39 protein-coding genes, 5 tRNA genes, 7 rRNA genes and 1 pseudogene (2 of these 52 cut by a window edge) are annotated in these 57,671 nt (G+C 63.2%); 33 read left to right on the top strand and 19 right to left on the bottom strand.

Annotated elements, in window-relative coordinates; all coding sequences use genetic code 11:
* From AC6I21_RS02170 to AC6I21_RS02195, 6 genes are all read right to left on the bottom strand, one after another.
* Window positions 1–393, bottom strand: the 5' portion of a protein-coding gene (locus tag AC6I21_RS02170) for a type II toxin-antitoxin system death-on-curing family toxin (protein WP_446754459.1). Its footprint begins 24 nt before the window's first position; only the first 393 of its 417 coding nucleotides appear in the window; its start codon is at window positions 391–393; its stop codon lies beyond the left edge, outside the window.
* On the bottom strand, window positions 357–923 hold the full coding sequence (locus AC6I21_RS02175; RefSeq protein ID WP_446754458.1) for a Panacea domain-containing protein: 567 nt from the start codon (window positions 921–923) through the stop codon (window positions 357–359). The genes AC6I21_RS02170 and AC6I21_RS02175 overlap by 37 nt, the downstream gene beginning before the upstream one ends.
* A 169-nt stretch (window positions 924–1,092) precedes the next feature.
* On the bottom strand, window positions 1,093–1,389 hold the full coding sequence (locus AC6I21_RS02180; RefSeq protein WP_446754457.1) for a hypothetical protein: 297 nt from the start codon (window positions 1,387–1,389) through the stop codon (window positions 1,093–1,095).
* Window positions 1,390–1,424: 35 nt separating this feature from the next.
* The gene (locus tag AC6I21_RS02185; RefSeq protein ID WP_497763008.1) at window positions 1,425–2,555 is read right to left on the bottom strand and encodes a tyrosine-type recombinase/integrase; all 1,131 of its coding nucleotides are present in this window, start codon (window positions 2,553–2,555) and stop codon (window positions 1,425–1,427) included.
* A 62-nt stretch (window positions 2,556–2,617) separates the two neighbouring features.
* Window positions 2,618–2,709: transfer RNA gene (locus tag AC6I21_RS02190), tRNA-Ser, on the bottom strand.
* 64 nt (window positions 2,710–2,773) lie between these two features.
* Window positions 2,774–4,870 (bottom strand): prolyl oligopeptidase family serine peptidase, encoded by a 2,097-nt coding sequence (locus AC6I21_RS02195; protein WP_446754455.1) that lies wholly within the window; start codon window positions 4,868–4,870, stop codon window positions 2,774–2,776.
* A gap of 39 nt (window positions 4,871–4,909) precedes the next feature.
* Between AC6I21_RS02195 and AC6I21_RS02200 the strand changes: the two genes are divergently transcribed.
* Complete coding sequence (locus AC6I21_RS02200; protein ID WP_497763009.1) at window positions 4,910–6,964, top strand: FAD/NAD(P)-binding protein; 2,055 nt, start codon at window positions 4,910–4,912, stop codon at window positions 6,962–6,964.
* A gap of 116 nt (window positions 6,965–7,080) precedes the next feature.
* On the opposite strand, the gene AC6I21_RS02205 is transcribed toward AC6I21_RS02200, so the two are convergent.
* A tRNA-Ser gene (locus AC6I21_RS02205) sits at window positions 7,081–7,168 on the bottom strand.
* Window positions 7,169–7,230: 62 nt separating this feature from the next.
* On the opposite strand from AC6I21_RS02205, the gene AC6I21_RS02210 reads away from it, so the two are divergent.
* From AC6I21_RS02210 to AC6I21_RS02235, 6 genes are all read left to right on the top strand, one after another.
* Window positions 7,231–8,211: an NAD(P)H-quinone oxidoreductase gene (locus AC6I21_RS02210; RefSeq protein ID WP_138175179.1), complete on the top strand. Its 981-nt coding sequence runs from the start codon at window positions 7,231–7,233 to the stop codon at window positions 8,209–8,211.
* Between the two features lie 120 nt (window positions 8,212–8,331).
* Window positions 8,332–10,569, top strand: a complete 2,238-nt coding sequence (locus tag AC6I21_RS02215; RefSeq protein WP_343833335.1) for a carbon starvation CstA family protein — start codon at window positions 8,332–8,334, stop codon at window positions 10,567–10,569.
* Window positions 10,570–10,580: 11 nt separating this feature from the next.
* The gene (locus tag AC6I21_RS02220; RefSeq protein WP_054821094.1) at window positions 10,581–10,769 is read left to right on the top strand and encodes a CstA-like transporter-associated (seleno)protein; all 189 of its coding nucleotides are present in this window, start codon (window positions 10,581–10,583) and stop codon (window positions 10,767–10,769) included.
* A 145-nt stretch (window positions 10,770–10,914) separates the two neighbouring features.
* Window positions 10,915–11,367 (top strand): hypothetical protein, encoded by a 453-nt coding sequence (locus tag AC6I21_RS02225; RefSeq protein ID WP_497763010.1) that lies wholly within the window; start codon window positions 10,915–10,917, stop codon window positions 11,365–11,367.
* Between the two features lie 48 nt (window positions 11,368–11,415).
* Window positions 11,416–12,258, top strand: a complete 843-nt coding sequence (locus tag AC6I21_RS02230) for an aldo/keto reductase (protein ID WP_446754452.1) — start codon at window positions 11,416–11,418, stop codon at window positions 12,256–12,258.
* Window positions 12,259–12,354: 96 nt separating this feature from the next.
* On the top strand, window positions 12,355–12,831 hold the full coding sequence (locus tag AC6I21_RS02235; protein WP_497763011.1) for a GyrI-like domain-containing protein: 477 nt from the start codon (window positions 12,355–12,357) through the stop codon (window positions 12,829–12,831).
* 131 nt (window positions 12,832–12,962) lie between these two features.
* Here AC6I21_RS02235 and AC6I21_RS02240 read toward each other — a convergent pair.
* The 4 genes from AC6I21_RS02240 to tmk all read right to left on the bottom strand — a co-directional run bounded on the left by AC6I21_RS02240 (window position 12,963) and on the right by tmk (window position 16,467).
* Window positions 12,963–13,034, bottom strand: a tRNA-Thr gene (locus AC6I21_RS02240).
* A 78-nt stretch (window positions 13,035–13,112) separates the two neighbouring features.
* Entirely contained in the window at window positions 13,113–14,624 is a 1,512-nt protein-coding gene (locus AC6I21_RS02245; protein ID WP_138174936.1) for an alpha/beta hydrolase, read from the bottom strand.
* 41 nt (window positions 14,625–14,665) lie between these two features.
* On the bottom strand, window positions 14,666–15,814 hold the full coding sequence (locus AC6I21_RS02250) for a DNA polymerase III subunit delta' (protein WP_497763012.1): 1,149 nt from the start codon (window positions 15,812–15,814) through the stop codon (window positions 14,666–14,668).
* Entirely contained in the window at window positions 15,814–16,467 is a 654-nt protein-coding gene (tmk, locus tag AC6I21_RS02255; RefSeq protein WP_396277881.1) for a dTMP kinase, read from the bottom strand. Before tmk ends, AC6I21_RS02250 begins: the two co-directional genes overlap by 1 nt.
* Window positions 16,468–16,602: 135 nt before the next feature.
* Between tmk and AC6I21_RS02260 the strand changes: the two genes are divergently transcribed.
* The 4 genes from AC6I21_RS02260 (at window position 16,603) to AC6I21_RS02275 (ending at window position 19,548) form a co-directional block, all read left to right on the top strand.
* The gene (locus AC6I21_RS02260; RefSeq protein WP_497763013.1) at window positions 16,603–17,766 is read left to right on the top strand and encodes a trans-sulfuration enzyme family protein; all 1,164 of its coding nucleotides are present in this window, start codon (window positions 16,603–16,605) and stop codon (window positions 17,764–17,766) included.
* 96 nt (window positions 17,767–17,862) lie between these two features.
* Window positions 17,863–18,180: a DUF2516 family protein gene (locus tag AC6I21_RS02265; RefSeq protein WP_054821668.1), complete on the top strand. Its 318-nt coding sequence runs from the start codon at window positions 17,863–17,865 to the stop codon at window positions 18,178–18,180.
* 118 nt (window positions 18,181–18,298) lie between these two features.
* Window positions 18,299–19,045 carry a phosphoglyceromutase gene (locus AC6I21_RS02270; protein WP_212743868.1) on the top strand — a complete coding sequence of 249 codons (747 nt, stop codon included), beginning with the start codon at window positions 18,299–18,301 and terminating at the stop codon, window positions 19,043–19,045.
* Between the two features lie 200 nt (window positions 19,046–19,245).
* Window positions 19,246–19,548: a DUF4193 domain-containing protein gene (locus tag AC6I21_RS02275; RefSeq protein WP_054821669.1), complete on the top strand. Its 303-nt coding sequence runs from the start codon at window positions 19,246–19,248 to the stop codon at window positions 19,546–19,548.
* A gap of 98 nt (window positions 19,549–19,646) precedes the next feature.
* Here the strand turns inward: AC6I21_RS02275 and AC6I21_RS02280 are convergent, their stop codons facing one another.
* From AC6I21_RS02280 to phoU, 3 genes are all read right to left on the bottom strand, one after another.
* Window positions 19,647–20,945 (bottom strand): hypothetical protein, encoded by a 1,299-nt coding sequence (locus AC6I21_RS02280; RefSeq protein ID WP_497763014.1) that lies wholly within the window; start codon window positions 20,943–20,945, stop codon window positions 19,647–19,649.
* A 2-nt stretch (window positions 20,946–20,947) separates the two neighbouring features.
* Window positions 20,948–21,238 carry a hypothetical protein gene (locus AC6I21_RS02285; RefSeq protein WP_343833316.1) on the bottom strand — a complete coding sequence of 97 codons (291 nt, stop codon included), beginning with the start codon at window positions 21,236–21,238 and terminating at the stop codon, window positions 20,948–20,950.
* A 144-nt stretch (window positions 21,239–21,382) separates the two neighbouring features.
* The gene (phoU, locus tag AC6I21_RS02290) at window positions 21,383–22,033 is read right to left on the bottom strand and encodes a phosphate signaling complex protein PhoU (RefSeq protein WP_138174924.1); all 651 of its coding nucleotides are present in this window, start codon (window positions 22,031–22,033) and stop codon (window positions 21,383–21,385) included.
* 194 nt (window positions 22,034–22,227) lie between these two features.
* Between phoU and AC6I21_RS02295 the strand changes: the two genes are divergently transcribed.
* On the top strand, window positions 22,228–23,439 hold the full coding sequence (locus tag AC6I21_RS02295) for a sensor histidine kinase (RefSeq protein WP_497763015.1): 1,212 nt from the start codon (window positions 22,228–22,230) through the stop codon (window positions 23,437–23,439).
* Window positions 23,436–24,116, top strand: coding sequence for a winged helix-turn-helix domain-containing protein (locus AC6I21_RS02300; protein ID WP_138174920.1), 681 nt, complete (start codon window positions 23,436–23,438; stop codon window positions 24,114–24,116). The genes AC6I21_RS02295 and AC6I21_RS02300 overlap by 4 nt, the downstream gene beginning before the upstream one ends.
* A 236-nt stretch (window positions 24,117–24,352) precedes the next feature.
* On the opposite strand, the gene AC6I21_RS02305 is transcribed toward AC6I21_RS02300, so the two are convergent.
* Complete coding sequence (locus AC6I21_RS02305; protein WP_054821814.1) at window positions 24,353–24,889, bottom strand: hypothetical protein; 537 nt, start codon at window positions 24,887–24,889, stop codon at window positions 24,353–24,355.
* A gap of 341 nt (window positions 24,890–25,230) precedes the next feature.
* On the opposite strand from AC6I21_RS02305, the gene AC6I21_RS02310 reads away from it, so the two are divergent.
* The 16 genes from AC6I21_RS02310 (at window position 25,231) to nrfD (ending at window position 50,143) form a co-directional block, all read left to right on the top strand.
* The gene (locus AC6I21_RS02310; protein WP_054821813.1) at window positions 25,231–25,716 is read left to right on the top strand and encodes a CarD family transcriptional regulator; all 486 of its coding nucleotides are present in this window, start codon (window positions 25,231–25,233) and stop codon (window positions 25,714–25,716) included.
* A gap of 139 nt (window positions 25,717–25,855) precedes the next feature.
* Entirely contained in the window at window positions 25,856–27,079 is a 1,224-nt protein-coding gene (ispD, locus tag AC6I21_RS02315; RefSeq protein WP_497763016.1) for a 2-C-methyl-D-erythritol 4-phosphate cytidylyltransferase, read from the top strand.
* Window positions 27,080–27,177: 98 nt separating this feature from the next.
* Window positions 27,178–28,647, top strand: a complete 1,470-nt coding sequence (gene cysS, locus AC6I21_RS02320) for a cysteine--tRNA ligase (RefSeq protein ID WP_497763017.1) — start codon at window positions 27,178–27,180, stop codon at window positions 28,645–28,647.
* Between the two features lie 78 nt (window positions 28,648–28,725).
* Entirely contained in the window at window positions 28,726–29,700 is a 975-nt protein-coding gene (gene rlmB, locus AC6I21_RS02325) for a 23S rRNA (guanosine(2251)-2'-O)-methyltransferase RlmB (protein WP_138925629.1), read from the top strand.
* 598 nt (window positions 29,701–30,298) lie between these two features.
* Window positions 30,299–31,835 (top strand): 16S ribosomal RNA (locus AC6I21_RS02330).
* Between the two features lie 555 nt (window positions 31,836–32,390).
* A 23S ribosomal RNA gene (locus AC6I21_RS02335) occupies window positions 32,391–35,531 on the top strand.
* A 188-nt stretch (window positions 35,532–35,719) separates the two neighbouring features.
* A 5S ribosomal RNA gene (gene rrf, locus AC6I21_RS02340) occupies window positions 35,720–35,836 on the top strand.
* The 16S, 23S and 5S rRNA genes sit together here, the layout of an rRNA operon.
* A 269-nt stretch (window positions 35,837–36,105) precedes the next feature.
* On the top strand, window positions 36,106–37,491 hold the full coding sequence (locus AC6I21_RS02345) for an FAD-binding oxidoreductase (RefSeq protein ID WP_497763018.1): 1,386 nt from the start codon (window positions 36,106–36,108) through the stop codon (window positions 37,489–37,491).
* Between the two features lie 69 nt (window positions 37,492–37,560).
* Window positions 37,561–37,637: transfer RNA gene (locus tag AC6I21_RS02350), tRNA-Pro, on the top strand.
* A 194-nt stretch (window positions 37,638–37,831) separates the two neighbouring features.
* Window positions 37,832–38,350, top strand: a complete 519-nt coding sequence (locus AC6I21_RS02355) for a GtrA family protein (protein ID WP_497763019.1) — start codon at window positions 37,832–37,834, stop codon at window positions 38,348–38,350.
* Window positions 38,351–39,030: 680 nt separating this feature from the next.
* Window positions 39,031–40,567: ribosomal RNA gene (locus tag AC6I21_RS02360) — 16S ribosomal RNA — on the top strand.
* Between the two features lie 555 nt (window positions 40,568–41,122).
* Window positions 41,123–44,263, top strand: a 23S ribosomal RNA gene (locus tag AC6I21_RS02365).
* A gap of 187 nt (window positions 44,264–44,450) precedes the next feature.
* Window positions 44,451–44,567 (top strand): 5S ribosomal RNA (gene rrf, locus AC6I21_RS02370).
* Window positions 44,568–44,737: 170 nt separating this feature from the next.
* Entirely contained in the window at window positions 44,738–48,073 is a 3,336-nt protein-coding gene (gene fdh, locus AC6I21_RS02375; RefSeq protein ID WP_497763020.1) for a formate dehydrogenase, read from the top strand.
* Between the two features lies 1 nt (window position 48,074).
* Window positions 48,075–49,067, top strand: a complete 993-nt coding sequence (locus AC6I21_RS02380; protein ID WP_346923076.1) for a 4Fe-4S dicluster domain-containing protein — start codon at window positions 48,075–48,077, stop codon at window positions 49,065–49,067.
* Entirely contained in the window at window positions 49,064–50,143 is a 1,080-nt protein-coding gene (gene nrfD / locus AC6I21_RS02385) for an NrfD/PsrC family molybdoenzyme membrane anchor subunit (RefSeq protein ID WP_497763021.1), read from the top strand. The genes AC6I21_RS02380 and nrfD overlap by 4 nt, the downstream gene beginning before the upstream one ends.
* Here the strand turns inward: nrfD and selD are convergent.
* Window positions 50,140–51,159 carry a selenide, water dikinase SelD gene (gene selD / locus AC6I21_RS02390; protein WP_497763022.1) on the bottom strand — a complete coding sequence of 340 codons (1,020 nt, stop codon included), beginning with the start codon at window positions 51,157–51,159 and terminating at the stop codon, window positions 50,140–50,142. The two genes, nrfD and selD, sit on opposite strands and share 4 nt — an antisense overlap.
* Window positions 51,160–51,443: 284 nt before the next feature.
* Between selD and AC6I21_RS02395 the strand changes: the two genes are divergently transcribed.
* From AC6I21_RS02395 to rrf (AC6I21_RS02410), 4 genes are all read left to right on the top strand, one after another.
* A tRNA-Sec gene (locus AC6I21_RS02395) sits at window positions 51,444–51,538 on the top strand.
* Window positions 51,539–51,574: 36 nt separating this feature from the next.
* The gene (gene selA / locus AC6I21_RS02400; protein WP_497763023.1) at window positions 51,575–52,906 is read left to right on the top strand and encodes an L-seryl-tRNA(Sec) selenium transferase; all 1,332 of its coding nucleotides are present in this window, start codon (window positions 51,575–51,577) and stop codon (window positions 52,904–52,906) included.
* Window positions 52,907–52,908: 2 nt separating this feature from the next.
* Complete coding sequence (gene selB, locus AC6I21_RS02405; RefSeq protein WP_497763024.1) at window positions 52,909–54,696, top strand: selenocysteine-specific translation elongation factor; 1,788 nt, start codon at window positions 52,909–52,911, stop codon at window positions 54,694–54,696.
* 161 nt (window positions 54,697–54,857) lie between these two features.
* Window positions 54,858–54,974: ribosomal RNA gene (rrf, locus tag AC6I21_RS02410) — 5S ribosomal RNA — on the top strand.
* A gap of 161 nt (window positions 54,975–55,135) precedes the next feature.
* On the opposite strand, the pseudogene AC6I21_RS02415 reads toward rrf (AC6I21_RS02410), so the two are convergent.
* From AC6I21_RS02415 to AC6I21_RS02425, 3 genes and pseudogenes are all read right to left on the bottom strand, one after another.
* Window positions 55,136–56,347: pseudogene (locus AC6I21_RS02415) on the bottom strand (IS1249 family transposase).
* Window positions 56,348–56,472: 125 nt separating this feature from the next.
* Window positions 56,473–57,255, bottom strand: coding sequence for a trehalose-phosphatase (otsB, locus tag AC6I21_RS02420; protein WP_497763025.1), 783 nt, complete (start codon window positions 57,253–57,255; stop codon window positions 56,473–56,475).
* 55 nt (window positions 57,256–57,310) lie between these two features.
* Window positions 57,311–57,671: the final stretch of an alpha,alpha-trehalose-phosphate synthase (UDP-forming) gene (locus tag AC6I21_RS02425; protein ID WP_246049696.1), read on the bottom strand. The gene runs 1,088 nt beyond the window's last position; the window shows 361 of its 1,449 coding nt (coding positions 1,089–1,449); its start codon lies off the right edge, out of view — the gene reads right to left on this strand; it ends in the stop codon at window positions 57,311–57,313.

Below are 57,671 nucleotides of genomic sequence, written 5' to 3' on the forward strand. Positions count from 1 at the left end.
TGCGATGTAAGCCTCTAGGCTTATCTCTCGATTGATCAAGGATAGAAGAGTTCTGCCTGCTTCCTCGTTTGGCACCTGGCGAATCTCGAACCCTTTTGCAGACATGTAGGACATGCCAGCAATCCAGCTAGTTCGCTTGTTTCCTTCAGCAAAACCGTGAGCAGTTGCCAATCCGTGGATCAGTGCCCCAGTTTGCTCAGGAACCGTCGGGTAGAGAACGTTGCCCGCAAATGTGTGCAACGGTCGACCTAGGGCTCCCAGGATCTTGCCCTTGTCAATTACGGCATGTGGCTCGTAATCGCGAAGAACGATCTTATTAATCTTGACCACCGTCTCAAAAGAAAGACAGTGAGAGCTCAACGGGTTACAAGCCAATCCAGCGTATCGGCCCACTTGCTGATCTGGCTGTTGATAATGGTCTCCGGGACATCAACACACGGGGCAATGCCCGTGGCAGGAGCAACGGGCACGTCAGAGCCCCGTAGTGACTGCAGGACGTAGGTGGACTTCATAGTTTCCTCACGTAATGAGTTCTTGCTCGGTGCGGTCTCCGGAAGGTTTCCCCTCGCTTCAAGCCATGGGCGTTCAGCATGGGTACGTTCTATCAATTGTTCTTTAGTCATTGACCCATAGAAGCTCAAAACTGAATCGACTACGGCCTTCTGCCTGGGCGACAACGCTTCTACATTCGCGTCCGGGATACGGGTTGAGAAAGGATGTTTTTCATATTTGTTAACCCGGTGTAGTTCAGAGCAAGCCGGCCCATCTTTCCAAGCCTGGAATCCCTCATCAAAGATCGGGTCACCATCCCAAGCTAATGACCACGCCTTAGCGTAGTAGGTCAACTTCTGGAGTACCCAAGCATCAACCCATTGATTTTTCCGGTCGTAAATGTACTGGGCCACATCAATAATTTTTGCCACGGTTACCCCCTTCGGTTGTCAGTACGTGCGCTTACCCACAAGTCCTGTGGATAACATATTGACAATTCAATCTTATATGTGCACAGAACCGAATAACAGAGCCTAGCCCTATCCGTTACGTCACTGTTAGCTGGGAATGCACACCCGTATGACAAGTCACCATGTACCATTAGGCCGCCTGCTCGGCATACTCGCGCACCCCCCAAACGTCCAATTGTGGATTCTCGATCAGATCCCAAGTGACCATTTCCGAACGCGGGTTATTTCCGAGCCGCACCTGCACCCGCCATACGGCGTAGTCGATTCTGGATCCGCTGTTCTTGCGCGCACTATACTCCGGGTCTTTCCACCACTGGATACGTTCGAACCACCGTTGGGGCTGGACTGCTACCTGCCAGACTCGGCCTTGACGACGGATCTTCCAAGGTTCGCCGGCGGAAGTGAAGAGGATTTCGACTGACTCCATGCCTGCCAAGCTATCGATGCAGGCCGACAGAATGGTTACCCAAACGCGCTGTCAGCGATGGACGCTCCCCGAGCGTGAGCATCCTCAAGCAGATGGCTATAGCGGTCCACCGTGGTTTTCACTGACTCGTGGCCCATGCGCCGCGAAAGTTCGTACATGTCCATGCCGGCGGCCAGCATCATGGATGCGTGAGTGTGGCGGAGGTCGTGGGGCCGCGGTCGCGCAGCAGGCGCGACACCCATGGCGCCCCAGGCGGTGCCCCACACCTTGTGGTAGGCCGAGGAGCGGATCTGACGACCGTACACCGTCTTGAATACCATCTCGTCCGGTGCCCGGTTCGCTAGGATCGGACGGAGCATCGCGTCCGCTTGGGCGGGTAGGGACACGGTGCGGCGCGCCTTTAGGGTCTTGGGCGGGCCAAGGTAAAACCGGTGGTTCCCGTCCTCCTTCCACGCCCGGCGCACACGTACCGTGGAGGTGGCGCCGACGAGTTGAAAGTCTTCCCTCTGCAGGGCGGTGACTTCACCGAACCGTAGGCCCGTGTACAGCATCATCCGGGTCACGGGCCGGTAGTGTTCGTGCATGGCCTCGATCAGCTGGTCGAACTGCGGCATGGTGAGGATCCGCATCGGCTCCTCAGGGCGCGTCTCTTTCGGCAGCCGCACCCCGGCGACCGGGTTGTCCTTCATATAACCGAGCCGGATCCCGGTATCGAAGGCCGCCGAGAGCAGGCCCCGCTGATTGGCGATGGACTTCACCGACAATCCTTTGGCTTGCATCTGCCGGGTCCAGGCCACGATGTGCTCAGAGTTGACGCGCCGCACCTTCAGCTCTCCGAGGTCACCGCCGAAGTGCAGTGGTACCGCGGACCGGTAGCGTTTCAGTTGGTAGGGTCCGACGTTGATCAGGTTGTCGATGTGCCGGGTCAGCAGTTCGGTGACGGTGGGGCCGGTTTCGATTTGGTTTTCGATTGCGTCTACGGCTTTGCCGGTGTCGCCGCCGGCGGCTTCGATGACGTGTTTCCATCGGAGGGCGTCTTTTTCGGTGTCGAACGATTGCGATTCTCGGTCGCCGTTGGATACCCATCGGACGCGGTATCGTTCTGCTCCGGCTGGGATTTGGTATTTGTCGAGGCTTGCCATGCGTTCAGTATGTACCAGCGCCATGACCATTTGGCTCTTCCCCATGACCACGCAAAGAAAAACCCCCTAGCTGACTAGGGGGTTTTTGGCGGACACGGGGGGATTTGAACCCCCGGTCGAGTTTAACCCCGACCCTTCATTAGCAGTGAAGTCCATTCGGCCGCTCTGGCACGTGTCCATCCGCTGTTTCCAGCAAAATAAAGCTTATCGAAATTGCTGGCTGGAAACAAAACGGCCGCACGCTACTGTATTGCACGCCATAGGAACTCGTAGCTGGTGGCCAACATGCGGGCGGTAGACGCATTGTCGGTGGAACCGGCATGACCTCCGTCTTCCGGCTCGTGGTAACGCGTGGAGGAGATCCCCTTCTCCAGCATGCGAGCTGCCATCTTGCGTGCCTGTACGGGGCCAACCCGGTCATCGGTCGTCGTCGTCCAGATCAGGGACTTCGGATAGTCTTGCGCCGGATGCGGCTGATCATCCAGCCGGTGCAGCGGTGAGAAGGTACGCACGTATTCCCATTGTTCCGGAATCTCCGGGTCTCCGTACTCGGCTATCCAGGAGTGGCCGGCCGAAAGCCGGGTGTAGCGCTTCATGTCCAGCAGGGGAACACCGCAGGAGATGGCGCCGAAGAGCTGGGGGTACCCGGTGATCATATTGCCCATGAGCAATCCGCCATTGGAACGCCCGGTTGCGGCAAGGTGCGAACGGCTGGTGACCTTTCGTGCCACCAAGTCCTCGGCAATGGCCGCAAAGTCTTCATACGCGCGGTGACGGTTCTGCTGCAAGGCCGCACGGTGCCACTTCGGGCCGTACTCGCCCCCGCCACGGATGTTGGTCAACACGTACACGGCGCGGCGTCCCTGCGCAGTGCGGCGATTCAACCATGCGGTGCCCAGGGACGGGCTGTAGCCCGGGGTGAGACTGACCTGGAACCCTCCATAGCCGTCCATCAGTACCGGGTTCTTTCCGTCCAGCACCAACTGCTCATCAGCGACCTGGAAATACGGCACCCGGGTGCCGTCCGCGGATACCGCGAAATGCTGGGTCACGCTCAATCCGGCGGAATCAAAGCGCTCCGGTGAGCGCTTGATGACCTCGGCCTGCTCGCCAACTCGTCCGCGCAGCAAGGTGGTGGGCTGGGTGAAACCGGTGACGGTCATCCAGTAGTCCTCACCGGCCTGCTCATCCTCGTCATCCACGGCGCTGACCGACACGGAGAGGAAGTCACCCTGAACCGGCAGGGTACTGCTCGCAAACCCGGAATCCAGGTCGACAACCTGTACTTCGCTGGCCACATCCCGCAGGAGCGTGATCAGCAGGTGGCCTGCCGTGAAGGAGAAGGACTCAAGCGAGGTGTGCTCATCCGGGGTGAAGACCAGGGTGCCCGGATCGCCGGAATCAAGGAAGCTGGACAGTTCGGTGATGGCCAATGCTCCGGCCGGTACGACCGTGCCCTGCTGGTTCCAGTCGGTCTGTGGCGCGAAAAGCACCCATTGGCGGTGCAACAGGACCCGAACATCGGTGGGAACCTTGATGATCTGGTGGGTGTCATCCCAAATCACCCCGGTCACCGAGTTGTAGAAGTCGATGGCGTCGGTGGTGACAATGCGTTCAAAACCCGGTGTCGAATCGAAATGTGCCCAGCCGCCCACGTGTTCCACGTCGACTTCGAAAATGGTCTCGGCCGCCGCCAGCTGCTGTCCGCGCTTCAACCGGCGTGTGCAGCGGGCGTAGGTGGAACGGGTCGTATCCTGTTCGTTGGTCGCGCTGGCCACCAAGATGGTGTCCTCATCCACCCAGGAGACCGAGGTCTTGGCCACCGGCAGCTCAAATCCGTCCGGCACGAACTCCAAGGATGCCAGGTCGAATTCCCGGATCATCACCTGGTCCCCGCCATCGGGGCTCATCCGGATCAGGGCGCGTCGGTACGGCTCGCCCGCCCCGGGGCGCAGCAGCTGTGCGCCGGCGAAATGCCAGTCCTGTTCCTGATTCCGCGCGTAGTCGTCAAAGTCGATCAGCACCTGCCATCGAGGGTTGGAGCTGCGGTAGGACTGCCAGTCGGTGCGCCGCCATACGCCCAAGCGGTGATCGGCGTCCCGCCAGAAGTTGTAGTAGTACTCGCCCCGCTTGGTGACCATGGGGATCTTGTCGGTGGCGTCCAGTACCTGCTGGATCCGTTGCGCGGTGGCCTCGAAGTTGGCGTCATAGAGCTCGCCTTCGGTGACGGCGTTCTGTTTCCGGACCCATTCAAGGGCCTTCTCGTCATGGATTCCCTCAAGCCAGTCAAGGGATTCGGTGTGATCAACGGGCGGTTGCTGGGTTGCGCTTCGGTCCATGTGCCCCAGTCTAGGCCGGAAACAGAATAATCTTGGAGGGTGAGTACCCAACGAGATGACACCAAAGCAACGTTCGCAGTAGCCATTATTGGCGCCGGCCCCCGCGGCACCAGCACGGTCGAGCGCCTTGCCAGCATGGTGGCCAACACCGGCCGGCTGGCTGTGCAACTGCGTGTCATTGTGCTTGATGCCTACCGGCCAGGCTCTGGACATGTGTGGGACTCAAGCCAGTCACCCAATTTCTGGATGAATACGCCCGCTTCCTTTCCCACTGTCGCCCCTGACCGGCAGGACAGCGAACCGGGACTCAGCTTTGCCCAGTTCGTGCAGCGCCACGGGGACGGTGCCAACCTGAGCCAGGGGCAGCAAGCCGAACTGCAGAACACCTCATCGGGGACCTACCCCACCCGCGCCCTGTACGGCCGGTATCTTGAGCATGTCTACGACCGGTGCGCGGCGGTACTCACCGGGCACCCGGATGTTGACTACGAATTCATCCGCGGTGAAGTGGTGGCGGTGGATCCCCGCGAGGCCACCTACCGGGTGAGCTATGAAACCCCCGGGAGCGACCAGCGGCACGAGTTGCGGGCCGATGCGGTGGTGCTGGCCCTGGGGCACCAGGCAGCGGACCTGAACCCGCAGCAGAAGGTGCTGGCAGAGCAGGCCCAACAGGCCGGGGCCACCTATATTGGCCCGAGCATCCCGCTGGATGTGGACTACTCGAAGTTCTCCGCCGGCAAGCCCGCACTGCTGCGTGGGATGGGCCTGAACTTCTTCGACGCCATGGCCGAACTGACGATCGGCCGCGGAGGGCAGTTCCGTGAGGTTTCCCAGGTACCCGGCGAGCGCTTTGACTACCTGCCCTCCGGGAAGGAGCCGGTACTGGTTGCCGCTTCCCGGCGCGGCACCCCCTACTGGGGCAAACCCTTGACGGATCGGTTCATCCCCGAGGACATCACGCTGCATTACCTGCAGGCCGAGGAGCTGATGCAGCAGGTGGCCGAAGCCCGGGGAAACAACCCCGAGGCCACTTTGGTGTTCAGCCGGGACATCTGGCCGCTGCTGCATCGGGACATCCTCTGGGCCTATTACAGCCAGTGTGCACGGGAGCACGAGGCGCAGCTGCCCATCCCGGCCGAGCAGTTCCTCTCCCATGTGGCCGAAATCCTGGACGCCGAACACCACGAGGGCACCCAGGTGTGGTTGGCTGCGCTGCGTGACTTCATCACCGGCTTCCCCATGATCCAGTGGCTGGATGTGCCGGGGCTGGCCCACCCCTTTGAGGAGATCGGCTTCCCCTCGCACGAGCACTACCAGCAGGCGGTGCGCCAGTACCTGCGGCATAACGCGCACTGCAGTGCGCGCGGCATGCAGGACCCGCTCTCCTGGGCGGTGCTGACCATGAACGCCGGACGGATGGTCGTCAAGGACCTGATCGCCCAGGGCCTGATAGACCAGCAGTCGAAGATCGAGGAAATCCAGGGACGCTTCGAACCGCTGGTGGAGGGAATGGCCTCCGGTCCTCCGTTGGAACGCATAGAACAGCTGTTGGCGCTTTCCCGTGCCGGACTCGTGTCCTTCGCTGGACCAGAACCGCGGTTTGAATTCGATGCGCTCGCCGGGGAATTCACCGTCTCATCCCCCTGGGTGGATAGCGAGGGGTACACCGCCCGGCTGTTGTGCGAATCGATGATGCCAGCCAACCGCGTGTTGCAGAACAACACCCGGCTGATGCGACAGCTGTTGGGGGACCGGGTGGCCCGGGCCTTCCACTGGCAGAACGCGGATGGGGAACTGATCCCCGGGTCGGGCTTCGATGTGGTCGGTGAGCCCTACCGGCTGGTGGCCGGTGACGGCACCGTGCACCGCGGCATCTTCGTGCTGGGGCTGCAGCTGTCCTCCGTGCAGTGGGGGACCGCGATTGCCGCGCAGTCCGGGGATGTGGAAGACCCGGCGGCGCGCACGCTGGGAGATGCGCACCTGGTGGTCAACGAGCTGGCACGCCTGAGCGGGCTGGGGATCTCCCACCTGTCACTGCGGCGCTCGCAGCAGGGCGCCGAAGTCGGCGTGGGTGCCGGCCCGGACTACGACTAGCACCCAATCCCGGTCTTGTGCCGCCGGCGGCGCTGCCCACGCCCGGCCCGGGCGTGGGAACACAAAAACCCCTTGCCATTCCATGTAAGAAGGAAGGCAAGGGGTTTTTCCCTGTGCGGATGGTAAGAGATTCGAACTCTTGGTACGGGGTTACCGCACACTGGTTTTCAAGACCAGCTCCTTCGGCCGCTCGGACAACCATCCAACCGGAACGAGTATACGCTATCGGCAAGACCTGAAAGGAATCGTTGACTATGTCCCACACCATGCAGGCCTACATTTACTCACAGCCCGGGGGACCGGAAGTTCTGGAGAAAGTCGAACGCGGCAAACCGGTGCCGGGGGCCGGGGAAGTGCTGATCAAGGTCGCCGCCTTTGGCCTGAATCGTGCCGACGTGCAGCAGCGGATCGGGGTCTACCCGCCGCCCCCAGGCGCCAGCGACATCCCGGGCCTGGAGGTGGCCGGCACCATCGAGGCACTGGGCCCCGACGTGGAACGCTGGGCCACCGGAGACCGGGTCGCCGCGCTGCTGGCCTCCGGAGGCTACGCCGAATACGTCACCGCACCGGCCGAGGTGCTTTTCCCGGTTCCCCAGGACATGGACCTGAGCCAGGCCGCCGGGCTGCCGGAGGTCGCCTCGACCGTGGTCTCGAACATCTTCGACCAGGGCGAACTGCGCTCCGGGCAGACCATCCTGATCCACGGCGGCGCCGGCGGCATCGGCTCCATGGCGATCCAGCTGGCCAAGGCGGCGGGGGCACGGGTGCTGGTCACCGCCTCCAGCGCCCAAAAACTGGCCTACTGCACCGAACTGGGTGCGGATGCGGGAATCAACTACGCCACCGAGGATGTGCTCACCCGGGTCAAGGAACTGACCGAGGACACCGGGGTGGATCTCATCCTGGACGTAGTGGGCGCGAAGTACCTGGCCATGAACCTCAAGGCGCTCGCCGTGGGCGGACGGCTGGTGATCATTGGGTTGCAGGGTGGGCGCAAGGCCGAAGCCGACCTGGGACTGATGCTCTCCAAGCGGCTGCGCATCATTGCCACCACGCTGCGTTCCCGGCCGCTGGAGGAGAAGGCCGGGATCGTGCACCGCACCGTCCAGCGGCTCACCCCGCTGCTGCAGGACCGGTCACTGGAACTGAATGTGGAGCGCAGCTTTGGTTTTGACGAGCTGGCCGCCGCCCACGAGTACTTCGACTCCGGAGAGCACAAGGGAAAGATTGTCGTAACGCTGCACTAGGCCAGCGGTCCCGTGGGAGTAGTGTGGATTTGTTTACATCTGGGTGACCCGCTTCATAGCATGGGGTCACCCAGATCACGGGGCACATCATCACCGCACCCTCTCGAAAGGTAAGTTGCCATGAGTCGCAGTCATACATTGCCGCCGGCAGCGGTCGATCCGCAAGTGGCCGAGCGCGAGGAGAACCGCTGGACCCCGACGCGGATCATTATCTGGGTGGCGATCGCGCTGCTGGGGGCCGTGGCCTGGTCCGTCCTGGCCTTCTCCCGCGGCGAGACCATCAACGCCATCTGGTTCGTGTTCGCCGCGGTGGCCACCTACCTGATTGCCTACCGCTTCTACGCCAAGTTCATCGAACGCAAGATCGCCAAACCCGATGACCACCGCGCCACCCCGGCCGAATACCTGAACAACGGCCGGGACTTCGTGCCCACCGACCGCCGGGTGCTCTTTGGTCACCACTTTGCCGCGATCGCCGGGGCCGGTCCGCTGGTCGGCCCGGTGCTCGCCGCGCAGATGGGCTACCTGCCCGGAACCATCTGGATCATCGTCGGCGTGGTGCTGGCCGGAGCGGTGCAGGACTACCTGGTGCTGTTCTTCTCCATGCGCCGCGGCGGCCGCTCACTGGGCCAGATGGCCCGCGAGGAACTCGGCGTCATCGGCGGCACCGCCGCCCTGATCGCCACCCTGGCCATCATGATCATCATCGTCGCCATCCTGGCGCTGGTCGTGGTCAACGCGCTGGGTGAATCGGCCTGGGGCGTCTACTCGGTGGGCCTGACCATTCCGATCGCCCTGTTCATGGGCATCTACCTGCGCTTCATCCGCCCGGGCAAGGTGCTGGAAGTGTCCATCATCGGTTTCGTGCTGCTGATGTTCGCCATCATCTCCGGACGCTGGATCGCCGAAACCCCGTGGGGCGCCGAGTTCTTCCACATGGAACGCACCACCATCGCCTGGGCCATCATCATCTACGGCTTCATCGCCGCGATCCTTCCGGTCTGGCTGCTGCTGGCCCCGCGCGACTACCTGTCCACCTTCATGAAGATCGGTGTGATCGCCCTGCTGGCGATCGCGATCATTGTGGTGCGCCCGGAAATCAACGTCCCGGCGGTGTCCGAATTCGCCTCCCGCTCCGATGGGCCGGTGGTGGCCGGCAGCCTGTTCCCGTTCCTGTTCGTCACCATTGCCTGTGGCGCGCTCTCCGGGTTCCACGCCCTGATCTCCTCGGGCACCACCCCGAAGCTGGTGGAGAAGGAAAAGCAGACCCGCTTCCTGGGCTACGGCGGCATGCTGATGGAATCCTTCGTGGCCATCATGGCCCTGGTCGCCGCGATCTCCATCGACCGCGGCATCTACTTCGCCATGAACGCCTCCTCCGCCGCCACCGGCGGCACCGTGGAAACCGCGGTGGCGTTCGTGAACTCGCTGGGGCTTTCCGGGGTGCATCTGGAGCCCGGGACGCTGACCGACCTGGCCAACCACGTCGGGGAGGAGTCGGTGGTTTCACGCACCGGCGGCGCCCCGACCCTGGCGGTGGGCATTGCCACGATCATGCACCAGTGGTTCGGCGGGACCGCGATGATGGGCTTCTGGTACCACTTCGCGATCATGTTCGAGGCCCTGTTCATCCTCACCGCGGTGGACGCCGGAACCCGTGTGGCCCGCTTCATGCTGCAGGACACCATCGGCAACTTCGTCCCGAAGTTCAAGGACACCTCGTGGCGTCCCGGGGCGTGGCTTTGTACCGCGATCATGGTCGCCGGCTGGGGGTACATCCTGATCCTCGGGGTCACCGACCCGCTGGGCGGGATCAACACGTTCTTCCCGCTGTTTGGCATCTCCAACCAGCTGCTGGCGGCGATCGCCCTGGCGATCGTGATGACCATCGTGGCCAAGCGCGGAAACTTCAAGCACCTCTGGGTGGTCGTGCTGCCGCTGGCGTTCACCGTCGTGATCACGTTCGTTGCCAGCTGGCAGAAGATCTTCTCCACCGACGTGAAGGTCGGCTACTTCGCCAACCACAACGCCTACAAGGAAGCGCTGGCCAACGGGGAAACCAGCCTGGGCAGCACCAAGAGCGTGGAGGCCATGGAGGCGGTCGTGCGCAACACCGGCGTGCAGGGCTGGCTCTCGGTGGCGTTCCTGCTGCTTTCGGTCATCGTGATCGTAGCCGCGATCATCGCCACCGTGCGTGCCCGGAACCTCAACGCGGCCGATGACACCGAAGACCCGTACGTGGAATCCAAGATCTATGCACCGCAGGGCATTGTCTCCCTGCCGGCGGAGAAGGAACTGGAGGCTAAGTGGAAGGACTACCACGAGGCCACCGGCACCACCCCCGCCGCGGGGCACTAGGGGAGGGGAACATGGGATTCGTCCAGGGCCTGTCCAAGGCCAAGAAGTTCGTCGACGGGGTGCTGGGCGCCGACAAGTACCAGCACTACCTGGAACACCACCGGCGCCAGCATCCGGGCGAGGAACCGATGAACGAACGGGAGTTCTGGAAGGACTACACCGACTGGCAGGAGCGCAACCCGCAGGGACGCTGCTGCTAGGAACCCGGTCCGGGCACCCTAATCGCAGCGGGCAGTGGCCGTCGCATCTATCAAGGATGCGGCGGCCACTGCCGGTGGTGGGCTGGTCTGCGAATCCCGGTACTCTTAAACCGGTACCAGAGCACAGGAAGGCAACCACTAGCTCATGGCTTTCTTTTCCCGGCTGCGCCAAACCCGCGCCGCCAACCGCGACCTCGGGCAGGGGGTGTGGCGTCGCGCCCACGACCGGTTCAACCGTTCGCTGGACCGGGTGTTCCAGGTGGTGGAGGGAATCGGCAACGACGAGCTGCACAACCAGCTGATGGCCTGCGCCAATGAACTGGCCGACCTGCAGCCGCGGGTGCGCGTGGTGTGCACCCGGGCCCAGAAGCTGACTCCCAGTGAAGAGGAATTCGTGCCCGAACGCACCTTTGACGTGCACCGGGCCCTGACCAAGGCCGCCAATGACCTGGCCACCAGTGCCCAGGTGCTGGCGATGACCCGGCTGCAGGCCGAAGCCGGCAGCGATATCAGCAACTTCGCGGTGCGCACCCGCGTGCAAATCGTTGTCGAAGGAGTCCAGGCCGCTGAGGCGGCCTTGGAAAAAGTGCGCGACTGACCCGTTTTCCGGTTTCCCCGCACCCGGTGCGCACACTAGATTGGGAACATGAGTAGACAAGTTCCACAAGTCACGTTCCTGGACGGAAATTCCATTGACCAGCTGGGCTTCGGTGTCTGGCAGATTCCCGATGAGCAGGTTGCGCCGGTGCTCGCCGCGGCACTGAAGGCCGGTTACCGGCACATCGACACCGCTGCGATCTACGGCAACGAGGCAGGAGTGGGCCGCGCGATCGCAGAGAGCGGGCTGGAACGCCCGGAGCTGTTCATCACCACCAAGGTCTGGAACTCCGAGCAGGGCTACGACAAGACCCTGACCGCCTTTGATGCCTCGCTGCAGAAGCTGGGCACCGACTACGTGGACCTGTACCTGATCCACTGGCTGCAGCCCAAGCGCCAACTGTACGTGGATACCTGGAAGGCCCTGGTCCAGCTGAAGGAATCGGGCCGGGCCCGCTCCATCGGCGTCGCCAACTTCACCATCGAGGCGCTCGAGGAGCTGCATGAAGCCACCGGTGTCCGCCCGGTGATCAACCAGGTCGAAACCCACCCGTACTTCCCGCAGCATGAACTGCGCGCCTACGAGAAGGAACACGGGATCATCCACGAATCCTGGTCGCCGCTGGGACAGGGCGGCGAGCTGCTCAAGGACCCGGTGCTCGTTGAGATTGCCGAGAAGCACGGGGCCAGTACCGCCCAGGTCGTCATCGCCTGGCACCTGGCCTTGGGCAACGTGGTGATCCCCAAGTCGGTCACCGAATCGCGGATCGTTGAGAACTTCGCGGCGCTGGATGTGAACCTGGACGCCGAGGACCTAGAAAAGATCGCCGGCCTGGACCGCGGGGCCGAAGGGCGGATCGCCTCGGATCCGGCAACCGCCGACTTCGCCTAGAACCCGCGGGGCACGGCGGCTGGCCCTGCCTCTGGTGGGGCCGGCCGCTGCGCTCTAGACTGGCGTTGTCCTTTCGCCGACCCAGATGGAGCGAACATGAGCGCAGAGCAGTTTCCCGAGCCCGTCATCGAGGATCACCCGCTGGTGCACCTGGCGCTGATCCGCAAGACCCTGGGGTTTGACGAGATTAGGGCGTTCTATGACGCCAGTTTTCCCCAATTGTTTGCCGCGCTGCAGGACAGCGGCCGCCGGCTGGTGGGCGCCCCGCTGGGTATTACCTACGGCACCCCCGGCCGCCTGATCGACTTGGCCGTGGCGTTGCCGCTGGACGCCCCGCTGGGTTCCGTGCAACCCATGGCGGGCGCAATCCTGCCGGCCGCCCGTACGGCCACCCTGGTGGTGCAGGGCGACTACGAACAGTTGGCAGCAGCGCACGCCCATCTGCGCCAATGGGTGCTGGAGCAGGGGCTGAACCCCGCCGAGGTGGCCTGGGAACAGTACCTGACGCAGCCGGAACCGGACGCCGATCCAGCGCAGAACCTCACAAAGATCGGCCTGGTCTTGGCTGATTGATCCGAACCCGGCATCATCCGGCGTTATCCGTCGCTCCCTGAAACGGCCACCGGCGGCGTCGGCGTAGCCTTGCGGGTACGAAAAACGCCCTTGTCACAATCGCTGGCGATTCTGACAAGGGCGTTTGGCCGAGCCCCCTGCCGGATTTGAACCGGCGACCTGCTCTTTACGAGGGAGCTGCTCTACCCCTGAGCTAAGGAGGCCAAGTGCCACTAGGGCACCAAGTCACTTTATCCGAGTCGCTCTTGGCTCGTCAAAACGCGAGGGCGGCTGGCAGCGGTCTAGCATTTGGTTCCGTCTTCGGGAACCTGTCCATCAATCAGGTACCCGTCCACGGCTTGGGTCACACAGTCATTCGAGCGGCCGTAGGCGGTGTGGCCGTGGCCCTCATAGGTCAGCAGCACCCCACCCTGCAGCTGCTTGGCCAGTGATTCCGACCAGTGGTACGGGGTGGCCGGGTCGCCGGTGGTTCCGATCACCAGGATGTCCCCGGCGCCGTCGGCGTGCAGCTCGCCGGGAACCCGGGTCGGCTCGAACGGCCAATCCTCACACCCCAGGGCACCGTAGGAGAGGTACTTGCCCATGATGGGAGCCTGGCGCTGCAGTTCGCTGGCCTCGGCCTCCATCCGCGCCTCGGCCGCGTCCATCGGGTAGTCCAGACAGGTCACCGCGCCGAAGGCCTCGGTGGTGTTGCCCGTGTAGTTCCCCTCCTCGTCGCGGCCGGCGGACAGGTCGGCGAAGTACTGGATCTGATCGACGTCGCCCTCCAACGCGTCGGCCATCGCCGAGCTGAGCATCGGCCAGGAGGTTGACTCGTAGAGCGGGATGATGAAGCCGTTGATGAAGTCGATGACCGGTACCTTGCGCCCGTCGCTGGCCACCATGGGCTTGGCCTCAAGCTTCTTGAAGAAGTCCTGCAGCTGCTTGTAGGCGTCCTCCGCGGTGCCGGTGAACGGGCAGTCCCCGCTTTCCACGCAGTCTTCCAGCCAGGCCTTGATTTCCTTTTCGAAGCCGACCGCCTGGGCCAGGTCCACCTGGCTGGAGGTGCTCTTTGGATCCATGGCCCCGTCCAGCACCATCCGCCCGGCGTGGCCCGGGAACAGGTCGGCGTAGGTGGCGCCGAGGAAGGTGCCGTACGAGAAGCCCAGGTAGTCCAGCTGCTCATCACCCAGGGCCTCGCGGATGATGTCCATGTCCTTCGCGGCGCTGGCGGTATCCACGTGGCCAAGCAGCTCACCGGTCTTTTCCAGGCAGGAGTCGGCGTACTTCTTGGACTCGGCGCGGATTTCCTCGCGTTCGGCGGGGACCCAGCTGCGCTGGTTCTGCTGGCGCAGTTCGTCCTGTTCGGCGTCGTCCAGGCAGGTGACCGGGGTGCTCTTGCCCACCCCTCGCGGGTCGAAGCCGATGACGTTGTATTCGCGCTGCAGTTCCTTGCTGAACATCAACGGCACCGAGGACTTGACCAGGTCCAGCCCCGAGCCGCCCGGGCCGCCGGGGTTCACCAGCAGGTTCTTTTCGCTGCCCTGGGCGACGCGGCGGTTCAGCGCCAGGTCGATGGAGCCATCCTGCGGGTTCTCATAGTCCAGCGGCACCTTCAGGGTGGCGCATTCGATGACGCTGCCGCACTTTTCCCACTGCAGCTGCTGCTCGTAGTAGCTCTGCAGCCCCTGGGCCACCGGCTCCGGTTCGGCGCGTTGTTCCGTGGGGGCCGAGCAGCCGCTGACCAGCAGTGCGAGCACCGCGCTGAAGGCCGCGGCGGGGAGCCACCGGCGGTGGCGTGGACGTACGGACACGTGTCACTCCTTGGGTTGGTGAGCGCCGCAGCGCTGGAAAACTATCGTCGGACCGGTTGCAGCAGGGTGGACATCAGCGCCTCCAGGGCCAGCAGCGGGGTGACGTTGGCGGCCAGGCGGCGGCGGGTTCCGTTGATCGCGTCGATCTGGGAGAGGGTTTTCTCGCTGGGCTGGGCGGCGGCGTAGGCGCTGATCTCTTTGCGCCGGTGCTCATTGATCAGCTCCACCCGGGTGCCCAGCTGCAGGGTGAGCACGTCACGGAAAAAAGTGGTCAGGTCGATCAGGGTGCGGTCCAAAGAATCGAAGGTGGCGCGGCGGGAGAAGCGCTTGGCGTCCTCCTCCAGCTGCTTGAAGGCCCCCCGCAGGCCCGGCGGGATGGTTTCCTCCTCGCCCAGCCCGTTCGCGTGGCGCAGCGCCGCGGTGCGTTCGGCCAGTGAGGCGCCGGTGGTCGCCTCGGCGTGGTCGGTCGCCAGGGACACCACCTGGGCGGCGGCCGCCATCGCCTGGGGCAGGGTGCGCAGGCGCAGCGGCAGGCTGATGACCTCCTCGCGCCGGGAGCGGGCCTGTTCGTCCCGGGCCAGCATCCGGGCCACCCCAATGTGGGATTGGGAGACGCGGGCGGCGAAGTGGGCCTGCTCCTGGCTCAGCCCGTCGCGGCGCACCAGCAGATCAGCGACCTCATCCACGGAAGGGATGGACAGATTCACCGCGCGGCAGCGGGAGCGGATGGTGACCAGCACATCGGCGGGGGAGGGGGCGCACAGGAACCACAGGGTGCGTGCCGGCGGCTCCTCGATGGCCTTGAGCAGCACATTGGTGGTGCGCTCGGTCATCCGGTCCGCGTCCTCAATGATGATGATCCGCCAGCGCCCGGTGCGCGCGCTTTCCTGGGCGCGGGTGATCAGCTGGCGCACGTCCTCGATCTGGTAGGCGACCTTGTGGGTGGAGATGAAGTCCACATCCGGGTGGGTGCCCTCCAGGACCTGCACGCAGGCGGTGCACTGCCCGCAACCGGCCGGTTGGCGCTCGCATTGCAGGGCTGCGGCGAAGGCCCGGGCCGCAGTGGTGCGCCCGGAACCGGGCGGGCCGGTGAACAGCCAGGCGTGGGTGGGCGCGCCCAGTTCAATCTGGCGCTCGAGCACCTGAATGATGCGCTGCTGTCCGGCCAGCTCGGCAAAGACCGGGCGCATCAGAGCATCGCCTGCACTCGGTTCAGGATCTGGCGGTGCAGCTGTTCGGCGCCGGTGGTGGCGTCAAGGACCAGGTAGCGTTCGGGGGCCGCGCCGGCCAGGGCCAGGAAGCCCTGGCGGATGCGTTCGTGGAAGTCATCGGGTTCGGCTTCCAGCCGGTCGGCGTCCTCCACCCCGCCCCCGGCGGTGACCCGCCGGGCCCGGCCGTCGGCCGCGGAGATGTCCAGCAGGATCGTCAGGTCCGGGACCAGCCCGTCGGTGGCGAACCGGTTCACGGCCGCCACCTGCTCGATCCCCAGACCGCGCCCAATGCCCTGGTAGGCCAGGGAGGAATCCACGAAGCGGTCGGTGACCACGTGGGTGCCCGAACGCAGGTGCGGCAGGATGAACTGGTTGACGTGGGCGGCGCGGGCCGCGGCGTACATCAGCGCCTCGGTGCGTTCATCGATCTGCCCGTGCCCGTGCTCGAGCACCAGGGAGCGCAGCTTCTCCCCGATGTCGGTGCCGCCCGGTTCCCGGGTGATGACCACCGGGGCGCCGCCGCGGGCCAGGGCCTGGTGCAGCAGGCGCAGCTGGGTGGACTTGCCGGCGCCGTCACCGCCTTCAAAGGCAAGGAACAGGCCACGCGCGGAACTGGGGGATGCGGTACTCACCCGTCTAGCCTAACGAAGATCGGGGCCCGGATTGCCCGGGCTGGCCGCAGAAGTCGTCACGCTCACTGTGCCCGGCGGTGAAACATGCTGCAATGCTGCTGCTTCGCTTCCCGGCCCGGGCGTAATCTTGGCGCTATGAGCCCAACCAAGACCCCGCACACCGACCCCGAACAGTGGAGCGCCCACACCCTGGCGGTGGCCGGCGCCCGGCCCGAGGCCGTGAACAACGCCCCGGTGAACCATCCGGTGACCTTCACCTCCACCTTCCATTCACAGGCGGTGGCCGGCGGCGGCGACCGGGTCTACGCCCGCTTCGCGAACCCCAGCTGGGACGGGTTTGAGCAGCTGCTGGGCCAGCTGGAGCTTGCCACGCTCCCGGCGCTGGTCTACTCCTCCGGGATGGCGGCGATCGCTGCGGCCCTGTCACTGGTTCCGCGCGGGGGCACCCTGGTGCTGCCGCGGCACTCCTACAACGGTTCGCTCTCGCTGCTGGCCCAGATGGAGGCGGCCGGGGACGTGGTGGTACGCCCGATCGACATCACCGACACCGCCGCCGGCATCGCGGCGCTGCAGGGCGCCGATGCGTTGTGGCTCGAGTCCCCGACTAACCCGATGCTGGAGGTGGCCGAGCTGCCCGTGCTGCTGGCCGCCGCGGCCGAGCACGGTGTGCTCAGCCTGGTGGACAACACGTTCGCCACCCCGCTGCTGCAGCGCCCGCTGGGCCTGGGCGCGGACGTGGTGGTGCATTCGGTGACCAAGTCGCTCTCCGGACATTCCGATGTGGTCCTTGGTGCGGCGGTGACCTCCAACCCGCAGCTGCGGGAGAAGCTGCACGCTTACCGCACCCTGCATGGGGCGATCGCCTCACCCATGGACGTGTTCCTGGCGCTGCGCGGGATGCGCACGCTCTCGGTGCGCCTGGAACGGGCCCAGTCCAACGCCCAGTTCCTGGCCGAACAGCTAGAGGCCCACCCGGCGGTCGGCGCCGTGCGCTACCCCGGCCTGCCCGGGGATCCGGGCCATGGACGGGCCCGGGAGCAAATGGACGGGTTCGGGTCGATCATTGCCCTGGAGGTCGGTGCCGATGCCCCGGCCGCCGACCGGGTGATCGCGGCGCTGCGCCTGATTACCCCGGCCACCTCGCTGGGCGGGGTGGAAACCCTGGCCGAGCGCCGGGCCCGGCACGCCTCCGAACCGGCCAGCGTGCCGCCGAACCTGATCCGGCTCTCGGTGGGCATCGAGGATCCGCAGGATCTGTGGCGGGACCTGAGCCAGGCGCTGGGGAGCCTGGAAGGCTGAGCCCGCCGCCGTCGGCTGGCTGGTCGGGGTGCCGGTGCGCCAAATGTGTCGCTGCCAATGTGTCCCGGCGCGGGGCCGCGCGGGTAGGCTGGAACCATGCAACTAGCACGCACCATCGAATTCTTTCTGATGTATGCCCTGTCCCTGGTGATCGCGGTCCTGGCGCTGTGGGCGCTGATTGACGCAGTGCGCCACCCCGGGGACCGCTTTGTGGCCGAGGGCAAGCGCACCAAGGGGTTCTGGATGGCGTTGACCGGCGGCAGTGCCTTCATCGCCGTGCTTTCCGTGCTGCCCAACGCGGCCGCGCTCGGCGGCGGATTCCTGCAGCTGATTGCCGCCTGCATCTGCTGCGTCTACCTGGCCGACGTGCGCCCGGCGCTCTCCGGTCGCGGAGGCAACTGGTACAACTACTGACCCCCCGGTCCCTGCGCCCGTTCCGAGGGATGGGCCGGGAGCACCGAGGGGTGACCAACGCCCAGGGTGGGTGCAATGAACCACCGGGGCACGAACCTGCAACGCTAAGATGGGAATCATGAGCCATACTTTGATTTTGCTGCGCCACGGGCAGAGTGAATGGAACGAGAAGAACCTGTTCACCGGGTGGTATGACGTCTCGCTGACCGAGAAGGGCCGCGCCGAGGCCGTGCGCGGCGGCCAGCTGATGGACGAGGCCGGCTACAAGCCGCAGGTCCTACACACCTCCCTGCTGACCCGTGCCATCGTCACCGCCAACCTGGCGCTGGAGGCCTCCGGGCGTTCCTGGATTCCGGTGCACCGCAGCTGGCGCCTGAACGAACGCCACTATGGGGCGCTGCAGGGCAAGGACAAGGCGCAGACCCTGGCCGAATTCGGCGAGGAGCAGTTCATGCAGTGGCGCCGCAGCTACGACACCCCGCCGCCGGCGCTGGCCGACGACTCGCAGTTCAGCCAGGTCGGCGACGAGCGCTACGCCTCGCTGGGCGATGACGCCCCGCGCACCGAATGCCTCAAGGACGTGCTTGAGCGCATGCTGCCGTACTGGGAGGACTCCATCAAGCCGGATCTGACCGCGGGCAAGACCGTGCTGGTCGCCGCGCACGGCAACTCGCTGCGCGCCCTGGTCAAGCACCTGGACGGCATCAGCGACGAGGACATCGCCGGGCTGAACATTCCCACCGGCATCCCGCTGGTCTACGAACTGGACGAGAACTTCACCCCGGTCACCGCCGGGGGCACCTACCTGGATCCCGAAGCCGCCGCCGAGGCCATCAAGGCAGTGGCCAACCAGGGCCGCAAGTAGGTTCCACGCACTGTAAGACGTGCCACGACCGAAGCGTGAAAGCGCTTCCGACGTGGCACGTCTTTTGCCTTTCCGCTACCGGCGGGGCCATGGTTGACAGGCTGTGAGCGAAACCTCCCTCCACGATTGTGTTTTTGTCTCATCTATGCTGTAATCTCCTATCTCGAACAGCACAATGGCTCACGTTAGGAATGCAATTCGTGGCAACTGATTACGATGAGGTCCGCCCGGATGTAGCCGAGGCACGTAAGGCTTCACTGGATGCGGTCAAGTCCGCAAACGCCCCCGACGCCAAGAGCGTCGTGCGCGAACTCGACGAAACCGACCACACCGACGGTTTGGAACTGCCCGGTGCTGACTTGTCGAACGAGGAACTGACCGTCACGGTCGTTCCCGCCAAGGACGACGAGTTCATCTGTGGCTCGTGCTTCCTGGTCCGTCACCGCTCGCAGCTGGTGCGCGAGGAAGGCAACATCGGATTCTGCGTCGAGTGCGAAGGCTAATCGCCGCACTTTTACCAGCTTTCTTCAATCGGCATGTTTCGAAGACCACTTCGAGACATGCCGACGGTGTTTAACGGCCCGGCCGTGCGGATTCGCGCTCAGCGGGGCAGCCCACCGCGGTCCAGCTGTTCCAGCAGGCGCGGCCGGTTCGCATGGCGGATGCGCACCTGGGCAATGAACTTCCGTGCCCGCGCCGTCTCACCGGTTTTTGCCGCCAGTTCCAGCAACTGGCGCAGCTGGTCGGCGACCTGCGGGTACATGCGCCGGTCGGCATGCAGCAGCTTGGCTTCCACGCTTGATTCCAGCAGGGGCACGGCCCTTTCGGGGGCGAATGGGACAACGGCGCTGATCACCTGATCCAGCAGCGCGTGGCCCGGTTCCTCCAGGCGTCCCAGCTCATCGCAGGCCCGTGCCGGATCCTGCAGCACCTGCAGGCCAAAACGCACCGCGTCCCGCGGGGAATCGGCGCGCAGGCGCTCAAAGACCATCTGCTCATGTTCCGGCCACTGACCGGTGCCGAGCCGGTAGATTTGTTCGGCCAGCTCATAGCCGCCGTAGCGGTGGAAAAGCTGCAGCCGGGCAGCCATGGAGCGTTCGGGGTCCAGCCGGTCCAGCAGCCGCAGCCACAAGCGCAGGGCCCCGGCGCGCGGCCGGGATCCGTCGGGCAGATCAACGTGCACGGCGCGGTGGGCGTAGTTCAGTGCGGCACCGGCCAGGCCGGCCTCGTGCAGGGCCTGCGCAATGAGCAGCGGATCTCGGCTTGGCCCGCCATGGCTTTGGACTATCGCCGAGGCGTCGGCTTCCAGGACTGCCAGGTGTTGGCGGTTGTACTGCGCCACCCGCTGCACCTGCAGCAGGCGGTCAGCCGCGGCCGCCGGTTGCCGGGAAGCCTGGGCCTGCAGGGACTGCAGGGCACGCTGCAGCCGCTGCTTGTATTGGTTGAGCGCCGGGCCGGGCAGCAGCGCGCGGTAGGCGAACACATCCGGCTGCCAGTTCGCCGGGGGCCGACGCAGCTGCTGCTGGAGCAGCCATGGCACCAAGTCGGCAGCCGGGACTCCTGCCTGCACGGCGGCCCGGGCGTGCAGCGGGGCCAATTCCTGCAGGGCCACCTGGATCAGCCCGTAGTCATCCCCGGAGCGGGCCAGCTCTGCGGTGAGCAGGTCGATGGCTTGGGCGCAGGTTTGGTACACCGGCAGCGCGGGCCCCTCCTGCAGCATTGCGGCCAGCTGCTCGGCGGCATCCAGCAGATCCAGTTCCAGGTCCTGCAGCCACTGACGTGCCGCCGGCCCGCGGGGCGCTGCCGCGGCGCGGCGCAGGTCGAAGCAGTCACGCAGCTGGGCAAGGTCCTGGTCCAGGGCGCTGACCGGGGTGCGGGCCACGGAGTGTGTCCGGGCCATGCTCAGGCCGAGAGTTCGGTGTGCAGCTCGAGCAGTTCGTTGGTGATTTGGGCGAAGACGGACGCGGGGGCCTCGGGTAGCTGGGAGGCCTCGTTGATTTGGCTCAGGGCCTGTTCGGTCAGGTCCCGGGCGTTCTCGCGGTGTCCGCGGTCGGCCAGCGCGCGCAGCAGGGTGATGCCTTCACGGGCTTCGGCTGCGATGCCCTCCGGTTCCCGCAGGGCCGGGCTGATCCCGTCAAAGGTGAAATGCAGCAGGATCCGGGAGAACAGTTCCATCTCTGATTCGTTGCTCATCAATACTCCTTGGCGCAGGCTAGGTTCGTCTCCAGTATGTCATTGACCCGGCGGGCGGCGGCGATGCGCAAATGCCACGGTCCGGCATCCCGTTGGGGAGATGCCGGACCGTGGCATGGTGCTGTCTTGCGTGCCGGGTGGAACCTAGCCCTGGGGCTCCCACTCGCCGGTGACCAGGTAGGTGACCTTGCGTGCCACCGAGACACCGTGATCACCAAAGCGTTCCAGGTAGCGGCTGGTCAGCGACACGTCCACGGTGGTGGGGGCGTCCTCCTGCCAGCTTTCCTCGGCAATGATCTGGAAGACCGACGAGTGCAGCTTGTCCAGCTCGCGGTTCAGCTCAATGATCTGGCTGGCGATGGCCAGGTCGCGGGTGTCCAGCAGCCGGCCCAGCTCCCGGGCAATGCGGATGTCCAGCTGGGCCATCTTGCTGAAGGTCTCGGAAATTGCCGAGGGCACCGCCCGCTTGGGGAAGCGCAGGCGCGCCAGCTGGGCCAGGTGCCGGGCCAGGTCGCCCATTCGTTCCAGCGAGGCGCTCATGCGCAGCGAACCGACAATCATGCGCAGGTCGCTGGCTACCGGCCCCTGCAGGGCCAGGGTGTCAATGGCCCGCTCATCGAGCTGGGTCTGCAGGAAGTCAATCTTCGCGTCTTCGGCAATGACCTCCTGGGCCAGGTCCACATCCGCGTTGGCCAGCGAGTCCCATGCGCGTTCCATCGCCTCGGCCACCCGCTGTGACATCTCAATGAGGTCTTCGCCGATCTGCTGCAGATCAGCCTGAAATACTTTGCGCACTCGCGTACGTCCTTTCGGGTCCTAGGCGTTCCAGCCCGTTTTCGGGCATGGCGGAGGGATCGTGAACAAGCCTGACAGCACCAGCTTAACTGTGCAGGAGCCAAAGGTGAACGTTTGGTGAACACCACACCCGAAGCGGGAAATCCGGCGACATCCGGCGCTTCACCACCGGTTAATGCCGATACCCTGAAGGGGTGAACGAAGTCTTTCCAACCCTGATCGCCGGCCTGATCGGCCTGGCCCTCGGTGTTGTCGGCGTCCTGGCATACTTTTTCGCCCAACGCCGTTCGGCCCAGCTGCCGGCCGTGGATGAACCGACGCTGCCCGAGGGGGCTGCCGCGGTGCTCTCGGTGATCGGCCGCGCCTTCGTGGTGCTTGATGACGTTGACGGGGTGGTGCGCGCCAACCCGGCCGCCTACGCCTATGGGCTGGTGCGCGGACACACCCTGGTTCACGAACAGTTGGCCAACATGGTGCGCCGGGTCCGTGATGACGGGGTGATCACCGAAAGCCAGTTTGAGCTGCAGCGCGGGGCATTGGGTCCAGGGGCACTGGTGGTGCACACCCGGGTGGCACCGCTGGGGGAGGAGTACATCCTGCTGCTGGCCGATGACCGCACCGAGATCACCCGCACCGAGGCGATGCGCAACGACTTCGTGGCCAACGTGTCCCACGAACTGAAGACCCCGGTCGGGGCGATTTCCCTGCTCGCCGAGGCGATCGAGGACGGAGCCGACGACCCGGTGGCGGTGCGCCGCTTCACCGGTCGGCTGCATAAGGAATCCTCCCGGCTCTCAGCGCTGGTGCAGGACATCATCGAACTCTCCCGGCTGCAAAGCAGCGACGCAATCGTGCACGGGGAGCAGGTGCAGGTGGCCGCCGTGGTGGCCGAGGCGGTGGACCGCAACAAGCTGCTGGCCGAGGAACGCAACATCACGATCTCGGTGGGCGGCCAGGTTCAGGCCCCGGTGCACGGGGATGCGGACCTGCTGATGACCGCGCTGCGCAATCTGATCGACAACGCCATCCGCTACTCCCCGGAGCACAGCGCCGTCGGGGTGGGGCTGCGCGAGCGGGACGGGTTCGCCCTGATCTCCGTGACCGACCAGGGTCCGGGCATCTCCGCGGAGGAGCAGGAACGGGTGTTCGAACGCTTCTACCGGGTGGATTCGGCCCGTTCCCGCCAGACCGGGGGCACCGGGCTGGGGCTGAGCATCGTCAAGCACGTGCTGGCCAACCACGGCGGGGAGGTCTCGCTGTGGTCCCAGGAGGGACAGGGATCAACGTTCACCCTGCGCATCCCGACCTTGGATGAGCAGGATCTTGATTTGGAGGGGCCGGCTGTGCGCTCCGCCAGTGGAACTAGCGCGGCCGCCGAGGGCGGGCGTGAAGGAGGAAACCGATGACCCGGATTTTGATCGTCGAGGATGAGGAGTCGCTGTCCGACCCGCTCTCCTACCTGCTGGAGCGTGAGGGCTTCGAGGTACGCATCGCCGATGACGGAATCACCGCGGTTACCGAATTTGAGCGTCACGGGGCGGACCTGGTCCTGCTGGACCTGATGCTCCCGGGGCAGCCGGGCACCGAGGTGATCCGCCAGATCCGGGCCACCAGCCAGGTGCCGGTGATCATGCTGACCGCCAAGGACTCGGAGATCGACAAGGTGGTGGGCCTGGAACTGGGGGCCGATGACTATGTCACCAAACCCTATTCCTCGCGCGAGCTGCTGGCCCGGATCCGGGCCGTGCTGCGCCGCCAGGGCGAAAGCGAGGAGCTGCTGACCAACGTGGTCACCGCCGGGCCGGTGCGCATGGACGTGGAACGCCACGTGGTGTCCGTGAACAACGAGGAAATCGCGATGCCGCTCAAGGAATTCGAACTGCTGGAAATGCTGCTGCGCAACGCCGGACGGGTGCTCACCCGCGGCCAGCTGATCGACCGGGTGTGGGGCAGCGACTACGTGGGCGACACCAAGACCCTTGACGTGCACGTCAAGCGGTTGCGTTCGAAGATCGAAACGGACCCGGCCGCCCCGGCGCACCTGGTGACGGTGCGTGGACTGGGCTACAAGTTCACGGTGTAAACCCGACCGCTGGGTGGATCCGCAGCATTGGGCCGTCGGCACAAGGTGCCGGCGGCCCAATGCCGTGCGAGGGCTCTGGTGCGCTCGGGCAGCGCACCGTCCCTGCCCACCGGGGGCCCGAACCCGTGAACTACGCGCCGCTGGGTGCCGCACGCATTAAAGCGAAGAACCGGCGCACCTGCCCCTTGCTGGGGTGGTGCGCCGGTCCTTCGCGGTTGGTCGCCCGGGCCTGCCGCCTAGTGGCTGCCGCCGTGCTCCGGCTGCTCGCTCGGGGTCAGGTGGTCGGTGGTCGACTGCTCGAAGCCGCCGGGAACGAATTCGCGGTACTCCTTCAGGGTGCCGTCCACAACCGGAATGCTGGTCTCCACGCTTTCACCCTCGGTGCTCAGGGTCGCTTCGGCGTGCTCACCGGGGGCCACGTTCAGCCCGTCCACGACGAATTCCTTGGATTCAAGCTTCACGGTGCCCGAGGCGTCGACCGGAATCTTCACGGCGCTGGCGTTGCCAGCCTTGACGCTCAGGGTCAGGGAGCTGTCCGAGTTGTTGACAACGCTGCCAATCAGGCGGGCTTCCTGATGCTCGGCGTTGGTCACCAGCAGCAGGTTGCGGACCTTGGCGTCGGCGACATCGGCAATGATGCCATCGCTCGGGGCGTAGTTGGTGGTGGTTTCCTGCTGGTTAATGGCGCCACAGCCAGTGACACCCAGTGCCAACCCGGCCAGGGCGAGGGACGCGGCGATACGGCGTCCAGCGGTCATGCGTGCGGTGATCACGACACAAACTCCTCGATGAGAATAGTGAGTTGCATGGTTTCGTGGTGCACTTTCGGGGTTCTGCAATTTTCGAAACAGGCCACACGAAGTCCACGACTATTACCTAGCCTAACGGTTTAAGCGTGAAAAGCGTGATTTGGCGAGCTGTAACACTGGACAACCCCAACGGCGGGAAAGGGGCTTGGGTTGTCCGTTGGACTCTGAACTACTTTCTTCATACCACGTTTCTCCCCCGTTTGGAAGAGTGAAAACCGCATGAATTCGCGGTTATTGGGGCATAGGTAACAGCGGCCAAAAAACCGGTCGTGGTAGACTAGTACGTGGGAAAGGGGTTTATCCACATGGTTTTTGAGGTTGGCGAGACTGTAGTCTACCCGCACCACGGCGCGGCAATGATCGAAGAGATCAAGATGCGCAAGATCAAGGGCGAAGAGAAAATGTATCTCAAGCTCAAGGTGGCGCAGGGTGACCTGACCATCGAGGTCCCGGCCGAGAACGTTGACTTGGTTGGAGTCCGTGACGTGGTCGGTCAGGAAGGCTTGGACCATGTGTTCGAGGTCCTTCGTGCTGAATTTACCGAGGAGCCGACCAACTGGTCGCGCCGCTACAAGGCAAACTTGGAAAAGCTTGCCTCCGGTGATGTCATCAAGGTGGCAGAGGTCGTGCGTGACCTGTGGCGCCGTGAGAACGACCGCGGCCTGTCCGCGGGCGAGAAGCGCATGCTGTCCAAGGCGCGCCAGGTGCTGATCAGCGAATTGGCGCTGGCCAAGGACCTGGACGAAACCAAGGCCGAAGGGCTCTTGGATGAGGTTTTGGCTTCCCACTAGATCAGTGGGCACACCGGGGCGCAAACCCCGGCTGAGAATCATCGACCGTGGTCGGTTGCTACAGGTAACCAACCACGGTTCTCTCGTTTAACCAGCAGCGCGCGGCCTCGTGGCGCCGGGGCACAGTAGGCTGGAAGACGTGAATGAACACCCCAACGTTGATGCCGCGCTGATCCTGGTCGCGGCCGGCAGCGGCACCCGCCTGGGTGCCGGAATCCCCAAGGCGCTGGTGACCATCGAGGGCCGCAGCCTGCTGCAGCACTGCCTGGACCGGGCCACGCAGGTAGCCGAGCTGGCGCAGATCGTGGTCGTGGTGCCCCCCTCCGATGAGCTGCTGGCCGAACAGGCCCGGCCCTACGGCCCCCGGGTCAGCTGCGTGCCTGGCGGCGCGACGCGAGCCGAATCTGTGGGCGCCGGCCTTGAAGCGGTCGACCAGCGCCTGACCCGGATCCTGGTCCATGATGTGGCCCGCGCGCTGACACCGCCGGACACCTTCGAGCGCGTCCTGCAGACTCTGGAGGATCCACAGCGTCCGGCCGTCATCCCCGCCCTGCCGGTCACCGACACCATTTCCGTGGTCGAGCAGACCAGCGGGTCCGACACGGTGCGCGACACCCCGGCCCGAGCCAGCTTGCGTGCCGTGCAGACCCCACAGGGGTTCCACGCGCCCGTCCTGCGGGCCGCGCATGCCGCGCTGCGCGAAGCCAGCGACGCCCGGCGTGAGGCGGTCACCGATGACGCCTCCCTGGTCCGGGCCCAGGGACATTCGGTGACAGTCATCGCCGGGGACCAGCGGGCGTTGAAAATCACCCATCCGCAGGACATTCACGCCGCACGGACAATTCTGCGGGACGACACGGAGGAAGACGCCATGGACCAGCCGCTGATCCCACGCATCGGCAACGCCATCGATGTGCACGCGGTGAGCAAGGATCCGCAGCGTCCAATGTGGCTGGCCGGACTGCTGTTTGCCGATGACGTGGGACTCGACGGGCACTCCGATGGCGACGCGGTGGCGCACGCCGCCTGCGACGCCCTGTTTTCCGCCGCCGGAATCGGGGACCTGGGCACACACTTCGGGGTGGACCGGCCGGAGATGGCGGGAGCCAGCGGCACCACGCTGCTGGCCGAGGCCGCCCGGATCGTACGCGCTGCAGGCTATCAGATCGGCAACGTCTCCGTACAGTTCGTTGGACGCCGTCCCCGCTTCGCCGCTCGCCGTGAAGAAGCCAACCAGGTGCTTAGCGACGCGGCGCAAGCCTCGGTCACCGTTACCGCCACCACCAGCGATGGCCTGGGGTACGAAGGGGAGGGCGCCGGAATCACCGCCTACGCCACCGCCCTGGTCTATCGCCGCGACTAGCGCCCCGGCAGCCGGGATCGCCAGCCGGCGGGCGACACCGAGGGGATTTGCGCCACCTGCCGCCCCTGAACCGCGGGCTTTCGGATAACCTTAATGCTGTGAGCCTGCGATTCTACGACACCAAATCAGCGTCCGTGCGAGACTTCCAGCCCATCACCGAGGGCGAGGTCAAGCTGTACTACTGTGGCGCCACCGTGCAGGGGATGCCGCACGTGGGGCACGTTCGCAGCGCAATTGTCTTTGACATCCTCACCCGCTGGTTGGAATACCGCGGCTTCGCGGTGACCACCGTACGCAACGTCACCGACATCGACGACAAGATCCTGGACAAGTCCGCCGCGTCCTTCGCGCCGGACTTCGCCGCCGATCAGTACTACCGTCCCCGTGAACAGTGGTTCGCCCTGGCCTACCGTTTCGAGCAGGAGTTCGCCCGGGCCTACGAGACCCTGGGGGTACGCCGTCCCACCTACGAGCCGCGGGCGACCGGGCACGTGCCGGAAATGCATGAGCTGATCGAACTGCTGATCGAGCGGGGACACGCCTACCCGGCCAGCGACGGGTCCGGCGACGTGTACTTCGACGTGCGTTCCTTCCCCGAGTACGGGGCACTGACCCGCCAGAAGGTCGATGACATGCAGGAAGCGGCCGACGCCGACCCGCGCGGCAAGCGCGACCCGCGCGACTTTGCGTTGTGGAAGGGGCACAAGGACAGCGACCCGCTGACCGCCTCCTGGCCCAGCCCCTGGGGCCGCGGGCGTCCGGGCTGGCACCTGGAGTGCTCCGCCATGGCCGGCAAGTACCTGGGCGAACACTTCGACATCCACGGCGGCGGGCTGGACCTGCGCTTCCCACACCACGAAAACGAGCTGGCCCAGTCCGCGGCGGCCGGCCACGGATTCGCGAACTTCTGGATGCACAACGGCATGGTCACCTACCAGGGCGAGAAGATGTCCAAATCCGTGGGCAACACCATCTCCCCGCACCAGATGCTGGAGCAGGCAACCCCGCGGGTGGTGCGCTACTTCCTGGGACAGGCGCAGTACCGCTCGCAGCTGGACTACCGTCCGGATTCGCTGACCGAGGCCGCAGCGGCGGTCGAGCGCATTGACACCTTCATCGCCAACGCCCGCTACCGGCTGGAGGCTGCGGCCGGGACCGCCAACGCCGTTCTGGACTCCCAGTCCGGAACGGTGCCCGAGGCCTTCGCGGCGGCGATGGATGATGACCTGAACGTCCCCCAGGCCCTGGCGGCACTGCACGAGACCGTGCGTGAGGGCAACGCGGCGCTGGACAACCACGATGAGGCCACGGTGGCCCGGGCACTTAGCCAGGTACTGGCCATGGTCCGGGTGCTGGGTCTGGATGACGCCACCGAACCGGAGACCACCGGCACCAGCGCCGAATACCAGGTGCTCGACCAGATGATCCAGGCGCAGCTGGCCGAACGCGCCGAGGCCCGCGCGGCCAAGGACTGGGCCCGTTCGGACCAGATCCGTGACGCCCTGGCCTCGCTGGGCATCAGCGTCGTCGACTCCGCCGACGGGGTGCGCTGGACCCTGGAGAAATAACAGGCAAGGCCCCGCACCACCGGCGCCCCGGCGCCCGGCAACTAACCACAGATTTTTGAACTAAAGGAAACCGCGAGTATGAGCACACCAAAGGATCGGCCAGGAGCCGTTCGCAAGAACAAGAAGGGCCCGACCAAGGGCAGCGGCGGCAAGGGCCGCAAGTCCCTGGAAGGCCGCGGGCCGACCCCCAAGGCCGAGGACCGGCCGTACCACAAGGCCTACCGCAGCAAGCAGCTGGCCGAACGCTCCCAGGCCAAGCGTCCCACCACCCGCCGTCCGCGGGTGAACGCTGAGATGGTGACCGGACGCAACTCGGTGGTGGAGGCGTTGCGCGCCGGCATCCCGGCCAAGGCCCTGCACATTGCGGTGCGCATTGACGTTGATGACCGGGTGCGTGAATCCCTGAAGCTCGCCGCCGAACAGGGTATCCCGGTCATGGAAGCCAGCCGAGTGGAGCTGGATCGGATGACCGATGACGCCATCCACCAGGGCCTGGCCCTGCAGGTTCCGCCTTATGAGTACCAGGACGCGGTGGAACTGACCAGCAAGGTCGCCCGGGACTACGAGAAGGGCTACGAGCGCAACCTGCCGTTGTTCCTGGCCCTGGACGGAATCACCGACCCCCGCAACCTGGGTGCCATCATCCGTTCGGCCTCGGCCTTCAGCGCCCAGGCTGTCATTGTTCCCGAACGCCGCAGCGTGGGCGTCACCGCTTCGGCCTGGAAGACCAGCGCCGGCGCCGCCGTACGCGTGCCCGTCGCCAAGGCCAGCAACCTGACCAGTGCCCTGAAGGAGATGAAGGCCGCGGGTATCTTCGTCATCGGCCTGGACGCCGGGGGAGATGTCGAGCTTCCGAACCTGGAACTGGCCACCGAACCGCTGTGCATCGTCATTGGTTCCGAAGGCAAGGGACTGTCGCGACTGGTTCGTGAAACCTGCGACGCTATCGTCTCGATTCCGATCTCTTCGGCCATGGAGTCCCTGAACGCCTCGATGGCGGCGGGTATCGCACTCTACGAAGTAGCGCGGCGACGTCAGGATGCCGGCCAGTAGAACGGGTCTCTGATCGGCCAAACGTCGGCGCAGTCCAACGCAACGGCAGAACCCGACAAAGAGCGGGCCGGAGACTTCCGGCCCGCTCTTTGCGCTCTCCCCGCATGCGAGACGTGGTTCACAACAACCGATTCGACGCTCTTTACGAGGGCCGGAGGCGAAAGCGGGGTGAAGATCCCCGAGAATCCGGGCGAGAAACGGGTGCAGGAAACCGCAGCAGAACGTTTTGCGTTCATCGAAATTTCGTGTAGAGTTAGTACCCGCGCCGCTCGAACAGAACGGTTTGAACCGAAGAAGTTTAGGCGCGAGATCAAATCACCGAGTTGACAAAGATCAGCCAAGTGGTAAGATTGAAAAGTTGCTCCGGAGCGAAGCGGCCAGCCAGATGATGGTGGTTCGTGGTGTCGGAAGCGCTTGTTGTTTGAGAACTCAATAGTGTGCCAAGTTTGTTGATACCAAATTATTTTTGTTTGGTGAATACGAAACATTTATTTGCTTGATCGCCCGCACCCCCGTGTGTGGTGGTTGAGTGTTTTTTATTCGCCGGGATTGCATCATTGACTGCCGTGTGGTGGTTGGTGGTGTGCTTTTCTTGTTTTTTATGGAGAGTTTGATCCTGGCTCAGGATGAACGCTGGCGGCGTGCTTAACACATGCAAGTCGAACGATGATGCTGGTGCTTGCACTGGTGGATTAGTGGCGAACGGGTGAGTAACACGTGAGTAACCTGCCCCTGACTTCGGGATAAGCCCGGGAAACTGGGTCTAATACCGGATATGACTTCCTGCTGCATGGCAGGGGGTGGAAAGATTTATCGGTTGGGGATGGACTCGCGGCCTATCAGCTTGTTGGTGAGGTAATGGCTCACCAAGGCGACGACGGGTAGCCGGCCTGAGAGGGTGACCGGCCACACTGGGACTGAGACACGGCCCAGACTCCTACGGGAGGCAGCAGTGGGGAATATTGCACAATGGGCGAAAGCCTGATGCAGCGACGCCGCGTGAGGGATGACGGCCTTCGGGTTGTAAACCTCTTTCAGTAGGGAAGAAGCCCCTTTTGGGGGTGACGGTACTTGCAGAAGAAGCGCCGGCTAACTACGTGCCAGCAGCCGCGGTAATACGTAGGGCGCAAGCGTTATCCGGAATTATTGGGCGTAAAGAGCTCGTAGGCGGTTTGTCGCGTCTGCCGTGAAAGTCCGAGGCTCAACCTCGGATCTGCGGTGGGTACGGGCAGACTAGAGTGATGTAGGGGAGACTGGAATTCCTGGTGTAGCGGTGAAATGCGCAGATATCAGGAGGAACACCGATGGCGAAGGCAGGTCTCTGGGCATTTACTGACGCTGAGGAGCGAAAGCATGGGGAGCGAACAGGATTAGATACCCTGGTAGTCCATGCCGTAAACGTTGGGCACTAGGTGTGGGGGACATTCCACGTTTTCCGCGCCGTAGCTAACGCATTAAGTGCCCCGCCTGGGGAGTACGGCCGCAAGGCTAAAACTCAAAGGAATTGACGGGGGCCCGCACAAGCGGCGGAGCATGCGGATTAATTCGATGCAACGCGAAGAACCTTACCAAGGCTTGACATGTTCCAGACCGGGCCAGAGATGGTCTTTCCCCTTTTGGGGCTGGTTCACAGGTGGTGCATGGTTGTCGTCAGCTCGTGTCGTGAGATGTTGGGTTAAGTCCCGCAACGAGCGCAACCCTCGTTCCATGTTGCCAGCGGGTTATGCCGGGGACTCATGGGAGACTGCCGGGGTCAACTCGGAGGAAGGTGGGGATGACGTCAAATCATCATGCCCCTTATGTCTTGGGCTTCACGCATGCTACAATGGCCGGTACAATGGGTTGCGATACTGTGAGGTGGAGCTAATCCCTAAAAGCCGGTCTCAGTTCGGATTGGGGTCTGCAACTCGACCCCATGAAGTCGGAGTCGCTAGTAATCGCAGATCAGCAACGCTGCGGTGAATACGTTCCCGGGCCTTGTACACACCGCCCGTCAAGTCACGAAAGTTGGTAACACCCGAAGCCGATGGCCTAATCACCTTGTGTGGGGGGAGTCGTCGAAGGTGGGACTGGCGATTGGGACTAAGTCGTAACAAGGTAGCCGTACCGGAAGGTGCGGCTGGATCACCTCCTTTCTAAGGAGCTAACCATTATTGGTTGCCCGTTGCCGCCACGAGTGTTGGTGGGCGGGTTGCTCATGGGTGGAATATCAATGAACTATCGGTCGTGGTCCGTGCACTTTTTGGGTGTGGGGGTTGTGGTCGGGTTTGGTGCTGTGGGTGGTGCTGCTGGTGAGTACGCCGTGGGTTTCCGTTGTGGGGGCTTGTGGTTGGAAGGCTGGTGGTGGTGCTTGTGGTGCTGGGTTGTGGCGCACTGTTGGGTTTTGAGGCAACAAGCATGCTGTGCCTGCCGTTGTGGTGGGTGTGGTGTTCTTGGTGTTTCGGTTGAAAGACCATGTTTGTTTTCCTGTGTCCTTGGCACGCGTGCCCCTTGTGTGGGTGTGTGGTGTGGGGGTGTGGGGTTGTTGTTTGGGAACTGTATAGTGAACGCGAGCATCTTGAAATGACAGGTGCCTGCCGCTTTTTGTGTGTGTGGGTGTTTGTTGTTTTGTGATTTTGTTGATTGTTTTGTTGCTCATGTATTTGAGGTTTTCTGTGCTGTCGTTTGTCTGTGATGGATGGATGATTGTGTTGAAAGTTTTTAAGGGCGCACGGTGGATGCCTTGGCATCAGGAGCCGATGAAGGACGTGGGAATCTGCGATAAGCCTGGTGGAGTCGATAACCGGACGTTGAGGCCAGGATTTCCGAATGGGGAAACCCGGCACCATGTTATGTGGTGTGACCCGTGGCTGAATGTATAGGCCATGTGGGGGGAACGCGGGGAAGTGAAACATCTCAGTACCCGCAGGAAAAGAAAACAATAGTGATTCCGTTAGTAGTGGCGAGCGAACGCGGATGGGGCTAAACCGGTAGGTGTGTGATAGCGGATAGGCGTTGCATCTTCGGGGTTGTGGGGTCCATATGTGCCAGTTCTATTCGGCTGGCGGGATGAGGTGCAGGCGTATAGGTGAATCGGTTGGAATGCCGGACCAGAGAGGGTGATAGTCCCGTAGTCGTCATGCGTGCTGCCGTCCTAGTGTGGGTGCCCGAGTAGCACGGGGCTCGAGGAATCCCGTGTGAATCTGCCAGGACCACCTGGTAAGCCTGAATACTACCTGATGACCGATAGTGAATCAGTACCGTGAGGGAATGGTGAAAAGTACCCCGGGAGGGGAGTGAAATAGTACCTGAAACCGTGTGCTTACAAACCGTTAGAGCAGGGCTTTGTGTTCTGTGATGGCGTGCCTTTTGAAGAATGAGCCTGCGAGTTAGTGCTGTGTCGCGAGGTTAACCCGTGTGGGGTAGTCGTAGCGAAAGCGAGTCTGAATAGGGCGTTTGAGTGGCACGGTCTAGACCCGAAGCGAAGTGATCTACCCATGGCCAGGTTGAAGCGCGTGTAAGAGCGTGTGGAGGACCGAACCCACTTCAGTTGAAAATGGAGGGGATGAGCTGTGGGTAGGGGTGAAAGGCCAATCAAACTTCGTGATAGCTGGTTCTCCCCGAAATGCATTTAGGTGCAGCGTTGCGTGTTTCTTACTGGAGGTAGAGCTACTGGATAGGCGATGGGCCCTACAAGGTTACTGACCTTAGCCAAACTCCGAATGCCGGTAAGTTAGAGCGCAGCAGTGAGACTGTGGGGGATAAGCTTCATAGTCGAGAGGGAAACAGCCCAGAACGCCAACTAAGGCCCCTAAGCGTGTGCTAAGTGGAAAAGGATGTGGAGTTGCTGTGACAACCAGGAGGTTGGCTTAGAAGCAGCCACCCTTGAAAGAGTGCGTAATAGCTCACTGGTCAAGTGATTCCGCGCCGATAATGTAGCGGGGCTCAAGCACACCGCCGAAGTTGCGTCATTCAAACATGTCATTGGCTTTTGTGGTCCAGTGGTTTGGATGGGTAGGGGAGCGTCGTGTGGCCGGTGAAGTCGCGGTGGAAACCAGCGGTGGAGGCTACGCGAGTGAGAATGCAGGCATGAGTAGCGAATGACGGGTGAGAAACCCGTCCGCCGAATGATCAAGGGTTCCAGGGTCAAGTTAATCTGCCCTGGGTTAGTCGGGACCTAAGGCGAGGCCGACAGGCGTAGTCGATGGACAACGGGTTGATATTCCCGTACCGGCGAAGGACCGCCCATACTGAGCATCTGATGCTAACCACCTGCCGCCATGACGTGCTGCCTCCTTTGGGGGGTGGTTGTTGTGGTTGGTGGCTGGGAACCGAGGGTGTGAGGTCAGCGTGTTAACAGGTGTGACGCAGGAAGGTAGCCGAGCCAGGCAATGGAATTGACCTGGTCCAAGGGTGTAGGGTGTTTCGTTGGCAAATCCGCGGAACGTGTGCCTGAGACCTGATAGGCGCCCACTTTGGTGGGTGATTCGGTGATCCTATGCTGCCTAGAAAAGCATCGGCGTGAGGTCCCAGTCCGCCCGTACCCTAAACCGACACAGGTGATCTGGTAGAGAATACCGAGGCGATCGAGAGAATCATGGTTAAGGAACTCGGCAAAATGCCCCCGTAACTTCGGAAGAAGGGGGGCCTGCCTCGTGAGGGAAACTTGCTTTCCTGAGCGGGTGTGGGCCGCAGAGACCAGGGGGAAGCGACTGTTTACTAAAAACACAGGTCCGTGCGAAGTCGCAAGACGATGTATACGGACTGACTCCTGCCCGGTGCTGGAAGGTTAAGAGGACCTGTTAGACCCCTTTGGGGTCGAAGCGGAGAATTTAAGCCCCAGTAAACGGCGGTGGTAACTATAACCATCCTAAGGTAGCGAAATTCCTTGTCGGGTAAGTTCCGACCTGCACGAATGGAGTAACGACTTCCCCGCTGTCTCAACCATGAACTCGGCGAAATTGCAGTACGAGTAAAGATGCTCGTTACGCGCAGCAGGACGGAAAGACCCCGAGACCTTTACTATAGTTTGGTATTGGTGTTCGGTGCAGCTTGTGTAGGATAGGTGGGAGACTGTGAAGCCTGGACGCTAGTTCGGGTGGAGTCATCGTTGAAATACCACTCTGGCTGTACCGGTCACCTAACTTCGGACCATGATCTGGTTCAGGGACAGTGCCTGATGGGTAGTTTAACTGGGGCGGTTGCCTCCTAAAGAGTAACGGAGGCGCCCAAAGGTTCCCTCAGCCTGGTTGGCAATCAGGTGTTGAGTGTAAGTGCACAAGGGAGCTTGACTGTGAGAGTGACAGCTCGAGCAGGGACGAAAGTCGGGACTAGTGATCCGGCGGCACCGTGTGGAAGGGCCGTCGCTCAACGGATAAAAGGTACCTCGGGGATAACAGGCTGATCTTGCCCAAGAGTCCATATCGACGGCATGGTTTGGCACCTCGATGTCGGCTCGTCGCATCCTGGGGCTGGAGTAGGTCCCAAGGGTTGGGCTGTTCGCCCATTAAAGCGGTACGCGAGCTGGGTTTAGAACGTCGTGAGACAGTTCGGTCCCTATCCGCTGCGCGCGTTGGAAATTTGAGAAGGGCTGTCCTTAGTACGAGAGGACCGGGACGGACGAACCTCTGGTGTGTCAGTTGTACTGCCAAGTGCATCGCTGATTAGCTACGTTTGGAAGGGATAACCGCTGAAAGCATCTAAGCGGGAAGCCTGCTTCGAGATGAGATTTCCATGCACTTTTTGTGTGAGAGGCCCCCAGCTAGACCACTGGGTTGATAGGCAGGATGTGGAAGCAAGGACTAAAGACTTGTGTAGCTGACCTGTACTAATAGGCCGATGACTTATCAACACACAACAAAACCACCCCCCCTTGTGTGGGGTGTTCGGCAAAGAGTGTTGCTCGCGTTCACTATACGGTTACGAAACAACAACCACACCACCCCAGGCCCCCCCTTGTTGGTGGGGTGTGGGGGTTGGCAGGTGTTGTTCATGGATGGTTTTGCAGCCGGCACCAGGTGTGTGGTTGTTTCACTGCTGTTACGGCGGTCATAGCGTGGGGGAAACGCCCGGTCCCATACCGAACCCGGAAGCTAAGGCCCACTGCGCCGATGGTACTGCACTCGTGAGGGTGTGGGAGAGTAGGACACCGCCGGACTTAACTTGATGAAGGGTTTGAGGCTCCAGCCAGTGATGGTTGGAGCCTCACCCGTTTAAGCCCCTAACCAGCAATCCGGTTCCGGCATCTATTCTTTTCGCTGCATTGCCGCCAAGCCACGCTTCCGTTCGAATCGGTGGCGGTTCGAGTCAAAGGCTGCTGTTCACCCCCAAGCATGGATCTACGTAACCATTTCTACCCCTCGAGGTAAATGTGGTGACCTGGAGTACGCTTCGTAGAGATCAACGTAACCAGTAGGAGGGGCGGTAGTGGCACAGGACAAGGACTATTCCGTTTTTGTTCACGAACTGACGGAGATTCTCAGTGCTGATGGTGTCAGTACCTCTCCGGAGGATCTGCTGGAGAATTCCCGCGATTACGGCCAACTGGCCACTGACCCGATCCTGCCGCTCGCAATTGCATACCCGAATCGGGTAGAAGCCGTTCAGGAGATCGTGCGATTGTGTTCCCGGCATGGAGTCCCGATCATCAGCCGCGGCGCTGGTACGGGAGTCTCCGGCGGTGTTCACGTGATGTGCCCGTCGCTGGTACTGAATCTGTCTCGTATGAACCGCATCTTGGAGATCCGGCCACAAGACGAGGTGGCAGTAGTCGAACCCGGGGTCATCAATAACGAGTTAAATGATGCGGTTGCGGAGCACGGCCTCATGTATGCTCCTGACCCGGCAAGCTATCGGATGTCGACCCTGGGCGGCAATATTGCCACCAACGCAGGCGGGCTTCGTTGTGCAAAGTATGGGGTGACCCGAGAATCAGTGCTGGCACTGGACGTCGTGCTCGCGGATGGCCAGCTGATCACAATTGGTGCCAACACATTTAAGGGAGTGGCCGGTTACGATCTGCGTTCGCTCTTCGTCGGCTCGGAAGGCACCTTGGGGATCGTTGTACGCGCCGTATTGCGGCTGCGTTACCTGCCTGTTGACCAAAGGGACATGAGTCTGGTCTTTGAAACACTCGAAGATGCCGTCGAAGGCGTCCAGATGATTGCCAGGGCCAGAGTTCAGCCCGCGATCTTAGAGCTCATCGATAGGCCGACGATGTCGGTGTTGGATCAGACCTACGGCACCGATATCGCTGAGCATGGCGAGGCGATGCTTCTAGTTCGATTGGATGGGTATGGCGCCAGGATTGAAGAGGATGTTGTTCGCACTGCGTTTGCGGAAGCGAAAGTCATCATCAGTGCTCCAGGCGATGAGTTTGCTTCGCGCCTCATCGAGATGCGTCGCACCAGCAGGGGGGATACCAAGGATGACGCCTACCGCATGGGCGAAGACGTGGCTATACCCAAGAGCTGCATGGTCGACTACGTGCGCAAAGTACGTGGAGTTGCCGCCAAATACGACGTTGACGTAAGGATCATTGCCCATGCTGGTGACGGCAATCTGCATCCTACGTTTTCCGTTGAACCCGACGCCGGCGAAGATCCACTTGGCCGGCTCACCCTCGCCCTGGAGGAGAGCATCCGATTGGCGCTGGAAGTGGGTGGAACCATCACCGGGGAGCATGGCGTTGGTCTAATCAAGCGTGAATGGCTCGCCTGGGAACAATCCTCCGCAGTGCTGGAGATCCAGCGGCAGCTGAAGAACTTCCTGGACCCGCAGGGCCTGCTGAATCCCGGCAAGGCCATCCCATAAGTGCAGCAGGTCACTCGATTTGGTTCCGTCCAATCTTGCGTGTACAGTATTATTTCGTTGCGAAAACAACGGGATGTGGCGCAGTTTGGTAGCGCGCGTCGTTCGGGACGACGAGGTCGCAGGTTCAAATCCTGTCATCCCGACCAAATAGCAGGAGGGGGAATCCGTAAGGATTCCCTCTCCTGCTGTTTCACTTTATCGTTCGGTTCCGTCCATGGGCCTTCCGTCACGACCGGGAGTTGTGGAATCTTCGAATGGTCCACAAGCGCAGCCTGGATATTACCCGATACCGGTGTACTGCCTACCGGGAGTAGCTAGAAGGTGACCGTAGGATAAACACATGGGGAATCCAAACGAGGAAGTAGCTGCGCCCACGCCGGACTTCGGCACGCGGCAGAAGATGCGCCAAAGGCTGCGTATTGTCTACTTCCTGGGAGTGGGAGGTGTGTGCTTCATCCTTACCCTGGTGGTCAACTATGGGCTGAAGCTAACCATATTGACTGCGCATCCAACTACGGCGTTCTTGATCGCTAATGCTGTCTCGACGGTTGCCTCGTACTTCCTGTCCCGCCGGTTTACCTTCGGGGACATCGCCCATGGTCTGAAGCGTGTCCAGTTCATCAAGTTCGTCGTCATGTCGGTACTGGCGGTCGGGATCACCTCGGCGCCTGTATATATCTCGCGTTGGGTCTTTGGGCTAACGCAACCGCACGTCACTCTGCTGGTGCAGGAGGTCGCCGACTTTGTCGCAGGACCGATCATCGGCACGCTGTTAGGAATGGTGTTCCGCTGGTGGGCGATGAAGAAGTTCGTATTTCTGGATCGTGAGCACCAACGCACGCAGATCACCGCCAACTGAGAAAGGCTGCGCAGACCCTAAGCTGCGGTTGTCGTCTAAGACGTTTAGGCTCATGACGACACTAAGCTTCGTCACGGATTCCTGCGCGCTTATGCGGCAGAGCAGCAGGAGGACCGCATTGGCGCGATAGTATTTTCCCCGGCGCCCAGAAGTAGTGCATGAAGCGTACCGACTCGGCTAGGCACCGTGTTACGACGATCACCTCAAAAGAGCTGCTTCCGAGTTTGCGCACGCTCTGGAATCCATGTATAGTTTTTATCTGTTGCCGCAACGAAGGACGGGGTCGAAACCGTCGGAAACACCGGCAACAAACTCCAACAAAAACCTGAGTAGTTACAGTCAACTGTAAAAACAATAGGAATTGTTGAAGCGAAGAAAAGAAATTCAGGTCACAAAGAATGGATTTGACTTTCAGGAATTCGCTGGGATAAAATAATTACAGAGCGCCGGACGAGATCACGGGTCGAAATGATGTCGATGATGAACCGGTAAGCGCTTGTTGTTTGAGAACTCAATAGTGTGCCAAGTTTGTTGATACCAAATTATTTTTGTTTGGTGAATACGAAACATTTATTTGCTTGATCGCCCGCACCCCCGTGTGTGGTGGTTGAGTGTTTTTTATTCGCCGGGATTGCATCATTGACTGCCGTGTGGTGGTTGGTGGTGTGCTTTTCTTGTTTTTTATGGAGAGTTTGATCCTGGCTCAGGATGAACGCTGGCGGCGTGCTTAACACATGCAAGTCGAACGATGATGCTGGTGCTTGCACTGGTGGATTAGTGGCGAACGGGTGAGTAACACGTGAGTAACCTGCCCCTGACTTCGGGATAAGCCCGGGAAACTGGGTCTAATACCGGATATGACTTCCTGCTGCATGGCAGGGGGTGGAAAGATTTATCGGTTGGGGATGGACTCGCGGCCTATCAGCTTGTTGGTGAGGTAATGGCTCACCAAGGCGACGACGGGTAGCCGGCCTGAGAGGGTGACCGGCCACACTGGGACTGAGACACGGCCCAGACTCCTACGGGAGGCAGCAGTGGGGAATATTGCACAATGGGCGAAAGCCTGATGCAGCGACGCCGCGTGAGGGATGACGGCCTTCGGGTTGTAAACCTCTTTCAGTAGGGAAGAAGCCCCTTTTGGGGGTGACGGTACTTGCAGAAGAAGCGCCGGCTAACTACGTGCCAGCAGCCGCGGTAATACGTAGGGCGCAAGCGTTATCCGGAATTATTGGGCGTAAAGAGCTCGTAGGCGGTTTGTCGCGTCTGCCGTGAAAGTCCGAGGCTCAACCTCGGATCTGCGGTGGGTACGGGCAGACTAGAGTGATGTAGGGGAGACTGGAATTCCTGGTGTAGCGGTGAAATGCGCAGATATCAGGAGGAACACCGATGGCGAAGGCAGGTCTCTGGGCATTTACTGACGCTGAGGAGCGAAAGCATGGGGAGCGAACAGGATTAGATACCCTGGTAGTCCATGCCGTAAACGTTGGGCACTAGGTGTGGGGGACATTCCACGTTTTCCGCGCCGTAGCTAACGCATTAAGTGCCCCGCCTGGGGAGTACGGCCGCAAGGCTAAAACTCAAAGGAATTGACGGGGGCCCGCACAAGCGGCGGAGCATGCGGATTAATTCGATGCAACGCGAAGAACCTTACCAAGGCTTGACATGTTCCAGACCGGGCCAGAGATGGTCTTTCCCCTTTTGGGGCTGGTTCACAGGTGGTGCATGGTTGTCGTCAGCTCGTGTCGTGAGATGTTGGGTTAAGTCCCGCAACGAGCGCAACCCTCGTTCCATGTTGCCAGCGGGTTATGCCGGGGACTCATGGGAGACTGCCGGGGTCAACTCGGAGGAAGGTGGGGATGACGTCAAATCATCATGCCCCTTATGTCTTGGGCTTCACGCATGCTACAATGGCCGGTACAATGGGTTGCGATACTGTGAGGTGGAGCTAATCCCTAAAAGCCGGTCTCAGTTCGGATTGGGGTCTGCAACTCGACCCCATGAAGTCGGAGTCGCTAGTAATCGCAGATCAGCAACGCTGCGGTGAATACGTTCCCGGGCCTTGTACACACCGCCCGTCAAGTCACGAAAGTTGGTAACACCCGAAGCCGATGGCCTAACCACCTTGTGTGGGGGGAGTCGTCGAAGGTGGGACTGGCGATTGGGACTAAGTCGTAACAAGGTAGCCGTACCGGAAGGTGCGGCTGGATCACCTCCTTTCTAAGGAGCTAACCATTATTGGTTGCCCGTTGCCGCCACGAGTGTTGGTGGGCGGGTTGCTCATGGGTGGAATATCAATGAACTATCGGTCGTGGTCCGTGCACTTTTTGGGTGTGGGGGTTGTGGTCGGGTTTGGTGCTGTGGGTGGTGCTGCTGGTGAGTACGCCGTGGGTTTCCGTTGTGGGGGCTTGTGGTTGGAAGGCTGGTGGTGGTGCTTGTGGTGCTGGGTTGTGGCGCACTGTTGGGTTTTGAGGCAACAAGCATGCTGTGCCTGCCGTTGTGGTGGGTGTGGTGTTCTTGGTGTTTCGGTTGAAAGACCATGTTTGTTTTCCTGTGTCCTTGGCACGCGTGCCCCTTGTGTGGGTGTGTGGTGTGGGGGTGTGGGGTTGTTGTTTGGGAACTGTATAGTGAACGCGAGCATCTTGAAATGACAGGTGCCTGCCGCTTTTTGTGTGTGTGGGTGTTTGTTGTTTTGTGATTTTGTTGATTGTTTTGTTGCTCATGTATTTGAGGTTTTCTGTGCTGTCGTTTGTCTGTGATGGATGGATGATTGTGTTGAAAGTTTTTAAGGGCGCACGGTGGATGCCTTGGCATCAGGAGCCGATGAAGGACGTGGGAATCTGCGATAAGCCTGGTGGAGTCGATAACCGGACGTTGAGGCCAGGATTTCCGAATGGGGAAACCCGGCACCATGTTATGTGGTGTGACCCGTGGCTGAATGTATAGGCCATGTGGGGGGAACGCGGGGAAGTGAAACATCTCAGTACCCGCAGGAAAAGAAAACAATAGTGATTCCGTTAGTAGTGGCGAGCGAACGCGGATGGGGCTAAACCGGTAGGTGTGTGATAGCGGATAGGCGTTGCATCTTCGGGGTTGTGGGGTCCATGTGTGCCAGTTCTATTCGGCTGGCGGGATGAGGTGCAGGCGTATAGGTGAATCGGTTGGAATGCCGGACCAGAGAGGGTGATAGTCCCGTAGTCGTCATGCGTGCTGCCGTCCTAGTGTGGGTGCCCGAGTAGCACGGGGCTCGAGGAATCCCGTGTGAATCTGCCAGGACCACCTGGTAAGCCTGAATACTACCTGATGACCGATAGTGAATCAGTACCGTGAGGGAATGGTGAAAAGTACCCCGGGAGGGGAGTGAAATAGTACCTGAAACCGTGTGCTTACAAACCGTTAGAGCAGGGCTTTGTGTTCTGTGATGGCGTGCCTTTTGAAGAATGAGCCTGCGAGTTAGTGCTGTGTCGCGAGGTTAACCCGTGTGGGGTAGTCGTAGCGAAAGCGAGTCTGAATAGGGCGTTTGAGTGGCACGGTCTAGACCCGAAGCGAAGTGATCTACCCATGGCCAGGTTGAAGCGCGTGTAAGAGCGTGTGGAGGACCGAACCCACTTCAGTTGAAAATGGAGGGGATGAGCTGTGGGTAGGGGTGAAAGGCCAATCAAACTTCGTGATAGCTGGTTCTCCCCGAAATGCATTTAGGTGCAGCGTTGCGTGTTTCTTACTGGAGGTAGAGCTACTGGATAGGCGATGGGCCCTACAAGGTTACTGACCTTAGCCAAACTCCGAATGCCGGTAAGTCAGAGCGCAGCAGTGAGACTGTGGGGGATAAGCTTCATAGTCGAGAGGGAAACAGCCCAGAACGCCAACTAAGGCCCCTAAGCGTGTGCTAAGTGGAAAAGGATGTGGAGTTGCTGTGACAACCAGGAGGTTGGCTTAGAAGCAGCCACCCTTGAAAGAGTGCGTAATAGCTCACTGGTCAAGTGATTCCGCGCCGATAATGTAGCGGGGCTCAAGCACACCGCCGAAGTTGCGTCATTCAAACATGTCATTGGCTTTTGTGGTCCAGTGGTTTGGATGGGTAGGGGAGCGTCGTGTGGCCGGTGAAGTCGCGGTGGAAACCAGCGGTGGAGGCTACGCGAGTGAGAATGCAGGCATGAGTAGCGAATGACGGGTGAGAAACCCGTCCGCCGAATGATCAAGGGTTCCAGGGTCAAGTTAATCTGCCCTGGGTTAGTCGGGACCTAAGGCGAGGCCGACAGGCGTAGTCGATGGACAACGGGTTGATATTCCCGTACCGGCGAAGGACCGCCCATACTGAGCATCTGATGCTAACCACCTGCCGCCATGACGTGCTGCCTCCTTTGGGGGGTGGTTGTTGTGGTTGGTGGCTGGGAACCGAGGGTGTGAGGTCAGCGTGTTAACAGGTGTGACGCAGGAAGGTAGCCGAGCTAGGCAATGGAATTGACCTGGTCCAAGGGTGTAGGGTGTTTCGTTGGCAAATCCGCGGAACGTGTGCCTGAGACCTGATAGGCGCCCACTTTGGTGGGTGATTCGGTGATCCTATGCTGCCTAGAAAAGCATCGGCGTGAGGTCCCAGTCCGCCCGTACCCTAAACCGACACAGGTGATCTGGTAGAGAATACCGAGGCGATCGAGAGAATCATGGTTAAGGAACTCGGCAAAATGCCCCCGTAACTTCGGAAGAAGGGGGGCCTGCCTCGTGAGGGAAACTTGCTTTCCTGAGCGGGTGTGGGCCGCAGAGACCAGGGGGAAGCGACTGTTTACTAAAAACACAGGTCCGTGCGAAGTCGCAAGACGATGTATACGGACTGACTCCTGCCCGGTGCTGGAAGGTTAAGAGGACCTGTTAGACCCCTTTGGGGTCGAAGCGGAGAATTTAAGCCCCAGTAAACGGCGGTGGTAACTATAACCATCCTAAGGTAGCGAAATTCCTTGTCGGGTAAGTTCCGACCTGCACGAATGGAGTAACGACTTCCCCGCTGTCTCAACCATGAACTCGGCGAAATTGCAGTACGAGTAAAGATGCTCGTTACGCGCAGCAGGACGGAAAGACCCCGAGACCTTTACTATAGTTTGGTATTGGTGTTCGGTGCAGCTTGTGTAGGATAGGTGGGAGACTGTGAAGCCTGGACGCTAGTTCGGGTGGAGTCATCGTTGAAATACCACTCTGGCTGTACCGGTCACCTAACTTCGGACCATGATCTGGTTCAGGGACAGTGCCTGATGGGTAGTTTAACTGGGGCGGTTGCCTCCTAAAGAGTAACGGAGGCGCCCAAAGGTTCCCTCAGCCTGGTTGGCAATCAGGTGTTGAGTGTAAGTGCACAAGGGAGCTTGACTGTGAGAGTGACAGCTCGAGCAGGGACGAAAGTCGGGACTAGTGATCCGGCGGCACCGTGTGGAAGGGCCGTCGCTCAACGGATAAAAGGTACCTCGGGGATAACAGGCTGATCTTGCCCAAGAGTCCATATCGACGGCATGGTTTGGCACCTCGATGTCGGCTCGTCGCATCCTGGGGCTGGAGTAGGTCCCAAGGGTTGGGCTGTTCGCCCATTAAAGCGGTACGCGAGCTGGGTTTAGAACGTCGTGAGACAGTTCGGTCCCTATCCGCTGCGCGCGTTGGAAATTTGAGAAGGGCTGTCCTTAGTACGAGAGGACCGGGACGGACGAACCTCTGGTGTGTCAGTTGTACTGCCAAGTGCATCGCTGATTAGCTACGTTTGGAAGGGATAACCGCTGAAAGCATCTAAGCGGGAAGCCTGCTTCGAGATGAGATTTCCATGCACTTTTTGTGTGAGAGGCCCCCAGCTAGACCACTGGGTTGATAGGCAGGATGTGGAAGCAAGGACTAAAGACTTGTGTAGCTGACCTGTACTAATAGGCCGATGACTTATCAACACACAACAAAACCACCCCCCTTTTGTGTGGGGTGTTCGGCAAAGAGTGTTGCTCGCGTTCACTATACGGTTACGAAACAACAACCACACCACCCCGGGCCCCTTTGTTGGTGGGGTGTGGGGGTTGGCAGGTGTTGTTCATGGATGGTTTTGCAGCCGGCACCAGGTGTGTGGTTGTTTCACTGCTGTTACGGCGGTCATAGCGTGGGGGAAACGCCCGGTCCCATACCGAACCCGGAAGCTAAGGCCCACTGCGCCGATGGTACTGCACTCGTGAGGGTGTGGGAGAGTAGGACACCGCCGGACTTAACTTGATGAAGGGTTTGAGGCTCCAACCAGTGATGGTTGGAGCCTCACCCGTTTAAGCCGTTGGCCTTCAGCCGGCCGCCACGCCTACGACTACACGACTTTCCGGAAGCTGGACATCAGCGCAAAGCTCCTTGCCGCATTTTTGTGATCTCGGTTATGGTGGACGCATGTCAGGGTTTAGCTTCTTGAATTGGCCGGTCGTACGGCAATTCCGATCGAGCGATCCGCTCGGTCGCGGCGAAGCCGTCATGTCCCAGCGGACCAAAGAGATCACTCCACGCACTTCCACTGCAGATCGAGTAGTACAAAGCGTCTGCCCGTATTGCGCCGTTGGGTGCGGCCAGAAGGTCTTCGTCAAGGACGAGAAAGTCGTGCAGATTGAAGGCGACCCCGACTCCCCAATTTCCCGCGGTCGGCTCTGTCCCAAGGGTTCGGCCAGCGAACAGCTGGTCAACGCCCCCGGGCGGCAGACCAAGGTCCTCTACCGGCCTGCCTACGCGAGCGACTGGCAGGAACTAGAATTAGACACCGCCATTGACATGGTGGCCGAACGCTTCCTCGAAGCCCGACGCAACCACTGGCAGGAGACCGACGAGCAGGGCCGGGCCTTGCGCCGCACCATGGGCATCGCCGGCCTGGGTGGTGCCACCCTCGACAATGAGGAAAACTACCTCATCAAGAAACTATTTACCGCTGCCGGCGCAGTGCAGCTGGAGAACCAGGCCCGTATTTGACACTCCGCCACCGTTCCCAGTTTGGGAACCTCATTTGGGCGGGGAGGCGCCACTCAAACACTCCAGGACATGGCCAATGCGGACTGCATTGTCATTCAGGGCTCGAACATGGCCGAATGCCACCCGGTGGGCTACCAGTGGGTTGCTGAAGCCAAGGCCCGGGGCGCGAAGGTCATCCACGTTGACCCGCGTTTCACCCGGACCAGTGCCGTGGCCGACAAGCACATCGCAATACGTGCCGGATCCGACATCGTGCTGCTGGGCGCACTGATCAACTATGTGATCAGCAACGACCTGTGGTTCAAGGAGTATGTCCAGGCGTACACCAACGCCGCCACCTTGGTCACCGAGGAGTTCCAGGACACCGAAGACCTGAACGGCCTGTTCTCGGGTTTCGACCCGGACACCGGACAGTACGACATGTCCTCCTGGGCCTACCAGCGCAAGGGATCCGATGACGGGGACGGCCAGGATGGCTCCAACGACCATGAGCATGGGGCCGACACCTCCCAGCGCGCCGTGGGGCACAGCCACGGTAGTGGGGGACCGACGCTGGAACGCCCCGAATTTGAGCAGGATCCGACGCTGCAGCACCCGCGCAGTGTGTTCCAGATCCTCAAGCGGCACTATGCGCGCTACACCCCGCAGATGGTGGAGGAAACCTGCGGCATCAGTGCCGAGGACTTCGAATACCTGGCCCGCTCGGTCACCGAGAATTCCGGCCGGGACCGCACCACCTGCTTTGCCTATGCCGTGGGATGGACCCAGCACTCCTCGGGAGCCCAGTTCATCCGCACCTCCTCGATCCTGCAGCTGCTGCTGGGGAACATGGGCCGGCCCGGCGGCGGGATCATGGCGCTGCGCGGTCACGCCAGCATCCAGGGTTCCACGGACATCCCGACCCTGTTCAACCTGTTGCCCGGGTACCTGCCGATGCCCAGCGCCGAACTGCAGAACCTGGACGAATACCTGGACAGCATCTCCTCTCCGGACCAGAAGGGGTACTGGGCCAACGCCGACGCCTACACGGTCAGCCTGCTCAAGGCCTGGTGGGGCGAGGCCGCCACCGAGGAGAACGACTGGGGCTACGGCTACCTGCCGCGCATCAACGGACCCCACGGCACCTACCAGACCGTGATGAGCATGCTCGATGACGAGGTGGACGGGTACTTCATCTTCGGGCAGAACCCGGCCGTCGGCTCCGCCCACGGACGGATGCAGCGGATGGGGATGTCCCACCTGAAGTGGCTGGTGGTGCGCGACTTGAGCCTGATCGAATCCGCAACCTGGTGGAAGGACGGGCCGGAGATCGCCTCGGGCGAGCTGAAGACCGAGGAGATCGGAACCGAGGTGTTCTTCCTGCCCGCGGCCACCCACGTGGAAAAGGCCGGCAGCTTCACCCAGACGCAGCGGCTGCTGCAGTGGCGGCACCAGGCGATCGCCCCGCCCGGCCAGGCGCAAAGCGAACTGGACTTCTTCTACCAGCTCGGCACACGCATCCGCGAGAAGTTGGCCGGGTCCACCGACGAACGTGACCGGCCGCTGCTGGATCTGACCTGGGACTACCCGGGGCAAAACGAGGAGCCGGATCCGGAGGCGGTGCTTGCCGAGATCAACGGTCGGCACCTGAGCGGGCCGCAGGCGGGTGAACCGCTTCAGACCTACACCCAGATGCGCGCCGATGGCACGACCTCGGGAGGTTGCTGGATCTACACCGGGGTCTACGCCGACGGGGTCAACCATGCCGCGGACCGCACCCCGGGCGACCAGCAGAACGAGCTGGCCCCGGAGTGGGGCTGGGCCTGGCCGGCGAACCGGCGCATCCTGTACAACCGGGCCTCGGCCGACCCCGAAGGCAAGCCATGGAGTGAACGCAAGAAGATCATCTGGTGGGATGAGCAGCAGCAGCGCTGGACCGGGCAGGACGTCCCGGACTTCCCGGTGGACCGCGCCCCGGGCAGCCGCCCGGACCCGACGATCGGCGGGCCCGCCGCGCTGGCCGGTGACGACCCGTTCATCATGCAGTCCGACGGCAAGGGCTGGCTGTTTGCGCCCAAGGGCATGGTCGACGGTCCGCTGCCTACCCACTACGAGCCGCAGGAATCCCCGGTCGCCAACCCGCTGTACCGCCAGCAGCAGAACCCGGCCCGGCTGGTCTACCCGCGCGATGACAACCTCAGCGCACCCAGCGCCGGCGCCCCGGGGTCCGAGGTGTACCCCTTCGTGTTCACCACCTACCGGCTGACCGAGCACCATACGGCCGGCGGGATGAGCCGTTGGCTGCCCTACCTCTCCGAGCTGCAGCCGGAGATGTTCTGCGAAATTTCCCCGCAGCTGGCCGCCGAACGCGGACTGGAGCCGTACGGCTGGGCCACGATCATTTCCCCGCGTTCGGCCATCGAAGCCCGGGTGCTGGTCACCGAGCGGGTCAAGCCGCTGAACGTGTCCGGTCAGGTCATCCACCAGATCGGACTGCCCTACCACTGGGGTGTGGGCAGTGATTCAGTGGTCAGCGGGGACGCGGCCAACGACCTGCTGGGAGTCACCCTGGACCCGAACGTGCAGATCCAGGAATCCAAGGCCGGCTCCTGCGACATCATCCCGGGACGCCGTCCGCGCGGACCGGCCTTGCTGGCGCTGATCGCCGAATACCAGCAGCGCGCCGGGGCAACGGCACAGACCGGCAGCGAGAAGGTCACCGGTGCGCCGCCCGAGCAGGCGCCAGAGACCGGGGCCGAGCACGGCAACGACACGACGAGGGAAGGCTAATGTGAACCACCTGACCGAATCACCGCAGCACACCCGGCACAGCGGTTACCCGCGCAAGGGGTTCTTCACCGACACCTCGATCTGCATCGGCTGCAAGGCCTGCGAGGTGGCGTGCAAGGAGTGGAACCGCAATCCGGCCGATTCGCAGTACGAGCTGCTGGAATCCTCCTATGACAACACCGGGGAACTGGGCGCGGACACCTGGCGGCACGTGGCGTTCGTCGAGCAGAACCGCGAACACATTGAAGCTGCCCGCGAGTCCGGGCGGGCGTTGGTCAGCCTGGGCATGCCGGGAATCGGCCCGCCCGGCGGCAACGGGCAGAACCTGCAGGGGGTGGACACCACCCCACCGGACACCCCGGACTTCCGCTGGCTGATGTCCTCGGACGTGTGCAAGCACTGCACGAACGCCGGATGCCTGGACGTGTGCCCCACCGGGGCGCTGTTCCGCACCGAACACGGCACCGTGGTGGTGCAGGATGACATCTGCAACGGGTGCGGCACCTGTGTGGCCGGCTGCCCGTTCGGGGTGATCGAGCGGCGCAGCGACGGGGTGGTGGGCACCAAGAGCGAACGGGACTTCACCCCCGGGGAACAGGCCGGCACCCACAACGTGGGCGTGGCCCAAAAGTGCACGCTGTGCTATGACCGGATCATTGACGGGCAGACCCCGGCCTGCGCCCAGGCCTGCCCGACCACCTCCATCAAGTACGGCACCCGTGAGGACATGGTGGACACCGCCCGCACCCGGGTCGCCGAACTGCACGCCCAGGGGCTGACCGAGGCCCGGCTGTACGGGGCGAACAGCCAGGACGGGGTGGGCGGCACCGGTTCGGTGTTCCTGCTGCTGGATGAGCCCGAGGTCTACGGGCTGCCGCCGGACCCACGGGTTCCCACCGCCGACCTGCCGCAGATGTTCAAGCGGGCCGGGCTGGCCGCGGCCGGGATGCTGGCCGGGGCGGCCGCCGCGTTTGTGCTGGGAGGACGCCGATGACGGTCTCGGATTTCGACAGCTACCGGCCCCCGGAGCCCGAACGCCGCAAACGCCGCGGAGGCAAGCGGCGACGCGCCGGAGCCGGTGGGCGCGGGGAGGTGCCGGTGGTGCCCGAGGCCACGTTCGCCTCCTACTACGGCCAGCCGGTGATCAAACCGCCGCCGTGGGGCAGCCCGATTGCCATCTACCTGTTTTTGGGTGGGGTGGCCGGAGGTTCGGCGCTGCTGGGGGTTGGGGCCCAGCTCAGTGGCCGGCGCGAGCTGTGCCGCAACAGCCGGCTTGGCGCGTTCGGCGCGATTGGGGCCGGTAGCGTGGCGCTGATCGCGGATTTGGGGCGGCCCGAACGCTTCCTGCACATGCTGCGCACCATCAAGCCCAGCTCCCCGATGAGCCTGGGCTCCTGGATCCTGACCGCATTCAGCGCCGCAGCCGGGGTGGCGGCCGCCGCCGAGGTGGACCGGATGAGCGCGGCCCGGCTGCCGCTGGGGCCGCTGCGCCGCGTGTTGCAGGCCCTGGAGGCACCGGCCGGGGTGGGCGCCGGGGTGCTGGCCACCCCGTTGGCCGCCTACACCGCGGTGCTGCTCTCGGACACCGCGAACCCCACCTGGAACGCGGCCCGGCAGGACCTGCCGTTCGTGTTCGTCAGCTCCGCCAGCCTGGCCGCCGGGGGACTGGGCATGCTCACCACCGCGCCGGAGCACGCCGGCCCGGCACGCGCGCTGGCCGCCATGGGGGCGGCCGGGGAACTGGTTGCCTCCCGGGTGATGAAACGCAACATGGACCCGGTGGCCGCCGAGCCGCTGGAGCTGGACGGGCCGGGCCGGCTGCTCAAATGGAGCGAACGGCTGACCATTGCCGGTGGGGTGGGCGCCGCGGTGGCCGGGCGCAGCCGCTGGCTGGCCGCGGGCTCCGGAGCCGCACTGCTGGCGGCTTCGGCGTTGACCCGCTTCGGGGTGCTGCGTGCCGGGCTGGCCGCGGCCCAGGACCCGCGCTACACGATCGAACCGCAAAAGCGCCGGCTCGCCGCCCGCCGTAGGGCCGGCATCGTGCACGATTCGATCACCACCGCCGGCTAGCGGATCTCAATTCCGCTGCCGGGCACGGTATGCCCAATCACCGGGTAGCCGGGCAGCTGCCCGACCACCAGCAGGCCGCCGGAGGTTTGCGCATCGGCCAACAGCAGCAGGTCCTGCTCGCTCACCCCGGCCCCGGCGCGCAGGTGCGGGCGCACCCAGTCCAGGTTGCGACGGGTTCCGCCGGAAATGTAGCCGTCGCGCAGCGCCTCCGCGGCACCCTCCACCAGCGGCACCGCGGCGCGGTCAATGACGGCGCCCACCCCGGAGGCCCGGCACATCTTGAACAGGTGTCCCAGCAGCCCAAAGCCGGTGATGTCGGTGGCGGCGCGGGCCCCGCTAAGCACCGCGGCCTGGGAGGCGTCCCGGTTCAACTGCACCATGGTGGCGATGGCCTGCTCGAAGACCTCCCCGGTCTGCTTGTGGCGGTTGTTCAGCAGCCCGAGCCCGATGGGTTTGGTCAGGGTCAGCGGCAGCCCGGCCACCGCGGCGTCGTTGCGCAGCAGCTTCTCGGGTTCGGCGATGCCGGTGACCGCCATCCCATACTTCGGCTCTGAGTCATCCACCGAATGCCCGCCGGTGACCGGACATCCGGCCTCCCCGGCCACGTCCAGCCCGCCGCGCAGCACCTCGGTGAGCAGCTCCATGGGCAGTACGTCGCGCGGCCAGCCCACCAGGTTGATCGCGCTGACCGGTCGGCCGCCCATCGCGTAGATGTCCGAGATCGCGTTCGCGGCGGCGATGCGCCCCCAGTCGTAGGGGTCGTCAACGACCGGGGTGAAGAAATCCGCGGTGGAGAGCACCGCCAGATCCGGGCGCACCAGTACCGCCGAGGCGTCATCCCCGCCGTCCAGGCCCACCAGCACATCCGGGTGCCCCTGTCCGACCAGGCCGGACAGCGCGTCCTCCAGCTCGCCGGGCGGGATCTTGCAGGCGCAGCCGCCGCCGTGGGCGTAGCCGGTCAGCCGCACCTGATCCGCGTGCGGGGCGCCGTTGTGCAGGGTGGTGTTCTTCTCCATGACGTGTTCCGGGATTGGTCCGGCGGCAGCCGGCCGCCGCAACCCCGTGTTCCCCTTCCCATCCAGGTGTTGGTTCGTGCGCCCATTGCCCCGCGGCCGGTGCGCCCTGCGGTGGCACATCGATGCGGGAGGTCATGAGCTCCATCACATCGTGGCACATATCCCGGACTCCCGCGCGAAATGATGGCCGGATGTGAAGCCGGCTGCCAGGGTGGCCGGGGCGGGAATGAACAGCAGGCTGAGTGCTGGCGCCGCCGGGCCCGGGGCGGTGTTAGCATGATCACGGAGGCGTCCGGGTCCTGGTGGGCCCCCCGGTCTTCAAAACCGGTGAGACCGAGCATCTCGGTCTGGCGGGTTCGATTCCCGTCCGCTTCCGCCAACAGCCAACGCTCCACAGACTTTTGGAAGGGGGCCCGTGGGCACCACCGACCCGCGCCGACTCATCCCGCGCACCGACCGGTTGCTGGCCCACGAGCCGATCCGCCGCGCCGAGCAGCGCCTGGGTCCGAATCTGGTGCGCGGCATCATCCGCCAGGTGCAGGACCAGGCCCGGGCCGGGGACCTGGCCCCCGAAGAGGTGGAAGACCAGGTGGTCGCGGCGCTGGCCCGGCACCGGCCCACCAGCCTGCGCCCGGTGCTCAACGCCACCGGCATCATCGTGCACACCAACCTGGGCCGCGCGCCGCTCTCCGCCTCCGCCCGTGAGGCGCTGGTGACGGCGGCGGGCTATGTGGACGTGGAAATGGACCTGGCCTCCGGACGGCGCTCAAAGCGCGGCACCGGCACCGTGCAGGCCCTGTTGCGCGCCTGCCCGGCCGCGCAGGACGCGCTGGTCGTGAACAACGGGGCCGCGGCGCTGCTGCTGGCCACCACCGTGCTGGCCGGTGCCGGTGAGGTGATCATCAGCCGTGGTGAGCTGGTGGAGATCGGGGCCGGGTTCCGGCTGCCGGAGCTGATCCAGTCCACCGGGACCACGCTGCGCGAGGTGGGGGCCACCAACCGCACCCACCTGCAGGACTACGCCGCCGCCGCGGCCGCCGGGCCGGGCGGGTGCCTGTTGAAGGTGCATCCCAGCAACTTCTGGATCGGCGGGTTCACCAGCGGGGTGTCGGTGGCCGAACTGCGTCCGCTGGCCGATGAACACCACCTGCCGCTGGTGGTGGACCTGGGCAGTGGACTGCTGGCGCCCGATGCGGCGCTGCCGGAGGAACCGGACATCGCCGGGGCGCTGCGGGCAGGGGCCGACGTGGTGATCGCCAGCGGGGACAAGCTGCTTGGCGGCCCCCAGGCCGGGGTGCTGCTGGGCCGCGCCGAGGTGATCTCCCGCCTGGCCCGCCACCCGTTGGCCCGGGCGCTGCGGGCGGACAAGCTGCTGCTCGCGGCCCTGGAAGCCAGCCTAGACGCCGAACCGACCCCGGTGCACGCGGCCCTGCACGCCGACCCTGACCGGCTGCGCGAACGCACCGAGGCCCTGGCCGGGGCCGTGGGCGGGGACGTGGTGGAACACGACGGCCGGGTCGGCGGCGGGGGAGCGCCCGGGGTGCCGCTGCCCGGCTGGGCGCTGCGTTTGCCCGAACAGCTGGCCGCCGCACTGCGCACCGGTGACCCGGCGGTGCTGCCCCGGGTGCACCAGGGCGCGTGCCTGTTGGATCTGCGCTGCATCCCGCAGTCCGAGGACCAGCACCTGGCCGCGGCGGTGCGTGCCGCCCTGGCCGCCCACACGGCCGCGAACGGCCTGGGAGGCTAGCGATGTTCGTGGTCGCTACCGCCGGGCACGTGGATCACGGCAAAAGCACGCTGGTGCGGGCGCTGACCGGCATGGAACCGGACCGCTGGGCGGAGGAGCGCCGCCGCGGGCTCACCATTGACCTGGGCTTCGCCTGGACGCAGCTGCCCTCCGGGAGGGAGGTCGCGTTCGTGGACGTGCCCGGGCACGAACGCTTCCTGGGCAACATGGTGGCCGGGCTCGGCCCGGTGCCCGCCGTGTGCTTCGTGGTCGCCGCCGACGAGGGCTGGCGGGAGCAGTCCGCGGACCACCGGGACGTGCTGCAGGCCCTGGGCATCGAGCACGGGCTGGTGGTGCTTACCCGCACCGACCGTGCCGGCGCGCCGCTTCAGACGGTGATCGACCAGGTGCGTGCCGAATTGCGCGGCACCGGGCTGGCGGAGGCAAAGATCCTCCCGGTCTGCGCACCTACCGGGGCCGGGCTGCCCCAGCTGCGCACCGCGCTGGACGGGCTGCTGGATTCCCTGCCCCACCCGCAGCCCGAGGCCCGGGTGCGGTTGTGGATCGACCGCTCGTTCAGCATCAGCGGCGCCGGGACCGTGGTCACCGGCACGCTGCAGGCCGGGCAGCTGGCCAGCGGCGACAAACTCGTGCTGGCGGGGGAAAATGGCGAACACCAGCTCAGCGTGCGCGCGGTGCACAGCCGCAACCGGGAGGTGGACGCGGTGGGCGCCACGAACCGGGTGGCGCTGAACCTGCGCTCCGGCCTCCGCGCCGAGCAGGTGCACCGCGGGGATGTGCTGCTCACCCCGGGCGCCTGGGATTTGGTGGACACCGTGGATGTGCGGCGCACCATGGGCGCGGACCTCACCACCGCGCCCGAAGAGGTGCAGCTGCACCTGGGCACGGTGAGCCTGGGCTGCCGGCTGCGGCCGCTGGATGCCGGGCACGCCCGGATGATCCTGGCCCGGGCGCTGCCGCTGCAGCTGGGGGACCGGCTGGTGCTGCGCACCACCGGCAGCCGCTCCGTGTTCGCCGGCGCCCAGGTGCTGGACGTGGACCCTCCGGCCCTGCAGCGGCGGGGCGCCGCCGCGCGGCGCGCAGCGCAGCTGGCCGGGATGGAGCCGGACGGGGACGCGGCGCTGGAAGTGGCCCGGCGCGGTGCCGTGCGCCGCACCGCCCTGCAACGCATGGGGGTGCGCGCAGTGCAAGCCGTACCCGACGGGGTGCTGCAGCAAGGCCAATGGTGGGTGCACGCCCCGGTGTTCGACGCCTGGCAGCGCCGCCTGCGCGCCGCCGTACAGCAGCTGCTCCAGGATGACCCGCTGGCGCCCGGGCTCTCGCGTGGGGCGGCGGAAAACCTGCTGGGGGAGGCCGGAGCGGAGCTGCTGCAGCAGGTGATCGACGCCGCCGGGCTGCAGCACCGGGCCGGGTTCATCACCCTGCCCGGGCATCCAGCGGACCTGGGGCCGGCCGAACCCGGGATCCAGGCGGTGGAGCGCGCCCTGGCGGCAACCCCCTTCGCCGCACCGGAGGCCCGCGAACTTCAGGCCCTGGGCCTGGGTCCCCGCGAACTGGCGGCCGCGGAACGCACCGGCCGGCTGCTGCGGCTTGGCGAGGGCATCGTACTGCTGCCGCTGGCCCCGGCCCAGGCCATGCGCACGCTCGCGACCCTGCCCCAGCCCTTCACCACCAGCCAGGCCAGGCAGGCTTTGGACACCACCCGGCGGGTGGCCATCCCGCTGCTGGAATACCTGGATGGACGTGGGTGGACGCGCCGGCTGGATTCCGGGCACCGTACCCTCGCCTAGCCAGGGACCGGATGCGAGACCCGCTGCGGGTGTAGCGCAGTTCACGTGCCCCGGGCAGGCCGTGAAATGGACAGGGCCAGACCCTCTTTGATATGTTTATCTGGTTGTCGCGATCGCGATGAACACCGAAACTTCCCGCGGGAAACCGCGAGGGCTAGAGTTACGGCGGTCATAGCGTGGGGGAAACGCCCGGTCCCATACCGAACCCGGAAGCTAAGACCCACTGCGCCGATGGTACTGCACTCGGGAGGGTGTGGGAGAGTAGGACACCGCCGGACAATGTTTGAACGGCTAGAGGCCCCACCAGCTGGTGGGGCCTCGCCTGTTTAACCTCCCGGCAGTCTGCAGCGCAAGAGCGCCTTTAAAAGCCCGGGCTATAGGCAATAAAGTGTGTTTGGCCCGGGCGTGTTCCAAGGCCAGACACCTTCAAAACCAGTGACTAGTAGCTGTTTCGAATCCAGCCTCTTCTGATGATCTGTCCATCTTCGGTACTAGCGTCGGTGCCTTAAAGCTCCGGGCCGATTGGCTCGTCATCTGACACTTGCTCAGCTGCCTTCTTTGCTTCTGGAGAGAAGTGCTCCGGCCGTAAAAGCTCTCCCAACGCAGGGCGATTCGCCTCATCGGTGTGCATCCAGCAGAACCACTCGCATGCTCGTCTTCGATGCTCGACCGGCATCCCGCGATGATGAAAGATCATGGCGCGGATCCCGGAGTTCACCGCGCCTTCAGTCATGTTCGTCGTCGCGTTGATCCCCAGACCTTTTAGGTCCTCGTTCAAGTACGTGAACAAGTGACCGCGCTGCATTGCTTTCCTCATGGACTCGTAGGCGCTTCGTAGCCGTTCATGGGTGTACCATCCCTTCCGGGTGCCATGAACACCTTGCGGTCTGGCACCGGGCCAGTCAGCAGCGTAGGTCTTCTCATTGATCAGGTCCTGGTTCTCTGCATGCCAGGCGGCGAAAGCGGCCATCCATTCTGTCGCGGCTTCCTGCGTTTGGATTTTCGTGAGTTTCAAGCTTAGACGCCGCAGCGATTTACCAGCCTGCAACCGAGGATTCATCGTCAGGTAGGTGCGAACGTTGCGCTGGATATGGACCAAGCAGCGTTGGATCTTCACATTAGGCCAGAGCTTTTTCAACGCTTTCATCAGTCCTGAACCGCCATCCGTCAGCACGACTTTCGGCTCGGGAAAATGCTGCAGCAAAGCGATCCATGCCACGGCTTTTTCACGGTCGCACCACTGCCATCTGATAACGCTTCCGTTAGCGATAGCGATCAGCAGGCACCAGCCTGGACGGATATAGATACCGTCGACTTGGACTTCATTGAAGACTTCACCAGTTCGCGGTAAATAGGGTTCGACGTTCCAGCACCAAGCGGTCTGGTAGCGGAAAGTCCGGCCAGTGCCTCCGCCGAATTCGGCTTGAGAAAGCCTGCTCATGAGCCAACCGACGAAGCCAGTGAGTTGGTTGCGAGCTGTGGTGTCAGCTCGCTGGAAAGTGGTGCTGGAATTGCAGTTCTTGCATCGCCAGCGTTGGGTTCCTTTGGATGTCGTGCCGTTCTTTTTCATGGGTGAATGGCAGATAATACAAGTATGGGATTGTCCAGTAAGCTTCACACTTATGGATTGAATACCCCTGTGAACCTTGATCCTGTCCCGGCTTTCCGGGGGCAGGATCAGGTTTTCAGACACACTTTATTGCCTATAGGCCAAAAGCCCAGGGTGGGGGTGCACCCGGTGCACCACCACCCGTGGGAGCTGGATCTTCGCGCCGGCTAGCTGCGCAGCTCGACCAGGTATTCCAGCAGTTCGGGAAGATCCGCCGGAGCGTCGATCCGGAAATGCGCCGCCGTTTGACCGGCCCCGACCTTGATTCCCAGGTCCCCCTCACCCAGGGCGTTGAAGCCGTCTTCGTCGGTGACGTCGTCGCCCACGAAGATCAGCGACTGGGCGCCGGTGACGGTGCGCAGCCACTGCAGGGCCTGGCCCTTGGTCGTCTTCAGCACGCTGGCCTCCAGCACCGCCTTGCCGGCCAACAACCGCAGCCCGGAAACGGCCTGCAGCTGGCGGTGCGCCTCATCCAGAGCGGCCTGCCCAGTGACCGGGTCGGCCTGGCGGATGTGCAGCACCGTGGAGGCCGGCTTGTACTCCAGCGAAGTGCCGTCGAAGGCATCGGAGATCTCGCCCAGGATCTGGGTGGTGTCCTGCAGCAGCTGCTCCTGCTGGGCATCCAGGTCAATGTGCTGGGCATCGGTGTTCAGGAATTCAGGCAGAACCCGCTCGGCACCGTGCGAGCCGATGAGCACCTGGGGCCGCGGCGCCGGGTAGACGGCCTCCAGGGAGCGCAGGTCACGGCCGGAAATCAGGGCGGTGATCACCCCGGGCAGCCCGGCCAGCAGCTGGGCCGCAGCGGCGGAGGCCGGCAGCGGTCGCGCATCCTCCGGGCGGTCCACCAGCGGGGACATGGTGCCGTCAAAATCCAGGGCAATCACCAGGGGTGAAGTGCCCGACAGGCCGGTGAGGGCCCGACGCAGCTCGGGGCTAAGGGCTGAGACCAATGATCCATCCATGCTTCTGTCCATGTGTCTGTTCTATCGCGGGCCGCGACACCGGTTAGGCCTTGACGCGCGACTTGATGGCCGCGAGTTCCTCCAGGAACTTGTTCGACCACCGCATTACGTCGTGCTCCTCCAGGTGGCGGAACATCCGGCGCATACGCCGTGACTGCTCCTGCGGCGACATGTTCGCGGCATCCACAATACGCTGTTTCATCCCGTCAATGTCGTGCGGGTTGACCAGCACCGCCTGGGTCAGCTGGTCGGCCGCGCCGGTGAACTCGGAGAGCACCAGCACGCCCTTGCCGTCCTGGTGGGCGGCCACGTACTCCTTGGCGACCAGGTTCATACCGTCGCGCAGCGAGGTCACCAGCAGCACGTCGGCCGCCAGGTACATGGCAATCATCTCGCGCATCGGG

The organism is Glutamicibacter sp. St.4D3, assembly GCF_059728615.1.

Coding starts and splice junctions, on each gene's coding strand:
- AC6I21_RS02270 (WP_212743868.1), top strand. CDS start 18,299: ATGAGCCATACTTTGATTTTGCTGCGCCACGGGCAGAGTGAATGGAAC.
- AC6I21_RS02300 (WP_138174920.1), top strand. CDS start 23,436: ATGACCCGGATTTTGATCGTCGAGGATGAGGAGTCGCTGTCCGACCCG.
- AC6I21_RS02210 (WP_138175179.1), top strand. CDS start 7,231: ATGCAGGCCTACATTTACTCACAGCCCGGGGGACCGGAAGTTCTGGAG.
- AC6I21_RS02215 (WP_343833335.1), top strand. CDS start 8,332: ATGAGTCGCAGTCATACATTGCCGCCGGCAGCGGTCGATCCGCAAGTG.
- rlmB (WP_138925629.1), top strand. CDS start 28,726: ATGAGCACACCAAAGGATCGGCCAGGAGCCGTTCGCAAGAACAAGAAG.
- AC6I21_RS02265 (WP_054821668.1), top strand. CDS start 17,863: ATGCAACTAGCACGCACCATCGAATTCTTTCTGATGTATGCCCTGTCC.
- selD (WP_497763022.1), bottom strand. CDS start 51,159: ATGGAGAAGAACACCACCCTGCACAACGGCGCCCCGCACGCGGATCAG.
- AC6I21_RS02310 (WP_054821813.1), top strand. CDS start 25,231: ATGGTTTTTGAGGTTGGCGAGACTGTAGTCTACCCGCACCACGGCGCG.
- AC6I21_RS02225 (WP_497763010.1), top strand. CDS start 10,915: ATGGCTTTCTTTTCCCGGCTGCGCCAAACCCGCGCCGCCAACCGCGAC.
- AC6I21_RS02285 (WP_343833316.1), bottom strand. CDS start 21,238: ATGAGCAACGAATCAGAGATGGAACTGTTCTCCCGGATCCTGCTGCAT.
- AC6I21_RS02180 (WP_446754457.1), bottom strand. CDS start 1,389: ATGGAGTCAGTCGAAATCCTCTTCACTTCCGCCGGCGAACCTTGGAAG.
- AC6I21_RS02235 (WP_497763011.1), top strand. CDS start 12,355: ATGAGCGCAGAGCAGTTTCCCGAGCCCGTCATCGAGGATCACCCGCTG.
- AC6I21_RS02355 (WP_497763019.1), top strand. CDS start 37,832: ATGGGGAATCCAAACGAGGAAGTAGCTGCGCCCACGCCGGACTTCGGC.
- nrfD (WP_497763021.1), top strand. CDS start 49,064: ATGACGGTCTCGGATTTCGACAGCTACCGGCCCCCGGAGCCCGAACGC.
- AC6I21_RS02280 (WP_497763014.1), bottom strand. CDS start 20,945: ATGGCCCGGACACACTCCGTGGCCCGCACCCCGGTCAGCGCCCTGGAC.
- AC6I21_RS02230 (WP_446754452.1), top strand. CDS start 11,416: ATGAGTAGACAAGTTCCACAAGTCACGTTCCTGGACGGAAATTCCATT.
- selB (WP_497763024.1), top strand. CDS start 52,909: ATGTTCGTGGTCGCTACCGCCGGGCACGTGGATCACGGCAAAAGCACG.
- AC6I21_RS02185 (WP_497763008.1), bottom strand. CDS start 2,555: ATGGCGCTGGTACATACTGAACGCATGGCAAGCCTCGACAAATACCAA.
- AC6I21_RS02260 (WP_497763013.1), top strand. CDS start 16,603: ATGAGCCCAACCAAGACCCCGCACACCGACCCCGAACAGTGGAGCGCC.
- AC6I21_RS02220 (WP_054821094.1), top strand. CDS start 10,581: ATGGGATTCGTCCAGGGCCTGTCCAAGGCCAAGAAGTTCGTCGACGGG.
- AC6I21_RS02195 (WP_446754455.1), bottom strand. CDS start 4,870: ATGGACCGAAGCGCAACCCAGCAACCGCCCGTTGATCACACCGAATCC.
- AC6I21_RS02250 (WP_497763012.1), bottom strand. CDS start 15,814: ATGCGCCCGGTCTTTGCCGAGCTGGCCGGACAGCAGCGCATCATTCAG.